Source organism: Frankia sp. RB5 (assembly GCF_059816245.1).
Genome location: NZ_JCBATA010000058.1, coordinates 1 through 50,822, shown reverse-complemented (window position 1 = coordinate 50,822; position 50,822 = coordinate 1). Strand labels below are relative to the sequence as shown.

40 protein-coding genes and 1 pseudogene are annotated in these 50,822 nt (G+C 74.0%); 19 read left to right on the top strand and 22 right to left on the bottom strand.

The features are described 5' to 3' along the window. Positions 1 to 161: 161 nt before the first annotated feature. From AC6EXY_RS25335 to AC6EXY_RS25320, 4 genes are all read left to right on the top strand, one after another. The gene (locus tag AC6EXY_RS25335; protein ID WP_101833939.1) at positions 162 to 377 is read left to right on the top strand and encodes a hypothetical protein; all 216 of its coding nucleotides are present in this window, start codon (positions 162 to 164) and stop codon (positions 375 to 377) included. A 57-nt stretch (positions 378 to 434) separates the two neighbouring features. Beyond that, positions 435 to 1,268: an SDR family NAD(P)-dependent oxidoreductase gene (locus AC6EXY_RS25330; protein WP_101833937.1), complete on the top strand. Its 834-nt coding sequence runs from the start codon at positions 435 to 437 to the stop codon at positions 1,266 to 1,268. Positions 1,269 to 1,462: 194 nt separating this feature from the next. Further along, a complete protein-coding gene (locus AC6EXY_RS25325) occupies positions 1,463 to 3,007 on the top strand; it encodes an LmeA family phospholipid-binding protein (protein ID WP_499842418.1) in 1,545 nt (514 codons plus the stop codon). A 941-nt stretch (positions 3,008 to 3,948) separates the two neighbouring features. Further along, the gene (locus AC6EXY_RS25320; protein ID WP_499816529.1) at positions 3,949 to 6,510 is read left to right on the top strand and encodes an FHA domain-containing protein; all 2,562 of its coding nucleotides are present in this window, start codon (positions 3,949 to 3,951) and stop codon (positions 6,508 to 6,510) included. A 300-nt stretch (positions 6,511 to 6,810) separates the two neighbouring features. Here the strand turns inward: AC6EXY_RS25320 and AC6EXY_RS25315 are convergent, their stop codons facing one another. The 3 genes from AC6EXY_RS25315 to AC6EXY_RS25305 all read right to left on the bottom strand — a co-directional run bounded on the left by AC6EXY_RS25315 (position 6,811) and on the right by AC6EXY_RS25305 (position 10,241). Then, positions 6,811 to 7,404, bottom strand: a complete 594-nt coding sequence (locus AC6EXY_RS25315; protein WP_499816530.1) for an endonuclease domain-containing protein — start codon at positions 7,402 to 7,404, stop codon at positions 6,811 to 6,813. Beyond that, positions 7,376 to 7,759: a type IV toxin-antitoxin system AbiEi family antitoxin domain-containing protein gene (locus tag AC6EXY_RS25310; RefSeq protein WP_101832873.1), complete on the bottom strand. Its 384-nt coding sequence runs from the start codon at positions 7,757 to 7,759 to the stop codon at positions 7,376 to 7,378. The genes AC6EXY_RS25315 and AC6EXY_RS25310 overlap by 29 nt, the downstream gene beginning before the upstream one ends. A 160-nt stretch (positions 7,760 to 7,919) precedes the next feature. After that, the gene (locus tag AC6EXY_RS25305; RefSeq protein WP_101832872.1) at positions 7,920 to 10,241 is read right to left on the bottom strand and encodes a protein kinase domain-containing protein; all 2,322 of its coding nucleotides are present in this window, start codon (positions 10,239 to 10,241) and stop codon (positions 7,920 to 7,922) included. A 311-nt stretch (positions 10,242 to 10,552) separates the two neighbouring features. On the opposite strand from AC6EXY_RS25305, the gene AC6EXY_RS25300 reads away from it, so the two are divergent. Beyond that, on the top strand, positions 10,553 to 11,887 hold the full coding sequence (locus AC6EXY_RS25300) for a hypothetical protein (protein WP_101832875.1): 1,335 nt from the start codon (positions 10,553 to 10,555) through the stop codon (positions 11,885 to 11,887). 244 nt (positions 11,888 to 12,131) lie between these two features. Here the strand turns inward: AC6EXY_RS25300 and AC6EXY_RS25295 are convergent, their stop codons facing one another. Then, positions 12,132 to 13,181, bottom strand: a complete 1,050-nt coding sequence (locus AC6EXY_RS25295; RefSeq protein ID WP_101832096.1) for an Acg family FMN-binding oxidoreductase — start codon at positions 13,179 to 13,181, stop codon at positions 12,132 to 12,134. Positions 13,182 to 13,401: 220 nt separating this feature from the next. Between AC6EXY_RS25295 and AC6EXY_RS25290 the strand changes: the two genes are divergently transcribed. Further along, positions 13,402 to 14,061, top strand: a complete 660-nt coding sequence (locus AC6EXY_RS25290; protein WP_101832097.1) for a hypothetical protein — start codon at positions 13,402 to 13,404, stop codon at positions 14,059 to 14,061. 429 nt (positions 14,062 to 14,490) lie between these two features. Next, complete coding sequence (locus tag AC6EXY_RS25285; protein ID WP_101832098.1) at positions 14,491 to 17,097, top strand: helicase domain-containing protein; 2,607 nt, start codon at positions 14,491 to 14,493, stop codon at positions 17,095 to 17,097. Positions 17,098 to 17,104: 7 nt separating this feature from the next. Here the strand turns inward: AC6EXY_RS25285 and AC6EXY_RS25280 are convergent, their stop codons facing one another. Continuing rightward, positions 17,105 to 17,572: a VOC family protein gene (locus tag AC6EXY_RS25280; protein WP_499816531.1), complete on the bottom strand. Its 468-nt coding sequence runs from the start codon at positions 17,570 to 17,572 to the stop codon at positions 17,105 to 17,107. 44 nt (positions 17,573 to 17,616) lie between these two features. Between AC6EXY_RS25280 and AC6EXY_RS25275 the strand changes: the two genes are divergently transcribed. From AC6EXY_RS25275 to AC6EXY_RS25250, 6 genes are all read left to right on the top strand, one after another. Continuing rightward, a complete protein-coding gene (locus AC6EXY_RS25275; RefSeq protein WP_499816532.1) occupies positions 17,617 to 20,619 on the top strand; it encodes an FAD-binding and (Fe-S)-binding domain-containing protein in 3,003 nt (1,000 codons plus the stop codon). A gap of 393 nt (positions 20,620 to 21,012) precedes the next feature. Beyond that, positions 21,013 to 22,299 carry a glycosyltransferase gene (locus AC6EXY_RS25270; RefSeq protein WP_101832066.1) on the top strand — a complete coding sequence of 429 codons (1,287 nt, stop codon included), beginning with the start codon at positions 21,013 to 21,015 and terminating at the stop codon, positions 22,297 to 22,299. Continuing rightward, the gene (locus AC6EXY_RS25265; RefSeq protein WP_499816533.1) at positions 22,286 to 25,060 is read left to right on the top strand and encodes a PA14 domain-containing protein; all 2,775 of its coding nucleotides are present in this window, start codon (positions 22,286 to 22,288) and stop codon (positions 25,058 to 25,060) included. Before AC6EXY_RS25270 ends, AC6EXY_RS25265 begins: the two co-directional genes overlap by 14 nt. Next, a complete protein-coding gene (locus AC6EXY_RS25260) occupies positions 25,057 to 25,464 on the top strand; it encodes a hypothetical protein (RefSeq protein ID WP_499816534.1) in 408 nt (135 codons plus the stop codon). The genes AC6EXY_RS25265 and AC6EXY_RS25260 overlap by 4 nt, the downstream gene beginning before the upstream one ends. Further along, positions 25,454 to 26,227 (top strand): SCO family protein, encoded by a 774-nt coding sequence (locus AC6EXY_RS25255; protein WP_499816535.1) that lies wholly within the window; start codon positions 25,454 to 25,456, stop codon positions 26,225 to 26,227. Before AC6EXY_RS25260 ends, AC6EXY_RS25255 begins: the two co-directional genes overlap by 11 nt. 42 nt (positions 26,228 to 26,269) lie before the next feature. Beyond that, a complete protein-coding gene (locus tag AC6EXY_RS25250; RefSeq protein ID WP_101832069.1) occupies positions 26,270 to 28,153 on the top strand; it encodes a glycosyltransferase family 2 protein in 1,884 nt (627 codons plus the stop codon). Between the two features lie 36 nt (positions 28,154 to 28,189). Here the strand turns inward: AC6EXY_RS25250 and AC6EXY_RS25245 are convergent. Then, a pseudogene (locus tag AC6EXY_RS25245) lies at positions 28,190 to 29,258 on the bottom strand (RNA-guided endonuclease InsQ/TnpB family protein). 94 nt (positions 29,259 to 29,352) lie between these two features. Here AC6EXY_RS25245 and AC6EXY_RS25240 point away from each other — a divergent pair. After that, the gene (locus AC6EXY_RS25240; protein WP_499816536.1) at positions 29,353 to 31,005 is read left to right on the top strand and encodes a glycosyltransferase family protein; all 1,653 of its coding nucleotides are present in this window, start codon (positions 29,353 to 29,355) and stop codon (positions 31,003 to 31,005) included. A 20-nt stretch (positions 31,006 to 31,025) separates the two neighbouring features. Here AC6EXY_RS25240 and AC6EXY_RS25235 read toward each other — a convergent pair whose 3' ends face one another. The 7 genes from AC6EXY_RS25235 to AC6EXY_RS25205 form a co-directional block, all read right to left on the bottom strand. Further along, the gene (locus AC6EXY_RS25235) at positions 31,026 to 32,501 is read right to left on the bottom strand and encodes an HNH endonuclease (protein ID WP_499816537.1); all 1,476 of its coding nucleotides are present in this window, start codon (positions 32,499 to 32,501) and stop codon (positions 31,026 to 31,028) included. A gap of 531 nt (positions 32,502 to 33,032) precedes the next feature. Next, entirely contained in the window at positions 33,033 to 33,659 is a 627-nt protein-coding gene (locus AC6EXY_RS25230; protein ID WP_499816538.1) for an FHA domain-containing protein, read from the bottom strand. Further along, positions 33,652 to 34,122 carry a Rieske (2Fe-2S) protein gene (locus tag AC6EXY_RS25225; protein ID WP_101832404.1) on the bottom strand — a complete coding sequence of 157 codons (471 nt, stop codon included), beginning with the start codon at positions 34,120 to 34,122 and terminating at the stop codon, positions 33,652 to 33,654. Before AC6EXY_RS25225 ends, AC6EXY_RS25230 begins: the two co-directional genes overlap by 8 nt. Before the next feature lie 19 nt (positions 34,123 to 34,141). Continuing rightward, entirely contained in the window at positions 34,142 to 34,717 is a 576-nt protein-coding gene (locus AC6EXY_RS25220; protein ID WP_101832405.1) for a DUF6529 family protein, read from the bottom strand. 280 nt (positions 34,718 to 34,997) lie between these two features. Next, positions 34,998 to 37,532, bottom strand: a complete 2,535-nt coding sequence (gene pepN, locus AC6EXY_RS25215) for an aminopeptidase N (RefSeq protein ID WP_101832406.1) — start codon at positions 37,530 to 37,532, stop codon at positions 34,998 to 35,000. A 9-nt stretch (positions 37,533 to 37,541) separates the two neighbouring features. Further along, on the bottom strand, positions 37,542 to 37,988 hold the full coding sequence (locus AC6EXY_RS25210) for a hypothetical protein (RefSeq protein ID WP_499816539.1): 447 nt from the start codon (positions 37,986 to 37,988) through the stop codon (positions 37,542 to 37,544). 4 nt (positions 37,989 to 37,992) lie between these two features. Further along, positions 37,993 to 38,346, bottom strand: coding sequence for a hypothetical protein (locus AC6EXY_RS25205; protein WP_101832408.1), 354 nt, complete (start codon positions 38,344 to 38,346; stop codon positions 37,993 to 37,995). A gap of 188 nt (positions 38,347 to 38,534) precedes the next feature. On the opposite strand from AC6EXY_RS25205, the gene AC6EXY_RS25200 reads away from it, so the two are divergent. Continuing rightward, positions 38,535 to 39,239 carry an ABC transporter permease gene (locus AC6EXY_RS25200; protein WP_243407631.1) on the top strand — a complete coding sequence of 235 codons (705 nt, stop codon included), beginning with the start codon at positions 38,535 to 38,537 and terminating at the stop codon, positions 39,237 to 39,239. 4 nt (positions 39,240 to 39,243) lie between these two features. Here AC6EXY_RS25200 and AC6EXY_RS25195 read toward each other — a convergent pair whose 3' ends face one another. Further along, on the bottom strand, positions 39,244 to 39,684 hold the full coding sequence (locus tag AC6EXY_RS25195) for a nitroreductase family deazaflavin-dependent oxidoreductase (protein WP_101832410.1): 441 nt from the start codon (positions 39,682 to 39,684) through the stop codon (positions 39,244 to 39,246). 59 nt (positions 39,685 to 39,743) lie between these two features. On the opposite strand from AC6EXY_RS25195, the gene AC6EXY_RS25190 reads away from it, so the two are divergent. Next, positions 39,744 to 40,823: a winged helix DNA-binding domain-containing protein gene (locus AC6EXY_RS25190; RefSeq protein WP_101832411.1), complete on the top strand. Its 1,080-nt coding sequence runs from the start codon at positions 39,744 to 39,746 to the stop codon at positions 40,821 to 40,823. Positions 40,824 to 40,828: 5 nt separating this feature from the next. On the opposite strand, the gene AC6EXY_RS25185 is transcribed toward AC6EXY_RS25190, so the two are convergent. The 3 genes from AC6EXY_RS25185 to AC6EXY_RS25175 form a co-directional block, all read right to left on the bottom strand. Then, the gene (locus tag AC6EXY_RS25185; protein ID WP_101832429.1) at positions 40,829 to 41,131 is read right to left on the bottom strand and encodes a TFIIB-type zinc ribbon-containing protein; all 303 of its coding nucleotides are present in this window, start codon (positions 41,129 to 41,131) and stop codon (positions 40,829 to 40,831) included. A gap of 81 nt (positions 41,132 to 41,212) precedes the next feature. After that, entirely contained in the window at positions 41,213 to 42,265 is a 1,053-nt protein-coding gene (locus tag AC6EXY_RS25180) for a phosphotransferase family protein (RefSeq protein WP_499816540.1), read from the bottom strand. Between the two features lie 5 nt (positions 42,266 to 42,270). Further along, positions 42,271 to 43,119 carry a class I SAM-dependent methyltransferase gene (locus AC6EXY_RS25175; RefSeq protein WP_499816541.1) on the bottom strand — a complete coding sequence of 283 codons (849 nt, stop codon included), beginning with the start codon at positions 43,117 to 43,119 and terminating at the stop codon, positions 42,271 to 42,273. Positions 43,120 to 43,768: 649 nt separating this feature from the next. Between AC6EXY_RS25175 and AC6EXY_RS25170 the strand changes: the two genes are divergently transcribed. After that, entirely contained in the window at positions 43,769 to 43,975 is a 207-nt protein-coding gene (locus AC6EXY_RS25170; protein ID WP_101832413.1) for a hypothetical protein, read from the top strand. A gap of 63 nt (positions 43,976 to 44,038) precedes the next feature. On the opposite strand, the gene AC6EXY_RS25165 is transcribed toward AC6EXY_RS25170, so the two are convergent. The 3 genes from AC6EXY_RS25165 to AC6EXY_RS25155 all read right to left on the bottom strand — a co-directional run bounded on the left by AC6EXY_RS25165 (position 44,039) and on the right by AC6EXY_RS25155 (position 46,891). Beyond that, positions 44,039 to 44,533, bottom strand: coding sequence for a DUF5666 domain-containing protein (locus tag AC6EXY_RS25165; RefSeq protein WP_499842417.1), 495 nt, complete (start codon positions 44,531 to 44,533; stop codon positions 44,039 to 44,041). Between the two features lie 201 nt (positions 44,534 to 44,734). Beyond that, positions 44,735 to 45,232, bottom strand: coding sequence for a protein-tyrosine phosphatase family protein (locus tag AC6EXY_RS25160; protein WP_243407632.1), 498 nt, complete (start codon positions 45,230 to 45,232; stop codon positions 44,735 to 44,737). Between the two features lie 168 nt (positions 45,233 to 45,400). Then, complete coding sequence (locus AC6EXY_RS25155; protein WP_101832415.1) at positions 45,401 to 46,891, bottom strand: NAD(P)/FAD-dependent oxidoreductase; 1,491 nt, start codon at positions 46,889 to 46,891, stop codon at positions 45,401 to 45,403. 887 nt (positions 46,892 to 47,778) lie between these two features. On the opposite strand from AC6EXY_RS25155, the gene AC6EXY_RS25150 reads away from it, so the two are divergent. Continuing rightward, complete coding sequence (locus AC6EXY_RS25150; protein ID WP_499816542.1) at positions 47,779 to 48,036, top strand: EAL domain-containing protein; 258 nt, start codon at positions 47,779 to 47,781, stop codon at positions 48,034 to 48,036. Positions 48,037 to 48,058: 22 nt separating this feature from the next. On the opposite strand, the gene AC6EXY_RS25145 is transcribed toward AC6EXY_RS25150, so the two are convergent. Then, on the bottom strand, positions 48,059 to 48,898 hold the full coding sequence (locus AC6EXY_RS25145; RefSeq protein WP_101832417.1) for an enoyl-CoA hydratase: 840 nt from the start codon (positions 48,896 to 48,898) through the stop codon (positions 48,059 to 48,061). Positions 48,899 to 49,085: 187 nt separating this feature from the next. Between AC6EXY_RS25145 and AC6EXY_RS25140 the strand changes: the two genes are divergently transcribed. Further along, positions 49,086 to 49,523, top strand: coding sequence for a hypothetical protein (locus AC6EXY_RS25140; RefSeq protein ID WP_101832418.1), 438 nt, complete (start codon positions 49,086 to 49,088; stop codon positions 49,521 to 49,523). Between the two features lie 103 nt (positions 49,524 to 49,626). Here AC6EXY_RS25140 and AC6EXY_RS25135 read toward each other — a convergent pair whose 3' ends face one another. Continuing rightward, a complete protein-coding gene (locus AC6EXY_RS25135; protein WP_341477233.1) occupies positions 49,627 to 50,334 on the bottom strand; it encodes an arsenate reductase/protein-tyrosine-phosphatase family protein in 708 nt (235 codons plus the stop codon). Positions 50,335 to 50,822 lie beyond the last annotated feature (488 nt).

Here is a 50,822-nt window from a genome sequence, read left to right as displayed (position 1 = left end):
GCACCAGACGACATGGAAGCCGAGATCATAGACCCCACCCGCCCCTCCGGTCACCTGCCGCACCACACCGGCGACTATACCAGCGCGGTCCATCTAACCATCGCGGTCCATACCGGATTCCCCTGCCACCCAAAGGCAGCAGTCCCCTCCGGAGGTATTTGATGGAGACGTTCGGTGCCATACTCGTCGTTCTGGTCCTGCTGCTCATTCCGGTGATCATCGTCGGTGGGGCTCTGACCTGGTCCTATCTGCGCTGTGCGCCGCTGCGGGCGGCCGCTGCGGTCGAGGCGGCCCGGGAGCTGCGCCACCGTCCCGACCAGCCGGCCGCCGGTGGCGCCCCGTTCTCGCCGGGCCACGGCGCACGACGCGCCGCCTGACGGCCGATCCGGCCATCCCCGACATGTCCGGCCGGTCCCTCGGCAAGGATGTGGGGCATGAGCAGCACCGGACCGCGCGACCGGGCCGAGGGGCAGCGCGCCGACCAGACCGAGGTACGCGGTGCTGAGCGCGCCGGCCGGGCCGACAGCGCTGGCGCAGTGGTCGGCCAGGGCGACGAGCCGCCGGAGGGCGAGCCGTTGACCCGGGGGTTCGTCCTGGTGGGGCCGGGGGCGAGCTTCGGGGTCGAGCTGCTGCGCCGGTTCGGCCGGGAGGGGTTCGTGCTCGGCGTCGTGTCCCGGTCGACCGACACGCTCGCCCGCGTCCGCGACGCGCTCGCGCCGGACGGCCTCGCCGTCGCCGGTGCCGTCGCCGACGTGACGGACGCGCCGGCGCTCGCCGCGGCCCTCGGGCGGGTCGCCACCGAGATCGGCGGGCTCACCACCCTCGTCTACAACGCCAAGCTCAGCATCCGCGGCGCCGCCCTCACGGTGCCGCCCGCCACGGTGAACCAGACCCTGGCGGTGAACGTCACCGGCGCGCTGGCCGCCATCCAGGCGGCGGCCGTCCTGCTCGCGGAGCGCCCGGCCGCGACGATCCTCGTCACCTCGGCCGGCGCGCGCACCGAGCCGGTGGCCGGGCGGTTCGCCCTCGCCGTCGGGAAGGCGGGCCTGACCGCCCTCGCCGAGGCGCTGCGCCCCACGCTCACCACCCGCGGCATCCGGCTGCGGACCGTCGTCCTGGACGGCCGGGTGGCGCCGGGCGGGCCGCTGCGCCCGGACGCCGTCGCCGAGCACTTCTGGCAGGCGTTCGCGTCCCCGCGTGGGGACGTGTTCCGGCTCGCTCCGACCAGGCGGGACATCCCGGTGGCGCAACTGCCGCTGGAGGTGTGAGCTGGTGCCGTCCTGCCCCGCGCGGTGCCGGCGTCGGCAATCCGACATGTCCGTCCCAGGGTTGATCGGACCTGAGAGCCGGTGGAATGGAATGAACATGCGACGATCCGGCAGGGCCTGATGCGGCACGACCGTCAGGTGCGACGACCACAGCGCGACGGCGGGCTCCGGCGCGGCAGGGCAGGAGATCTCCGGTGAACGACGGACGCGACCGCGACAGGCAGCATGCGGACGGTACCCCCAGCGACAAGGACGCGACCCGGCTCGGCGCCGCCGGCTCGGGATCGCCGGGCGCCTCGGGCGGGTCGGGATCTCCGGGCGCGGGGCGCCCCCCGCGGGCGGGCGCGCCGGTGGGACCACCGCCGCCGGCCGACTCGTTCCGCCCGGCCGGCCCACCCCCACCCCCGGACTCGTTCCGCCCTGGCCGCCCGCTCGACGCCCCCGCGGGCCCCGGCGGCGCGGGCCGGCCCGGCGCGGCGCCGACGGAGCGGACGGCCGCGGTCCCCCGTGGCGGCGCCGGTGCGGACCGGCCCGTCCCTCGGGAGACCGACGAGGGCACGACGGCGATCGATCGCGGCCGGGGCGCGGGCGGCGGCTCCGCGGTGCGCCTGGGCAAGGCGGGTGGCGGACGGGCCCCCGCCGACCCGGCCGCCCCGTGGCCGGGGACCGTCCGGCCCGAGCCCGGGGCCGACACCGACGCCGAGTCCGCCACGTTCCGCCCCGACGACCGCTGGCCCGGGCATGGCCAGACGGCGGCCTACGACCAGCAGTCCGCCTATGACCAGCCAGCCGCCTATGACCAGCAGGCCGCCTACGACCAGCCAGCCGCCCCCTATGGCCAGCCGTCCGCGTACGGGCAGCAGGCGCCCTACGGCGGGCAGCAGCAGGCCGCGTACGGCCAGCCACCCGCCGCCGGCCCGTCCGGTGAGCAGCCGCCGCCCGGCGCCGCCCAGGGCGGACGGCCCGGCGCCGCGGCGCCCGGCCGTCCGCCGCGCCGCCGCCGGCGCCGCGTGCTGGCGATCGTCCTCGTCGTCCTCGTCGTCCTGTTCGTCGTCGGGGACCGCATCGGCGTGGCCGTCGCCAAGGACCAGATGCGCAAGCAGGTGGTGGCGTCCATCGGTGAGAACCTCAAGCCGGGCGACCCGGTGCCGACGGTGACCGACGTCAGCATCGGCGGCTTCCCGTTCCTCACCCAGGTGCTGTTCGGCAAGTACAAGGACATCGGCGTCGGGATCGAGGGCATCGCCACCCCCGGCCCGAAGATCTCCTCGGTCAAGGCCCACCTCAAGGGCCTGCATGTGCCGTTCGGTGACGCCATCAGCGACAACGTGGGCGAGGTACCTGTCGACTCGGTGAAGGCCACCGTCGGCATCACCTACGCCGACCTCAACGCCTACCTCGCCAGGCAGCCGGGCAAGATGACGGTCACCCCGGTCGACGGCGGCAAGCGGGTCGAGGTCAGCGGCATCGCGGACATCCCCGGCTTCGGGGCCCAGCAGGTGGGCGGCGTCATCACCTTCGGGGTCACGAACAACATGCTGACGCTGGCGCCGTCCTCGATCAGGCTGAAGGGGGCGCTCAACTTCACCATCCCCCTTCCCGGCGGATCACTGCTGCCGTCGCTGCCGATCCCGGTGTCCGGCCTGCCGTTCAGCCTGCGCGTCGTGCAGGCGTCCACGAACGCGAACGGGCTGTCCCTCACCGCGACCGCCAAGGACGTCGTCCTCCCGCCGGCGTGACGTGCTCGCGGGCGATCGCGTCCCGGCTGGGCGGACGCGCCCGCGGCCCGTACGGCTCAGTGACGGGTGATCGCGGCCCGCTGCCGGGCGATCTCCCCGGGCGGGCATGATTCGTACCACATATCGCGCCGGGGTCCGGCCGTTCCCGGGCGGCGGCGGGCCGTGCCGTCGTGGCCGGCGGGGGCGTCGCCGCGGGCCGCCGGCTCCGTCCGGGAGCGTCGGGTCGGGCGTCGACGTCCACCGTTCGCGACCGCGCCGGGGCGATGCCCAGGGCGCGTGTGCAGGCATTTCCCGGGTGGGAGGCAGGTGCTTCGGGGTTCCGTGGGCTGCTGGTGTGGATCGGTTGGGTGCGGACGGCTCCCTGACGCGCCGTGCCCCGTCACCCCTGCGGTCGGATCGGCGACAGATGCCACTGCCGGGGATCGTCGGCCGGCATTCTCATAGGGTGCCGCTCGGGAGGCGCGCGTCAGCATCGTCGCCGCCTCCGTGGCGCGGTCGCCGCACCGGGGGGGACGACCCGGCTCCAGCGGGCGGGCCCGTGCGGAGCAACCGGAACATCCAGATCACGAGGCGGCGGGAACTCGAAAGATGTCCACAGGTCGAACGCGGTGCAGGCGCGGGCGCAGATCGACTCGACGCCAACCATCCCCCGGGGTGGATCAAGGTCATCCCGCGACGCTACGATCGGACATCCGGCATGATCGGTCAACCCGCGTGACCGTTCGACGTCGCACCGCCGCCTGGCCCTGTGGCAGCGCACGACCTGGCGGTGGCGCACGATCCGGCGCCAACGCATCATCCGGTGACAAGGCTCGACCCAACGGCATCGCCAGACCTAACGGCATCGCTCGACCTGATGGCAACGGCAACGCTCGACTTGGTGACAAGGTGGAGTTCGGCGGGACATCCCGGCCAGCGTCCCGTCGCGAAGGGGGAAACACGTGCAGACGACCTTCCTGAGAGTCGTCACCGAGGCCGGTGCGGCCACCGTGCCGGCCGAGGCCCAGTTCATCATCGGCCGCGCCCGGACCGCCGACTACGTCATCGCCGACTCCCGGGTCTCCCGCCGTCACCTCCTCCTCGAGCAGACCGGCAGCGGCTGGGTCGTGCGTGACATCAGCTCCAACGGCACCTGGCTCGACGGGCAGCGGATGCCCGAGGCCGTCGCCGTCGACGGTGAGCTGCGCTTCCACCTCGGCACGCCGACGGGTCCCGAGGTCGTCGTCCACCCCGAGTTCCCGCAGGGCCGGGGCCCGGTTGACGAGCCGGCCTACGACCCCGGCTACGACATGCAGACGATGCTGCCCAACGCCGCCGGCTACACCCCGCCCCGCCCGACCGGCGGCCGCGGCGGTCGCCCCGCGCACCAGGGCCCGACGAGCCCGGCGCAGCGCGGCCGCGACTACGGCGACGACCGCGACCGGGGCCACGACGAGCGCTCCTCCGGCCTGACCAGCCTCGAACAGGAGCACGAGCGGCGCACCACCTACCGCCTGCGCCAGGGCACGATGTCGATCGGCCGCGCCCGCGACAACGACGTCGTCATCACCGACCTGCTCGCCTCCCGCCGGCACGCCGAGCTCTACATCGGCCGCTCCGGCGTCCAGATCGCCGACCTCGACTCCGCCAACGGCGTCTTCGTCAACGGTCGCCGGATCAACCGGACGAACCTGAACCAGGGCGACGTCATCGCGGTCGGTCACCACATCTTCCAGCTCGAGGGCGATCAGCTCGTCGAGTACATCGACTCCGGTGACGTCAGCTTCGAGGCCGACAACCTCAACGTCTTCGCCGGCCAGAAGCAGCTCATGCACGACATGACGTTCAAGCTGCCCGGCCGCGCGCTGCTCGGTGTCGTCGGCCCGTCCGGTGCCGGCAAGTCGACCCTGCTCAACGCGCTGACCGGCTTCCGCCCCGCGGACAAGGGCAACGTCCGCTACGCGGGCCGGGACCTCTACTCCGAGTACGACGAACTGCGCCGCCGCATCGGCTACGTGCCGCAGGAGGATCTGCTGCACACCTCGCTCACGGTGCGCAAGGCCCTCGAGTACGGAGCCCAGCTCCGCTTCCCGCCGGACGTCACCAAGGTCGAGCGCCGTAACCGGGTCGACGAGGTCCTCGCCGAGCTCGGCCTCACCCAGCACGCGAACACCCAGGTCTCGAGGCTCTCCGGTGGCCAGCGCAAGCGGACCTCGGTGGCCCTGGAGCTGCTGACCCGGCCGACCCTGCTGTACTTGGACGAGCCGACCTCCGGCCTCGACCCGGGCATGGACAAGAACGTCATGGAGTCGCTTCGCAAGCTCGCGAACGACGGCCGGACGGTCATCGTGGTCACCCACAGTGTCGCCCAGCTCGACCTGTGTGACTACATCCTCGTCCTCGCGCCCGGCGGCTACGTCGCCTACTTCGGCCCGCCGCAGGACGCGCTGTCCTTCTTCGGCAAGCGCGACTACCCCGACGTCTTCCTCAACCTCGAGGCGACGCCCGGCGCCGAGTCGGCCGCCCGCTTCCGCAACTCCCGCTACTTCGTCCCCGCGTCGATCACCGCGCCGTCGGCCCGCCCGGCGCCGGAGGAGCTGCCGTCGCTGCGGCAGCAGTCCGTCGCCTCGCAGCTCGTCACACTGAGTCGACGAACCATGGCCGTGGTCGCGTCGGACAAGTCCTACCTACGGCTCATCATCGCCTTCCCGTTCCTGCTCGGGCTGATCCCCAGAGCCATCGGCGGAAACTTCGAACTCACAGCCGACCAGGCCAAACAGTTCTCACCAAACTCCGACGGCCCCACGATCTTGTTGATCATGGTGCTCTGTGCCTGTTTCATGGGCATGGCGAACTCCGTCCGAGAGATCGTCAAGGAACGGGCGATCTATCGCCGAGAGAGAGCCATCGGCCTGTCCCGCACGGCGTACATCGGGTCGAAGGTGCTCGTTCTGACCTTCATCACCGTCGCGCAGGCGATCCCCTTCACCCTGATCGGCCTCGCCGGGCGAACGCCGAAGGACGCCCTCATCGGCCCGAACTCGCTGCTTCCGATGCTGCTCGCCGTCATCGTCGTCTCGCTGTCCTCCGCCATGCTCGGCCTGCTGATCTCGGCCATGGTCGACAACGCGGACAAGACGATGCCGCTGCTGGTCCTGCTCACCATGGGCCAGCTGATCTTCAGTGGCGGCATCGTGCCGGTCCACGGCACTGTCGGCCTCGAGCAGGTCGCCTACGTCGCGCCGGCCCGCTGGGGCTTCGCCTCCATGTCCTCGGTCGCCGACCTGAACCGCATCACGCTCGCCGGTGTCGTCCGCCCCGACGACCCGACGAAGAAGGTGAACCCGAAGGTCGTCGTCGACCCGACGTGGCAGCACACGGTCTCGACCTACGTCACCGACATCGCCGCCGGCGTCTTCGTCGGCCTCGTCTGCATCATCATCGCCTCCGTCCTCATCCGCCGCATGGACCCGAAGACCGTCAAGCGCGCCCCCGCCACCCCCGCCGGCGCCCCTCCCCGCTGACCCGCCCCGCCGGCGCACCCTCTCCTCGCCGACCCGCCGAGACCACCCGCGGGCCTCGGCCCGCCGTCGACGGCCGGCTCCCCTACCCGGGGAGCCGGCCGTCGACGCGTCCGCCCCGGGCGTTGCGTGGGAACGGGAGTTTCTGCCAGTTTCAACGGGACGAATCGGGCAGGGAGCCATGCGAAAGTGGCACGTCGAGGCCTTCCCCTGCGGCGCCGGGGCGCCACCCGACGGGTGTGCGCGGACAGGTAGCTCCTACCGCTGCGCGAGCCTTCGAGCTCAGGGCGCGAGTCCTCCAGCTCAGGCGCTCGGTGCGGTCCCGCCCGCGCGTGCCGCTGCCGAGCGAAGCGCGTCCGCCACGACCCGCACGAGCTTCGCCGGCGCGGAAAGCGCGTCCCACCAGGTGAAACGGAGGACGTCCCAGCCGAGGCGGACCAGGTCGTTCTGACGGGCGCGATCGCGATGCAGGGCCGCCGGCAGGCCATGGGGGCCGACCCCGTCCGCCTCGACAGCAAGGCGTACGCCCGGCCAGGCGAAGTCGACGCGGGCCACCAGCCGGCCGCTGTGCGGATCACGCACCGGCCACTGCGACTGCTCGGGCAGCAGGCCAGCGTCACCGAGAAGCAGGCGCAGCCGTGTCTCCAGCGGTGACTCGGCCGCGCCGTCGACCAGCGCCCACCACGTCCGGGTACGGCTCCCGCCCCGGCGGGAGAGCACGCGCTCGCCTACGACCGCGAGATCGCGCGCGGACAGTCGCCGCTCGTGCAGCATCGCGTCGAGGACACTGACGACGAGCTCGCGATCGCGCAGCAGTGCGAGATCCTCCAGCGTTCTCCGCGCCGAGGTGGTGCGCAGGCCGCCGAGGTCAACGACGTCTCCGTCCCGCAGCGTCATTCCGTAGCGCTGAAAGCCCTGCCGTCCGCGGGGCCGCTCGCCAGCCGGGCACGGCGAGTTCGACCAGCTCCGGTGGCCGCAACAGCGGCAGCGCCGGCAGGCCGTGCAGCCGAGCCGCGGTGAGCCCACAGATCACCCCGCCGGCCACGGCGAGGACGGCTCTGGCGCTGGCTCGGATCACGTCGCGGACCGGCGGCACGAACAGCGCACCACGAACGGGGGAAGTCCAGCCGTCACGGCGTCGCCGCAGGACAAGCGCGTTCTCCGACAGGCCGAGCTGGTGGGCCTGGCGGCGGGTGACGACGTCGTCCTGACGGCGCGCCAGCGCGACGACTCTGTCGTGGGGCGTGGACATCGCCCCAGTCTCGGCCGTGCCGGCCGCCGGTGGCCGATGGATCCGCGCGCTGTGGAAAACCCGCCCGCCGACCCGGCAGATCCGGCGCGACCCCCGTCCTCAGCGGACAGCGGGCCTTCGCCGGACTGGCCGGGCTACGGCGGATCTGGATGACGTCAGGTCAGCCGGAGTTCCAGCGGGGGTGGGCGGAGAGGAAGCGGTCCTCGGTGAGGGGATGGTCGGAGGCGGTGGGGTTGTTCGGGTCGAGGATGCGCAGCTGCTTGCGGTCGTCGCCGCGGTTCGAGCTGAAGATGATCCGGGGGTCGTCCTTCGGGCCGAAGGTCGGGTCCATGTCGTCGCCCCGGGCGCGGGTGAGCTGCGTGATGTTCTTGCCGTCGGAGTCCATCTCGAAGATCTCGAGGTCGCCGTTCTGTTTCCGGGTGAAGGCGATCTTGCTGCCGTCGGGGGACCAGGCCGGGTCGGTGTCGTCGTTGCCCTGGTTCAGGGTCAGCTTGTCAGGCTGGGCGCCTTCCGTCACCGGGATCGTCACGATGAAGCCTCGCTGGCCGCCACCCAGGATTGACCAGTACGCGATGCGGTCGCCGCTGGGCGACCAGGCGGGGTCGGTGGCCTGTTCGGCCGCGTTCTTGATCCGGGTGACGCCCTGCGTCTTCAGGTTGACGATGTAGAGCCCGGACGCGGCGGTGCCCTTGTCGTCGGTCAAGGAGCGCGTGACCATCGAGCCGCCGTCGGGGGAGAGGGAAGCGCGCGAGTCGCCGGGAATCGTCAGGTTCTTGGCGGCGCCTGAGGCGAGCAGTGGCACGGCCTTGCCCGATCCGTCGGCCGCGATCGCCATGTACTGGGTGCGGTTCGCGCTCTCCACGGAGTAGACGACCGTCTGGCGGTCGATGGAGATCACGGGAAGGATCTCTTTCGCGGGGGTGCTGGTGATCTGCTTCTGCCCGGTGAGCAGACCGGCCGGGCCGACGGTGGCGCTGAACAGGTCGTAGCTGCCGTTCTTCTGCGCCGTGTAGACCATCGTCGCGTCGCTGAGCGCCGTGGCCGACTTCGGCAGGGGGAACGCAGCGCTGCCTGCCGGCGCGGTCGCGCTCGCTCCGGGCGTCGAGCCGGCTCCGGCGGTGGCGGTGTTGTCGTCCTTGCCTCCACCGCCGAGGGCCAGGATCGTCGCGATGATCGCGCCGACCACGACGACGCCGCCGCCTACGAGCAGCGGGGCGCGGCTGCGCCCGCGGCTGCGGCGCTTCTCGTCGGGTGCCGGCCTGGTGTCCCCGGGTCCGCCGGAGCCACCGGCGCCGAACGTCCCGCCCGCGCCGGGCGCGCCCTGCGGGTAGCCAGGGTCCTGGGGTCCCCCGGGGCCGCCGAAGCCGCGCGCACCGCCGGTCGCGTACCCGCCGCCGGCGCCGGTGCCGGTGCCGGTGGGCAGCCGGGTGGGTGCGTCCTGGTCGGCGGTGTAGCCGGCGGTGGACGGGCCGCCGGTGCCGGACGGCAGGCGGGTGGGGTCGTCGGGGCCGAGGGTGTAGCCGCCGCCGGGGCCGGTGGCGTTCGGCTGGGTGCCGGCGGCGGGGGAGGGGAGCTGCCAGCCCTGCAGGACGTTGGTGACGTCCTCGGGGTTGACGGCGGCCGCGGCATCGGGGTTGGAGCTGGCGGGGTCGCCGAGCAGGCGGAGCATGAGCTGCTGGGCGCTCGGGCGGCCGGCCGGGTCCTTGCGCATGGCCAGCCAGACGATCGGGCGCAGGGCCGGGTCGACGTCGTCGAGGCGGGGCTCCTCGTGCAGGGCGCGGTAGAGCAGCACCTGCGCGGAGGCCTCGCCGAACGGGTAGTGGCCGGTGGCGGCGAAGGCGACCAGGCCGCCCCAGGCCCAGATGTCCACCGCCGAGCTGATCGGCCGGCTCTCGATCTGCTCCGGGGACATGAACGCGGGCGTGCCGAGCTGCTGGAGGTCGCCGGTCAGGCCGCTGCCGGCGTCGACGGTGCGGGCGATGCCGAAGTCGATCACCCGGGGGCCGAAGGGCGAGAGGATGACGTTGGCGGGCTTGAGGTCGCGGTGGACGATGCCGGCGCTGTGGATGGCGGTGAGCGCGGCGGCGACGCCGACGGCGAGCTGCTCGAGGTTCGCGTCGGCCAGTGGGCCGTTGCGCTGCACGTAGCGGGCGAGCGTCTCGCCCTCGATGAACTCGGTGACCAGGTAGGGCCACTCGGCGTCGGGGTCGGCGTCGAGCACCTCGGCGGTGCAGACCCGGGCGACGCGCCGGGCCGTCTCGGCCTCCAGCCGGAACCGGGCGCGGAACTCGGGATTCCCGACGGCCTCAGTGCGGATCACTTTGATCGCGACCAGGCGGCCCTTCTCGGAGCGGCCCAGGTAGACCGTGCCCATGCCACCCTGGCCTAGCTTGCCGAGCAGGGTGTACGCGCCGAGCCTGGGAGGGTCGTCCGGACCGAGAGGAATGGCGCGCGCCGCCACACCTGCATCCGATGACGCCATGGACCTGTACCCCTGCCTGCCGCGCGCCGACCGCGCCTCCGCCGGACGGTGCGCCCTGAGCGCCCGTCCGCCGGCCTCACGCACCGACCCTTGATCGACCATGGTGATCTGCTCCGCCGGTAGGCGGATCAGTTGGGAAAATCTTAGGCGAGTGTCGCCCTGAACAGGACTGTCGGGGCAGCGACTGTGGACAAGGTGTCGTTGTCAAGGGAATGACATCAATCCGGAGCGTTCGTCCCGCCCCGTTCGCCGATCCGTGTGCCATCGTCGGGGGCACCGAGATCGTCGCAGTCGCGGACGGAGAGTCACGCATGGTGAGGACGTTCACCCGTATCGCCCGGATGGCCGGGGCGCTGAGCTGCGCAGCCGCGCTGCTCGGGCTCGCTGCCTGTTCCGGCGGCAGTGACGACGGTGGCGCAGCGAAACCAACCACGGCAGCGGGCGCCGCGTCGGGTGCGCCGGTCGCCGCGTCCGCGTCGCCGGGTTCGGCCGGCTCGGGCGGCGCCCAGGCGGCTGCTCCGACCACGCCGGTCTGGGGATTCACCCGCTTCACCTCGCCGGCCACGCCGGTGGGCACGCAGACCGTGCTGCCGGCGTCGGAGAGCTCCGGCAGCTGGCGCACCGGCGGTGGCTCCGCCGCGTCCGCCCACGTCATGGTCACGCACCTGGCGCGCGGCAGCTATCAGGTGACCTTCCCGGGCGTCGCGGTCCCGAGCGGGCGGGGTGTCGCCTTCGCGACCGCCCTCGACGCCCCCGGAGCCGCCGCGTCCGCCCCGGTGGTGTCCTGCCGCACCGTGCGCTGGGACGCGGCCGCCCGCGACGAGCAGGTCGAGGTGGCCTGCCGCGACGCGGCGGGAACGCCCGCCGATACCGGCTTCACGGCGCTGTTCGACCACGTTCCGGACGCCGCCGCGCCCTCACCGGGCGGGGCCTTCGCCTACCTGCGGGTCGACGCCGCCGGGGCGGCGGCCGCGACGTCGAAGCCGGTCGACTCCTACAGCGTCGCGGGCCCGGGCACGATCGAGGTCCACCGGGTCGGCGCCGGGCACTACACGATCGACCTCATCGGCCCGGCGTTCGCCAAGAACGGGAACAACCTGCAGGTCAACGCGACCGGCGAGGGCGAGATCGGCTGCAACGCCCTCGGCCGCGTGGTCGGGAAGGACCGCCAGTCGGTGTTCGTCGGCTGCGCCCGCGGCGCGACCTGGACGGACAGCCCCTTCGCCCTGCTCTACACCAGCGGCCACGCGCTGATCCCGACGGACGCCACGAGCTTCGGCCACGCCTTCACCGGCATCACCGTGCAGGGCGGCCCGACCCAGCAGGCGCCGATCGGCCCGGCGGTGAACGCCTGGGGCTGGTACTCGGCGAACAGCACGGGAGCGACCAACCAGGTCCGCCGCCTCGCCGTCGGCCGCTACGAGGTCACCTTCCCCAGCGTCGCCCGGAACGCGGACTCGCTGCAGGTCACGCCCTACGGCGAGCCGACGGCCCGCTGCTCCGCCGCGGGTGCCGGCGCCACCGCGGCGGCGAGCACCGGGGGCGCGGCCACCATCACGGTCCGCTGTGTGGACGCGGCTGGACGCCCGGCTGACAGCTACGCCAGTGTCGCCTACGTCAGCGCCCCCGGCTCCACCACGCCCTGACCCGAGCCCCCGGCCCGCGACCCCGCGACCCCGCGACCCCGTAGACCTGGGCGCGTCCCGGGGACACCGCCCCCCGCCGGTGCCCCCGGACCCCCAGGCCCCCCGCTGGCGACCGGCCGGACGCGAGGGCCGCGACGCCCCCGAACGGCGCGTGCCCACCGCGGCGGGCCGGTCTGAACGCATCAAACCGTCGTGGGCCCGCCGACACCTCGTATCTCGGCGGTTTCCCGAAGCTTTCGGCAGATCATCCGTCTGTTTCGGGGGCAGCGTCGGTGTCGACGGTCCGCAGGATGTCGTTCACCTCGCGGCGGGGGGTGGGCTCGGCCGGCGCCGTGGTCGGCTCCGGGTAGCCGACTCGCAGGATCATCTGGACGTGCCCGAGCCCGCCGGTCGCGCCGCGGAACTGCTCGCGCATCCCCTCCACGTCGATCGCCTGCGACATCGGCGAGCTGGCCAGCCCGAGCGCCGTCGCGGCGAGCAGCACCCGCTGCATCGCCTCGCCGGCGCGCAGCCGGTCGGCGGTGGTGTCCGCGTCGGTGCCGATCAGCAGGATCCCGGGCCGCTCGACGGCGTGCTCGGCCAGGTGGGTGGTGCCGGTCTCGCCGGCGACGTCGAGGTCCCGCAGGGGGAACTCGGAGCGCCGCGGCGCGTCCAGGTGCACCACGGCACCGCGCGGGATGCCGTCCGCGGCCGGTTCCGTCCGGCTCCAGGAGGAGAGCTCGGCGCGGTAGGCGGCGTTGTGCTCCTCGATCCAGTCGGCCCGCGAGAGCAGGACGCTGACCTGGACGCGCAGGTCGGGATCGGTGGGGGCGGTCAGCCAGGCGCCCTCGGCCTCGGCGGCGGCGCGCAGCCGGCTGATGGCGTCCGCGGGCAGGGGGCGCTCCTCGAAGGGGCGCCGGTCGGTGTGACGGCGGGGGATCGCCGCGGCGAGGGCACGCTCGGTGTCGTCGGCGGGCAGGCTGCCGGCGAGGGTGACCCGCGCCAACGGCGCCGAGCCGATGTTGTCGCCGTCCGGCAGGAGCGTGACCTGGGGTGACAGGCCGCGGATCCGCAGCGCCAGCCGGGCGTTGCACAGCGCCGCCCCACAGCTGAGCAGCAGCTGACGGCCCTGCGGGTCGGCGACGTCGAGCTGGCGGGAGCGGTCGGCGAACAGGGTGAGCCCGCCCGCGTCGAGCTGCCACAGCCAGGGCTGGGTGTTGTGGATGGACGGCGCCGCGGCAGACGCGGCGACCACCTCCCGAGCCAGCTCCGCGGTCAGTGGGGGTGTTACGGACCGCGCCGTGTCGGTGGACATGTCGGCCTCCCTTCGTCCGGTACCACCCAAGCCTGCCGGGGCGGCGATGTCTCCGACATGCCCCGACCGGAACCCGTCACGCGGGACCGACGGAGGTTCGGCGGGAGCCGGACGGCCCTGCCCTGCGCCGCCCCGCCCAGCCCCGCCCAGCACGGCCGCGGCCGCCACGTCCGGCCTCGGTGCCCGGAGTGGCGGCGATGCCTGCGGGTAGCCCCAAGGCATGGCTGGAACTGACACCGAGGCGGTGGTCGCCGAACTGCTCGCCCGGCACGGGCGCACCTTCGCCGAGGAGATCGGCGCCGACGTGCCCGCCGACACGGCCGAGGCGATGTTCAGGCTGACCGTCTTCGCGCTGCTCGCCGGCGCGCGGATCCGCACGGCCGCCGCGGTCCAGGCCTGCCGCGCGCTGATGGACGCCGGCTGGACCGACGCCGCCGCCATGGCCGACGCGACCTGGGCGCAGCGCACCCGGGTGCTCAACCACAACGGGTACGCCCGCTACGACGAGAGCACGTCCCGCCAGCTCGCCGACGCCTGCGACTACCTGTCCGAGACCTACGACGGGGACGTGCGGCGCCTGCGGGAGGCCGCCGGCCAGTCACCGGAGCGCGAGCGGGCGCTGCTTCAGAAGATCAAGGGGATCGGCCCGGTCGGCGCCGACATCTTCCTGCGCGAGGCCCAGGCCGGCTGGGACGAACTCGTCCCCTACCTGGACGAACGGGTCCGTCACACGGCCGGCGAGCTGGGCCTGCCGACCAGCGTGACGCGGCTCGTCGACCTCGTCGACCGCGCCGACCTGCCGCGTCTGGTCGCCGCGCTGGTGCGGGTGCGCCAGGAGCACGACGTCGCCGACCTGCGCGAGGCCACCTCCGGCGGCTGACGGGCGGAGCGCCTTCCAACGGTCGCGGAGCCGCCGTCCGACGGCCGGTGACACCCTCGGACGGCCGGTGACGCAGTGCCCGCCGCCGCGCAGTGCCCGCCGCCGACGGGTGACCCGCCGGCGCGGGTACCCGTTCGGTGCAACCCGACGGGACGAACGGCTCCCGCCGGGCGACGCGGCGTCCGTACCCTGGACGGTGCGCCGATCCTCCCGGGCCCGGTCAGGTGCCCGGCCGGGGTGGACACGGGGCACCGGCGGCAGGCTGGGACGGTTCGCGCCGCAAGGGCTGTAACCTTCCAGGCTCAACGCCGCGCGTTCAGGGGCGGGCCGGGCGCGCCGGGCGGGGGCTGCCGTCCGGCCGACGATCCGCCCGCCGTCCGGCGGCCGAGCCGTCCACCAGGATTCCGAGGCAGACCCGGAGGAGCGTCCGTGCCGAGCACGCAGGATGTCGAGCGCGCCCGCGAGCAGGCGTACCTGGACACGCTGTACACCCGGCTGGACGAGGTACGGGAGATCACCCGCGAGCAGCTGCGCGGCGTGCTGCTCGCCGTGGGCACGGGCACCCCGCAGTCAATCGTCGAGCGGGACGTCTTCGCCGCGGCGCACGCCGACCGGCTCGCCCGCCTCGACGCCGCCGAGGGTCGGCTCTGCTTCGGCGCGATGGACCACGCCGACGGCCGGCGCACCTACATCGGCCGCATCGGGCTGTCCGACAGCGAGCAGGAACCGATCCTCGTCGACTGGCGCGCGCCCGTCGCGACCGCGTTCTACCGGGCGACGCTGGCCGATCCGCACGGCCTGGTCCGCCGCCGCCACCTGCGCACCCGCGGCCGTGAGGTCACCGGCATCGCCGACGATCCACTCGGCCTGCCCGACCCGGCCAGCGCCGGCGCGAGCGCGGCGGACGGCGCCGAGGGCGCAGGCGCCAACGCCAACGCCGGTGCGACAGCCGTCCAGTCGGGCGACGCGATGCTGCTCGAGGCGCTCGCCGCGCCGCGCACCGGCCGCATGCACGACATCATCGCCACCCTGCAGGCCGAGCAGGACCGGATCATCCGGGCGCGGGCGAACGGCATCCTCGTCGTCGACGGCGGACCGGGCACCGGCAAGACCGCCGTCGCCCTGCACCGCGCCGCCTACCTGCTCTACAACGACCGGGCCCGGCTGGACCAGTCCGGCGTGCTGATCGTCGGGCCGAGCCCGGTGTTCCTGCGCTACATCGACCAGGTGCTGCCCTCGCTCGGCGAGACGGGCGTGGTCTTCGCCACGCCGGCACGCCTGTTCCCCGGCGTGGACGCCACCGGGACGGAACCGGTCGAGGCCGCCGCGCTCAAGGGCGACCCGCGGATGGCCGACATCGTCGCCACCGCGGTCCGCGACCACCAGCGGCTGCCGCGGCGCGAGCTGACCATCCCGTACGACGATCATGTCCTGCGGCTGAGCCGGGACGCGGTCGCCCGGGCGCGCACCCGCGCGCGGCGCAGCCGCCGCCCGCACAACTCGGCCCGTCGCGTCTTCCTGCGCGAGCTGCTGGGCGACCTGACCACGCAGGTGGTCCGGCAGATCCCGGGCGGTCTGCTGGACGCCGACGAGCGCCGCCAGATCACCCGCGACCTGTGGCTCGACGAGGGTGTCCACGCGGCCCTGGACAGGCTGTGGCCGCTGCTGACCCCCCAGCAGCTCGTCGGCGCGCTGTTCACCGACCCGGCGGTGCTGGCACGGGCGGCCGGCGGTCGGCTCACCCCGGCCGAACGCGACCTGCTGGCAGACCTACCGCCGGCGAACCCGCGCATCCCCACCCCGCGTCCCGCCGAGGCCGCGCCGCGCCGCGGCCGCCGCCGGACGTCCCCTTCCAGGGGCGACGCGCTGCAACTGCCCTTCGACACCGACCCGGCACCCGACACCGACCCGGCACCTGGCATCCACCCGGCACCCGACATCCACCCGATCACCGTCGCCGGCGCCCGGCGGCCGGCCGGGGAGCGGCGCTGGACGCCGGCCGACGTCCCCCTGCTCGACGAGGCGGCGGAACTGCTGGGTGATCCCGACGAGGAGGCCGGCCTGGAGGCCGCCCGCCGGGCCGAGCGGGAGCGGGCCGAGGAGCGCGAGTACGCCCGCGGCGTGGTCGACATGCTGGGCCTGCACGGCCAGGTCGACGCGGATGCCCTGGCCGAGCGGTGGTCCGGCCCACGGGTGCGCCGCAGCGCCGCCGAGCACGCCCGCGAGGACCGGTCCTGGGCGTTCGGCCACCTGATCGTCGACGAGGCGCAGGAGATCTCGCCGATGCTGTGGCGGCTGCTGTGGCGCCGCTGCCCGGGGCGCACGGCGACGCTGGTCGGCGACCTCGCCCAGACGGCGCGCCCGGGTGCGCCGACGAGCTGGGAGCAGCTGCTGGGACCCGTGGTCGACGACCGGTTCACCGTCGAGCGCCTCACCGTCAACTACCGCACCCCGCAGGAGATCATGGACGTGGCGGCGGAGGTCCTGCGGGCGCAGGACCCGGCGCTGGTGGTGCCGGTGTCGGTCCGCTCGGCGGGTCGGCGGCCCGCCGCGCTGCGGGTCGGCGACGTGGCCGTCGAGGCGGTGCCCGGGCTCGCGCGGCTGCTGGCCGGCGACCCGCCCGCCGCGGACGGGCCGAGCGCCGAGCTGCTCGCGGCGGTCGCCCACGCTGCCACGGCGGAGGCGGCCGCGGCGGCCGGCGGCCGGGTCGCCGTGATCGCCCGACCGCGCGATGTCCAGCCGTTGCGGGCCGCGCTCATGGCCCTGCTGCCCGACCTCGCCGTCGCCCCCGACTCGATCGACCCGGCGAGCGCCGCCGGCAACGCCCTGGACGCCCCGGTCGCCGTCCTCGGCGTCGCCGAGACGAAGGGCCTCGAGTTCGACGCGGTGGTGCTCGTCGAACCGGCCGACCTGCTCGTCGAGCCGACCCGCGGCCTGGCGGACCTGTACGTCGCGCTGACCCGGGCGACCCGGTCGCTGCGCGTCGTCCACTCCGGCGAGCTGCCGCCGTTCCTGCGCTCCCTCGATGGCGACTGATCCTGTCTCAGCCGCCGTCGCCTATGGCCGCGAGCCTGTTCGCCATCTCCTCCGGCGGCACGTTCTCGACGCGCGTCGCGAGGTTCCACCGATGGCCGAACGGGTCGACGAGCTGACCGGACCGATCCCCGTAGAACTGGTCGGCCGGCGGCCGGCGGCTGGTGGCACCGGCGGCCAGCGCGCGCTCGAAGGTCGCGTCCACGTCCTCGACGTACAGCGACAGCGTCACCGGGGTGCCGCCCACCGACGCCGGGCCGAGGACGCCGATCTGCGGCGCCTCGTCGGCGATCATGACCACGGACTCGCCGAAGAGCAGCTCCGCGTGGCCGATCCTGCCGTCGGGACCGGCGAGCCGCATCCGCTCGGTCGCACCCAGAACGGTCACGTAGAAGTCGATCGCGGCGGCGGCGGCGTCCACGCAGAGATACGGGCAGACCCTCGGGTAGTCGGACGGGATCGGAGCGACATCGCTCATCGTGACCTCCTGGCAAGTCGCTGGCATCGGTGAAGGATGGAGGGGTGAAGCGGGACGGCGGACCAGTACGGGACGGGCGGCCGGTGCGGGACGGGGGACCGGTGCGGGACGGCGGACATCGTCGCGCCGGGGTCCGACAGTTTCGGGACGGTCGCCCGGGCGGGCGCGTCGAGCTCGTCGGCCGGCTGCGGGCCGCGCTCGGCGTGCCGCCCGGCGACCCGTCCGGGCTGGTGGATCCCTCGCCGCGCCGCCGGGCGGAGTACGCGTCGGACGCGTCCAACTACCGTGTGCCTCCCGTGGTGGTGGTCTTCCCCCGGGATGTCGACGACATTCCGGCCGTGCTCGATGTCTGCCGGGCCACCGGCACCCCGCTGACCACCCGTGGCGCGGGCACGTCCATCGCCGGCAACGCGGTCGGCCCCGGCGTGGTGATGGATCTGAGCCGTCATCTCGACCGTGTGGTCGCGCTGGACCCGGACGCCCGCACCGCCACCGTGCAGCCCGGCGTCGTGCTGGACGTGCTGCAGGCCGCGGCGGGCCGCCACGGCCTGCGCTTCGGCCCCGATCCGTCCACCCACGCCCGGTGCACCCTCGGCGGCATGATCGGCAACAACGCCTGCGGCACGCGGGCGATCGCCTACGGCCGTACCAGCGACAACGTCCTCGCCCTCGACGTCCTCGACGGCACCGGCCGCCGCCTGCGGGCCGCCGCCGGCGAAGAACCCCCACCGGGCCTGGCCGCGTTCACCCGCGCACACCTCGCGACGCTGCGCACGGAGCTCGGCCGCTTCCCGCGCCAGGTGTCCGGTTACGGGCTGGAGCACCTGCTGCCGGAGCGCGGCGGCGACCTGGCGAAGGCCCTGGTCGGCAGCGAGGGCACCTGCGCGGTCGTGCTCGGCGCGACGGTGCGTCTGGTCGCGCCGCCCATGGCCACGGCGATGGTCGTCCTCGGCTACCCGGACATGGCCACCGCCGCGGACGCGGTCCCGGCGCTGCGCCCGCACGGGCCCCTCGCCCTGGAGGGGATGGACGCCCGGCTCGTCGACATCGTGCGCCGCCATCGTGGCCCGGGTGCCGTGCCGGCGCTGCCGGCGGGCGCGGGCTGGCTGTTCGTCGAGGCCGGCGGCGACACGCCGGCCCATGCGCTGGCCGCCGCGCGCCGTCTCGCCGCCGACGCGGGCACGGCGGCGACCAGGGTGGTCGAGAGCGGTCCCGAGGCGCGGGCGCTGTGGCGGATCCGCGAGGACGGCGCCGGGCTCGCCGGGCGCACCGCGGACGGCGAGCCGGCCTGGCCGGGCTGGGAGGACGCCGCCGTCCCGCCCGAGCGGCTCGGCGCCTACCTGCGTGACTTCGAGGAGCTGCTGCGCGCCCACCGGCTGGCCGGCGTGCCGTACGGGCACTTCGGCGACGGCTGCGTGCACATCCGTCTCGATCTGCCGCTCGCGCGGGCCCCGCGGCTGCTGCGCCCGTTCCTGCTGGAGGCGGCGGACCTGGTCGCGGCGCACGGCGGGTCGCTGTCCGGCGAGCACGGCGACGGCCGGGCCCGCGGCGAGCTGCTGGACCGGATGTACTCGCCGGCGGCGCTCGACGCCTTCGCCGGCTTCAAGCGGCTGTTCGACCCGGATGACCTGCTCAACCCGGGTGTGCTGGTGCGGCCGCGGCCGGTCGACGCCGACCTGCGCCTGCCCGCCGCCCACGCGCTGCCCGCCCCCGCGCCGGGTACCGGCTTCGCCCTGGCCCACGACGGCGGCGATCTCGCCCGGGCCGCGCACCGCTGCGTCGGGCTCGGCACCTGCCGCGCCGACACGTCGGTGACCGGCGGGTTCATGTGTCCGTCGTTCCAGGTCACCCGGGACGAGAAGGACAGCACCCGGGGCCGGGCCCGGGTGCTGCAGGAGCTGGCGAACGGGACGCTGGTGCGCGGCGGCGCCGGCGCGGCGGAGGTCGGCGAGGCGCTGGACCTGTGCCTGTCGTGCAAGGCGTGCGCCCGGGACTGCGCCGCCGGCGTGGACATGGCGACCTACAAGTCCGAGGTGCTGCACCGGGCCTACCGCCGCCGCCCGCGCCCCGTCAGCCACTACGCGCTGGGCTGGCTGCCGCGCTGGAGCCGGCTGGCCGCGCGGGCACCCACCCTGGTCAACGCGGTGCTCGCCCGCCGCGGGGCGCGCCGGGCGCTGCTGCGCCTCGGCGGCATGGATCCCCGCCGCGACGTGCCCGCCTTCGCCGCCAGGCCGTTCAGCCGCTGGTGGCGCGAGCGTCGGGCCCCCAGCACGTCGGGCGTCCCCCCGCGGGGGGACGTGGTGCTGTGGGTCGACTCGTTCACCGAGGCGTTCTCTCCCGGGGTGGGACGGGCGGCGGTCGAGGTGCTGACGGCGGCGGGGTACCGGGTCGTCGTCCCGGCGGGCCCGGGGCCGGTGTGCTGCGGGCTGACCTGGATCACCACCGGCCAGCTGGACGGGGCCAGGCGGCGGCTGCGGACCCTGGTGAGGCGTCTCGCGCCCTACGCCCGCGCGGGCACGCCGATCGTCGGACTGGAGCCGTCGTGTACCGCGGTGCTGCGCGGTGACCTCGTCGAGCTGCTGCCCGGCGACGCGGACGCGGCGGCGGTGGCGGCCGGGGTGCGCACCCTCGCCGAGCTGCTGACCTCCATCCCCGGCTGGGCCCCGCCACGACTCGACGGGACCCGGATCGTCGCCCAGCCGCACTGCCACCAGCACGCCGTGCTCGGCTTCACCGCCGACCGCGACCTGCTCGCCGCCGCCGGTGCCGACGTGCGAGTGCTCGCCGGCTGCTGCGGCCTGGCCGGCAACTTCGGCATGGAGGCCGGCCACTACGACGTCTCGGTCGCGATCGCCGAGCGGGGGATCGCGGCGGCGGTCCGGGCGGCTCCGGCGGGCGCGGCGCTGCTCGCGGACGGCTTCTCCTGCCGGACGCAGGCAGCCCACGTCGTGGGCGTGTCGGGCCGGCACCTCGCCGAGCTGCTGGCGGCGCCGCCGACGCCCCCGCCGATGCCCCCGCCCCCGCCGACGCCCCCGACTTCCGCATGAGCAGTCGTCCGGAGTGGGCCAGTTGGCTGGGGTAGTGGTCGTCGGGGTGCGGCGCGTCTCATTCGAATAAATGTGCGCAGGATTTCCGGGCGGAATGTCCGAGGATTTCCCGGCCGGTCGCGGCGGTTGCGGATGCCGTAGCGACGGTGAATGTGTCTCGGAGTGTGCCTGGTGGGAACTCTGGCCCGCCTGCCGGATTCCTGCGGTAATTTTTCGCTCGGCCTCGGGGGTAAATGAGGCCGACGTCCGGGCCGGGGGCGTTCCGTAAATGGCCCGGACGGCTGTTTCCTATGCAGGTTCCAGCTGGGGGAAATTCGCCATGCCCATGGCCAGAAGAATGCTCTGTGCAGCCCGCGCCGCCCGGTCTCGCGCGCCGGAATCCGGTCGGGACCAATGACATCGATCCCCGTCGGCAACCCGCCCGACGACCTGGACGGCACCCCGACCGACGACCTGCGCCGGACCCGGCCCGACGACGCGACCGGGCTGCTGCGTCTCCCGCTCCTGCCGCACCCGCGCACCCCGCCGGAGGAGTACCGGGGTCACCTCGCGCCTGAGGTGTCCGTGGTGGTGCCGACGCGCAACGAGCAGCACAACGTCGAACCACTGCTGCGCCGGCTCGAGCGGGCGCTGCGTGGCCAGACCGGCGAGGTCATCTTCGTCGACGACTCCGACGACGGGACACCCGATGCGATCGCCCGCGCGGGGAGCGCCCTGGCCCTGCCGGTGCGCGTCCACCACCGGCCGGCGGGCGCGCGGCACGGCGGGCTCGGTGGCGCCGTCAGCGAGGGCATCGCCCTGTGCGCCGCCCCCTACGCCGTCGTCATCGACGGGGACCTCCAGCATCCGCCGGAGACGATCCCCACCCTGCTCGCCACGGCCGTGCGCGACGACGCCGACCTGGTCATCGCCAGTCGGTACGTGACGGGCGGCAGCGCCTCCGGCCTGTCGGGCACCACCCGCCAGCTGGTCTCGTCGAGCTCGAACCTGCTGTGCCGGCTGGCCTTCCCGCGCCGGCTGCGCGGCGTCTCCGACGTGATGAGCGGCTTCTTCCTCGTCCGGGTGGCCGCCGTGGACCGGCGCGGCCTGCGCCCCGACGGGTACAAGATCCTGCTGGAGCTGCTGGCGACGGCGGCCGGGCCGCTGCGCGTGCGCGAGGTGGGCTACGTCTTCGCCGCGCGCCACGCCGGCGACTCGAACGTGTCGGTGGGGGAGGGGGTCCGGTTCGCCCGGCGGCTGTTCGCGCTGCGGGTGCCGCGGGCCGCCCGGTTCGCGCTGGTCGGCGCGTCCGGGACGGTGCCGAACCTGCTGGGCACGGCCGCCCTGCACCGGCTCGGGCTGCACTACCTCGCCGCGGCGATCATCGCCACCCAGATCGCGATCGCCTGGAACTTCGCCGGCTGCGAGCTGCTCGTCTGGGACCGCCAGAACGGTTCGCGGCTGCGCCGCTACCCGCCGTTCGCCATGGTCAACAATCTCGACCTCGTCATCCGGCTACCGCTGCTGGCACTGCTCGTCGGCCGGTGGGGACTGGGCGTGGGGGTCGCGACGCTGCTCTCGCTCGCCGTCGCCGTCCTCGTCCGCTACCTGGTCGTCGACCGGCTGATCTACCGGCACCATCCGCCCGCGACGGTCCCGGAGCCGGCGCTCGCCCTGGAGGCGCCGGATGCGGCCGGGTGACCGCCGCCGCGGCGGCCATGGGCGGCGGGTGCTCGTCGCCGTCGTGCTCGCCTCGGCGGTCGGGCAACTCGCCGTCCTGGTCGCCACGGGCACCCCCGCGGCGCGGGCGGACACGTGCCCGGACGGCCAGTGGAGCGCCGAGTTCCACACCGGCACGGCCCTCGGCGGCGATCCGGTCGGGCAGCGCTGCGACAGTGGGATCGACTTCGACTGGTCGCAGAACGGACCTGGGGTCACCGGAATCGTCACCACCAACTACTCGGTGCGCTGGACCCGTCAGGCGACCCTCGCCGCCGGGACGTACACCGCGACCGTCACCGGCGACGACGGCGTGCGGGTGCTCATCGACGGGCAGACCGTCGCCGACGGCTGGGGCGACCACGGCCCCCAGACGTTCAGCGGCACCCGCACCCTGACCGCGGGCGCCCACACCATCGTCGTCGAGTACTACCAGGGCGCCGGTGGCGCGATGGTCACGTTCGACCTGGCCGGTGGCCCGGGCGAGGCGGGCGGTCCCGGTCCCGACTGCCCCGCCGGGCAGTGGTCCGGCCTGTACTTCCCCAACCGCACCCTGTCCGGCACCGGCGTGCCGCGCTGCTCGGCCGCCCTCGACGACGCCTGGGGCGACGGCGATCCCGGCCTCGTCGGCATCGGCGCCGACAACTTCTCCGCCCGCTGGACGCGCACCGACACCCTGCCCGCCGGCACCCTCACCCTCACCGCCACCGCCGACGACGGCATCCGCGTCCTGGTCGACGGCCAGCCGGTCATCAACCAGTGGCACGACCAGGGGCCCACGACGTACACGGCGACCGTCGCCGTCGCCGCCGGCAGCCACGACCTCACGGTCGAGTACTACGAGCACTCCGGCGGCGCCACCGCCCGGGTCACCGTCACCACGACCGCCGCGCCCACCTGCAACACCCTCCAGTGGTCGGCGCAGTACTTCCCCAACCCGACGCTGTCCGGCACCCCGTCGCCGGCCCGCTGCGAGACCGACCTGCGCCACGACTACGGCACCGGCGGCCCGGACGTGACCGGTATCGGCACGGACGGCTTCTCCGCCCGCTGGACGCGGGTCGACAGCTTCGCCGCCGGCCCGATCCGCATCACCGCGACCGCCGACGACGGGGCGCGCGTCTACGTCGACGGCACCCGCGTGATCGATGGCTGGAACGACCAGGGCCCGACCACCCTCACCGCGACGCCGACGCTCACCGCCGGCCCGCACACGATCGTCACCGAGTACTACGAACGGGCCGGCGGGGCGCAGATCCGGGTGTCCTACACCGGCGGCGGCGATCCCGGGCCGGTCCCACCGGCGCCACCCGGGGGATGCACGTCCGACTGCGACGGCTCCTGGCGGACGCTGGACAGCCCGATGCCCGTGCGATCCGTGCACGCCAGCGTTCTGCGCACCGGCAACGTGCTGCTCGTCGCCGGTTCCGGAAACGACCAGGTCGCCTTCGACACGCATGCCTTCAGATCCGCCGTCTGGAATCCGGGAACGGGGGAATTTCAGGAAACTCCGATGGCGGAGGATCTGTTCTGCTCGGGACATGTTCAGCTGCCGGACGGCCGTATCCTGCTCGCCGGTGGAACAGCCGCCTACTCCACCGCGACGTCCAACTACAAAGGCCTCGCGAAAAGCTTCGTCTTCGATCCCGTGGCCGGCACGTACACGGCGACGAACGACCTGCCGGGCGGCGGCCACTGGTACCCCAGCCTGACCGAGCTCGGCACCGGCGACGTCGTCGCCGTCGGCGGCCTCGACGAGAACGCGGCGGGCAACGTCGCCACCGAGCTGTTCGACAGCAACCGGGGGCGCTGGCTGCCGACCGCCGACGTCGCGCAGAGCTACTTCTTCTGGGGCCTGTACCCGGAGCTCAAGCTCATGACCGACGGCCGGCTGTTCTACGGCGGCGTCCACACCTTCGGCAACGCCCCCACCGCCGCCGGTTCGAACATCTACGATCCGGCGACCGCCACCGTCAACGACGTGGCTGGCCTGCGCGACGTCAACCTGCGCGACCAGGGCGCCTCGGTGCTGCTGCCACCGGCGCAGGCCCAGCGGGTGCTCACCCTCGGCGGCGGCAACGGCGACGCCGGCGCGGACGCCGTCGCCAGCACCGATCTCATCGACCTGCGCCAGGCCGACCCGCACTGGCAGCCCGGTCCCGACCTGCCGGCGGCGAAGATGTACGTCTCCGCGGTGATCCTGCCCGACGGCACGGTCCTGGAGACCGGCGGCGGCCGCCACCTGCGCTCCGACCCGGTCCACGAGGCGTCGATCCTCAACCCGGCGACGAACCGGTTCACGTCCGTCCCGCCCGACCCGCAGGACCGCACCTACCATTCCCAGGCGTTCCTGCTTCCGGACGGCAGCGTCGCAGCGCTCGGCAACAACCCGGTGGACGGCTCGTTCAGCACGACGATCTCCGTCTACCGGCCGTGGTACATGTCCCGGGCCCGCCCCTCGATCACCGCCGCCGCCGAAACCTTCGGCTATGGCTCGCACCAGGCGCTGACGGTCGACGGCGACATCGGCCGGGTCACCCTGCTGCGCCCCGCTTCCGTGACCCACCAGGCCGACCCGAACCAGCGCAGCGTCGACCTGCCGATCTCGGCCGGCGGCCAGGCCGGCCACCTCACCGTCGACGTTCCCTCGAACCCGAACCTGCTCCCGCCCGGGTACTACATGATGTTCGCCCAGAACACCGCCGGGGTTCCCTCGGTCGCCCGTTGGGTCCGCGTCCAGTGACCGCCCGCCGGGGTCGGCTCGCGGCGATCGCACTCACCGTGGCCCTCGTCAATGTCGCTGCCGCGGTCCTCGTCCGCGGCGGCGGATCCCCGCCCGCCACCGGCCGACCGGTGGCCGCCGCCGTGGCTCCGCCCGGTCTGCTGGCCGGCCGGCTGGTGCCCCGGGGCGACGGGAGGCCGTCGCCGGTCCCCGTCGGCCTCGACGGCTGCGACTACAACTACGCCGACGGCGACACCGGACGGCGGATCTGCGTCCCTCGCACCGCTCCCCCCGGCCAGCGGATCGACTGCGCCTACCTGCGGGCCCACGGCATCCGCTCGGTCCGCGTGATCGGCGACGACTCCCGCCGGCTCGCCGGCGGCCCGGCCGGAGCCCCTCGTGGCACGGTGCTCTGTGCGCTGTGACCCGGGCGGTGGCGACCCGCTCTGCCGAGGGCCGTCGACGACGCGGACCGCCGCGGCGACGTTCGCGGCAGTCGTCGCGGCCATCACCGCCCTCGCGGCCATCACCGCCCTCGCGGCCATCACCGCCCTCGCGGGCTGCGCCGGCCCCGGCGCCGGCGGCGATGCCACCGCGGCCGTCGTCCGGGACGCACCCCGCGGTCCGTCCGCGACGGCGACCGCCGCCGGCGACTGGCACGGCAGCGTCCCTCGGATCGAGGTGCCCCGGCCGTCGTTCGAGCTGACCGACACCGCCGGGCGCCGGTTCGACTTCGCCCGTGACACGGCTCGGCGGGCCACGCTGCTGTTCTTCGGCTACACGCACTGCCCTGATGTCTGCCCGACGACGATGGCGGATCTCGCCGCCGCCCGGCGGGTCGTCGGCCGCCGGATCGCCGACCGGGTGACGGTCGTGTTCGTCACGACCGACCCGGCGCGCGACACCCCGGCGGTGCTGCGCCACTGGCTCGACCAGTTCGACGCCTCCTTCGTGGGGCTGACGGGCACCCCGGCGCAGCTCGCCGCCGCCCAGCAGGCGGTCGGCGTGCCGGTGGCCCTCACCGACCAGGCCGCCTCGCCGGACGCGACACCCGGCGACTACCTGGTCAGCCACGCGTCGCAGGTCCTGGGCGTCGGCTCCGACGACCGCGTCCACGTGCGCTACTTCGCCGACACGACCGTGGCCGAGTACGTCGCGGACCTCCCCCGCCTGGCCGCCGCCCTCTGACCGCGCGGCCACCGCCCGCTTCTCCGCCTGAAGGCAGGTGACATGGTGCATTCAGCGTCCGACCATCCGCGCACCCGCGAGCTTCCCCCTGGCCGCCGCGGCGTAGCCGGGCCCCCGGCACCGGCCCGGCTCGCCACCGCCGGCCTGGGCATCGCCCTGCACGCCGCGCTCACCACGCTCGGCGCCGGCCCGCTCGGCATCGACCCCCCGCTGGCCTACCTGGTGCCACTCGCGCTGGCCGTGCTCGCCCCGCGCACCCTCGGTCGCGCCGGTCCCCGCACGGCCACGGATCGGCGCGACCATCGCGGCAGCCGGCTTCCCCGGGCCGTTCAGCTCGGCTGCGAGACGGCCGGTTGGTACCTGTTCGTGCTCGCCGACGCTGGCCGGGGTCTGCCCATCTGGCTCGCCGCGGCACTCGCCGCGACCGCGGCGACCGCCGCCACCGCGGTCCTGCTGTGCTGGACGCCGGGGGCTGGCGCGGCGCCGCGGTGGTGGCGCGGGTTGTCGGTCGCGGTGACGGTGCCGCTCGGTGTTCTGCTCGCCGTGCGGGCGGCACAGCATCATCACGCCGTGCTGCTCGCGGCGTGGACGGCGGTGTCGCTGCTCATGCTGCTCGTCGCCGTGCTCACCCTGGTGCGCGGCCAGTACAGCTGGCAGCTGCCCGAGCGCGTCCACCACGTCGACCTGGCCGACTCCGCGCCGCCGCGGCACCGCTTCTCGCTGATCGTGCCCGCCCGCGACGAGCCGGTCCTGGGCCGGACCCTGGCCCAGATCCTCGCCGGGGACTACCCGCAGGAGCTCGTCGACGTGGTCGTGATGGTCTCCCACGACGAGGTCGACGAACTGACCCGGCGCATCGCGGAGCAGGTCGCCGCCCGCCATCCCAACGTCCGGGTCCTCGCCCCGGAGGGCAGCCTGCGCAGCAAGCCGCTGTCCCTGGAGGACGCGCGCCGGCACTGCACCGGCGACCTGATCGGCGTGGTCGACGCCGAGTCGCTGATCGCCACGGGCCTGCTGTCGTACGTGAACACCCTGGCGTTGCGCCAGGCCGACGTCGGCATCTTCCAGGGCGGGGTCCAGCTGATGAACGTGCGCGCCCCCGCGCGGAGACCAGGGGACACCGCCGGTGCCGGCCCCCGCGCCATCCTGCGCCGGCTGGGCACCGAGACGTCCTGGTGGCGGGCCCGCAACTGCCTGGAGTACTACATCTGGTTCATGTCCCGGTTGCGCTTTCAGGCGCGGGCCCGGTTCATCCCGCTGGGCGGGAACACGGTGTTCATCCGTCGCGAGGTGCTCGACCAGCTCGACGGCTGGGACGTCAGCTGCCTCACCGAGGACTGCGACCTGGGGGTACGCGCCTCCGTCGCCGGCGTGCGCACGACGGTCTTCTACCACCCCGACCTGACCACCCAGGAGGAGACGCCGGAGAGCCTGACCAAGCTGGTCGTCCAGCGCACCCGCTGGATGATGGGCTTCATGCAGGTCCTGTTCAAGGGGGACTGGCGCCTGCTGCCTGGCGCCCGCCAGCGGCTGATGGCGGCCGAGATGCTGACGATGCCGTTCTTCCAGGCGATGGCCGGTGTGCTGCTGCCGGTGTCGCTCCTGCTGACCTGGTTTCTCGCCGCGCCGACCGGCCTGGTCATCGTCTTCTGCCTGCCGATGGCCGCCACCGTCATGTCGGTCTGGTCCGAGCAGGCCGCCTTCCGGGAGTTCGCCGACGCCTATGACCTGAACGTCGGCCGCTGGGACAGTGTCCGGCTGGTACTCAGCGCGCCCTTCTACCAGCTGATGCTGTCGATCGCGGCGGTGCGGGCCACGGCACGGCTGCTCCGCGGCCGGCTGGAATGGGAGAAGACATCGCACTCCGGCACCCATCACGGCACCACCACCGGCTCCGGACGGTTCGGCCTGGAAGCGGCCTCTTGACGTCCTCCCCCGCGTGAGCGCGGGGGATTCCAACTCCTACACATCCACCAGGGGAGGTGCGCGGTGTTGAGGTTCGCGGTTCACGGGCACGGCCAGCGCCGTGCCTCCCCGCGCGGTCACGGCCCGTCCGGCCGCGATGTTGCGTGCTGCGTTGACGTCGGCGTTGCCCTGGGACGCGCAGGCGACGCACCGGAACCGCGCTTGGCTCTCGCGGGATTCGGCGGCCGCATGTCCGCGGACCGAGCAACGCTGACTCGTGTAGGCGGCCCGAACCTTCTCCACCCGACCGGGAGCTTTCTGTGCGAGGCGCTGGACGAGCAGTCCCCAGCCGCCCGCGAGGATCGCCCGGTTCAACCCGGATTTCTGCCGCACCTTCCGACCGGGCTCGATGATCGTGCCCCGTGCCGACCGGGTCATGCCCCGGATGTTCAGGTCTTCGACGCGGATCAGGTCGAACCGTCGAGCGAGATCGGTGGAGGTTTTCTCCGCCCAGTCCTTTCGCCGGTCAGCCTCCCGGGCCTTCACCCGCGCGATCTGACTTCGCAGCCGGGCGCGCCGGTTCGATCCGCGCCTGGCGCGAGCGAGGCGGCGTTGCAGCCGGACCAGCCGGGCGGCCTCGGAGGCCCGCAGCCCGGGGCAGGACAGCAGCTCCCCGGTCGACAGCGCCGCCGACACGGCAACACCCCGGTCCACCCCGACGACCTCACCGGTCCCGGCTGCCTCGATCGGCTCGGGGGCGACCGCGAACGCCACATGCCAGCGGCCCGCACGATCCCGAGCCACCCGGTAGGACCTGAAACCGGGCACGGGCCGCGATACCCGGAACCTCACCCATCCGACCACCGAAGAAGTTTCGCAACGCCTGGTCGAAATCCCGCAGGGCCTGCTGCTGAACCGTCTGCGACCCGGCCCGCAGCCAGTCGAACGTCGCCCGCGCTTCGGTCAACTGCCGGCAACGCTCCAGATGATTCGGAGCTTTACCCCGATACGGCGTCCACCACGACTGCTGCTCGACCGCAAGATTCCACACAAAACGCGCATGCCCGCAGTTTTCTTCGAGTCCGGCGACCTGTTCGGGCACCGGATAGAGCCGGTAACGGGACACACCATCATTCTACCGAAAGGACCGCAATGCGTGCCCGCGTGGGACGCCGTTTCCTCCCTGCCCTGAAGACCAGGGTATCCACGGCGAGATCCCGATGACCTTCTCCGACATCGACACCGTCCCCCTGGGGGTCGCCCGCCCCGCAGGCACCGCGCCCCCCGCCCCCGGCGCTCCTGCCGCGCCCAGCGGCCCGCCCGCGGCGCTCGCCGGGCGGCTGCGGTCGCTGGGCGGGCGGGCGGCGGCCGCAGCCCACGCGCGCCGGCACAGCCTGGTGCTGCTCGCCGTGCTGCTGCCCGCCGTGGCGGTGATCCACGGGGTGAACTTCGACGGCTGGCCGGGCCGGGTGACCGACGACGAGGGCACCTACGCTGCCCAGGCCTATTCGATGCAGTACTGGAACCGCATCGCTCATTACACCTACTGGTACGACCACCCGTTCGGCGGCTGGCTGCTCATCGCCATCTACACGAAGCTGACCGACGGCTTCCACCGGGCGGCGACGGCCGTCACCGCCGCCCGTGAGCTGATGTTCCTGCTGCATCTGGTCAGCTGCGTGCTGCTGTACCGGCTGGGCCGCCTGCTGGGCCTGCGCCGGTTCTTCGCCGGCGTCGCGCTGCTCGCCTTCTCGCTCAGCCCACTGGGATTGTGGTATCAGCGGATGGCGTTCCTCGACAACATCGCGGTGATGTGGCTGCTCGCCGCGTTCGTCGCCGCGGCCTCGCCGCGGCGCAGCGTCGCCGCGGCCGCGCTCGCCGGCACGTTCATGGCGTTCTCGTTCTGGTCGAAGGAAACGACCCTGCTGTTCCTGCCCGGCCTGTACGTTCTGCTGCGCCAGCACCGCGACGGGCGCAACTGGCGGTTCGTCCGGCGGAATTTTCTTGGCTGCCTGATCGGCATCTGCGGTATCTACATTCTGTACGCGGCGGCGAAGAACGAGTTGTTCGAGGGCCCCGGCCACGTGTCCCTGGAGTGGGCGGTCCGATGGCAGCTGTTCGACCGCGCGCCCAGCGGCAGCGTGCTGGACACGAACAGCGACACCTACCACGTGGTGCGCTCCTGGCTGGATCTCGATCCGTACGTGGCGCTGGCGGGTATCGCCGCGGCGGTGCCGCTGCTGGCGCTGCGCCGGCTGCGCGTCGTCGCGGCGCTGCTGCTGGTCCAGTTCGCGTTCATCTTCCGCAACGGCTACCTGCCCAACCCGTACGTGACGGCGATGCTGCCGTTCGCGGCGCTCTGCGCGGCCGGCCTGCTCGACGTCGCTCTGCCCCGCGCTGGCGCCCACACCGTGTCCAACTGGCCACTGGCGGTGTGGACGTGGACTCGCCGCGCGGTCGTCGCACTCGCGCTGTCCGCCGCCGTGACGGCCCTGGCCTGGGAGTGGACGCCGACGATCCACACCGCGCTGACCTCCGACGCCAGCGCCCCGAGCCGCGACGCGACGCGCTGGTTCCTCGCCCACATCCATGACCACGGCATCGTCGTCACCGACGACATCGCCTGGACCGACCTGGTGATCGCCGGACGACGCCCCCTGCCGGTGTGGTTCTACAAGGTCGATCTCGACCCGGCGGTGCGCGCCCAGTTCCCCCGCGGCTGGCGCGACATCAACTACCTGATGATGGGCAAGCCGCCCGACTCGGTGCTCACCGAGGTCCCGCTCGTCGCCGAGGCGCTGCGCCACTCCGTGGTGCTGAAGTCGTTCGGCAACGGCGAGATCGAGATCCGACGCGTCCTGCCGCCCCGGTGACGCCACCCGCGATCCCACGGTCACCACCCCGCGGCGCCGGCGCCGGCGGTGGCCGGGGCCTGGCGCGGCGGGGTGTTGAGGAGCACGTAGAGGGAGTCGTCGAGGCTGAGCGGCCCGGTGTCGGTGGGAAGGACGCTGCGATCGGTGACATGCCTGGTCGTGTGGGCGAGAGCGGGAAGGGGATCGGCGCCGGGATGGGTGGACTGCGCGCCGGTGAGGGTGCGTCCGTCGGGGAGATCGAGGCGCAGGGTGCCGTCCCGGCCGCGGTGCACGGTGATGGCGTGGTCGTGGACGGCGCGATGGTGCCGCCCGCAGAGGAGGGTGAGCGCCTCGATGTCCGTCGCGCCGCCCTCCCGCCACGGGCGGCAGTGGTGGATGTGGAGCCACCGACTGTGGGTGCAGCCGGGGAACTGACAGCGGCCGTCGTCGCGGAGGTGGACGGCGGCGCGCAGGTGCTGGGTGGGGAAGCGGCGGCGGCGTCCGAGGTGGAGAGGGTCGCCATGGTCGTCGGTGTGCAGGGCTCGAAGATGCCCGTCGCAGGCGAGCCGCTCGAGGACGGCGGGAGGCAGGCCGACGCCAGCGCCGAGCGGGCTGCTCATAGTGATCGGGATGGTCGCGGAGGGCCTGACGTGGACGGTGATGGTGTGGGCGGGGTTGAGGAGCCGGGGTGGGTCGTGGTGGAGGGCGGCCTCGGCAAGGGCGACGAGGGCGTCAGCGTCGCGCTCCCGATGCCGCGGGACGGCGATGGTGCCGCCCGCGCGGTGCACGTCGTCGCGGGATACGTCGTCACGGGATACGTCGTCGACCGTTGGCTTGGGGCCGCGGTCCGTCTCGGCGGCCTGGTCGCCCGTCCCGCGGGCAGAGCTGTCGAGGTGGGTGCGGGTGGTGTCCAGCGCGGTGAGAACCACAGCGGCGTCCTCGGCGGGGAGCACCACGGTGATGTGGGTCATGCCGTCGTCGTCGGTCCGAACCGTGAGCCGGCGGCCTTCGCCGCGCGGGGCGGGGTCGGCGCTGTGCTGGCGGTAGGCGGCGGTCAGGCGCTCGAGCTCGCTGCCGGTGCAGGCGCGGGCGCGGCGCAGCCACAGGTCGTCCGTCTCCGGGGTGGCGACGCGGGCGACGGCACGGACCTTGCTGTAGGAGAGCTGCCCGGCGGCGAAGGCGCGGTGGATTTCGGGCAGCCGCTCCAGGGCGTGCGCGGTGCGCAGATGCTCTTGGGCGGTGCGCAGACCGAGGCCACAGCGCAGCGACAACCAGTGGGCGCAGGTCTTGATGCCGATGCCGAACCAGGCCTTGCGCCGGTCGAAGGCGGCGACGAGGCGCAGCCAGTGGCAGGTGGCCGCCGAGATCCGTCCGGCCCAGCGGCACAGCTCCGCCTCGACCTCGGCGATCGGCGCGGTGTCCGGGTCGATCACCAGCTCGGCGTCCCGGGGGTCGAACGGGCGGGGGCTGTCCGCCAGACTGGGGCTGGCGGACGGGACCGCGATGTAGGGGGGCATCGGCATCACCAGGGGGCAGGGGTTGATGACTGGACGGGACGATGTTCGCGCCCGCCACCGACAATTCTTACCCATCGCTTGCCGGCCTGCGTCACGTTGTTTGCCGTGCCTCGCGTATCGGACGCTGCCGACTAAGTGGTAACCGCATTTCTTATGGCTTGTGGCGGCAACCAGTCGGCTGCCGGAGCCATATGATCCGGAAAAGAGCGGCCGGGGACGACTGAAATTCGCATTCCGCGAAATTCGAGCGTGTCGCCGACTGTGGGCACGTCGGCGAACACCGACGCACTCCTCGGGGGCGTCCGCCCCCGTGACGCGCCTGCCGCCGCCACGGACTCCGGTCAGGGATCGCGTTCCGCGGAACGTTTCGCCGCGGGGTGAGTTGCCGCCCGCGGGTGCTCCGGCGATTTCCTGACAAGCGATTGCGTTCCGCGGAACGCGGCCGGGCTGACCTGGCCGGCCGGCCACGAGGTGTGTACCTCGTCGCGCGGCTGGCCGAGGCCAGGCGGAGTGCGGCGAAGGTGGTGACGGTCAGGACAGGGCGAGCAGCGCGCCGAGGAAGAAGCCGATCGCCGCAAGCCACACGAAGGTCGGCAGCGCCCGCAGGAAGGCCGCCTGCGCCGTCGGCTGCCCCGAGCCCGCGGCCGGCGCCCCCTGCCCGGCCGGCGCGGCCTGACCTGCCGGGACGGCTTGCCCGGCCGGGATGCGCTGGCCGACCGGGACGCCCTGGCCGGGTGGGCCGGGTGGGACGGGACGGGCGGTTGGGGTGGGTCGGCTGGGTGCGGTTCTGGGCAGGCCGCCCTGGCCGGCCAGGACGGTCTCCTCTGTGGAGACGTCGGGCGGCGGGGGAGGGGGCGGGATCAGCACCAGCTGTGGGCCGTCCGCCGCGCCGAGGCGTACGCGGACCTCGCCGCCGGCGAGCGGGACGACGCTGGCACGGTCGCCGTTCACCCAGATGCCGCCCGAGCTGATGTCGCGGGCCAGCCAGCCGTCGACGGTGGGTTCGAGGCGAAGGTGGTGCCGGGACACCCGGCCGTCGGAGATGACCACGTCGCAGTCGCGGCCGCGGCCGACGACGTGGTCGCGTTCGGGGCTCAGCTCGGACTCGCCGCTGGCCGGGGTGATGATCCGGATCGGGGAGATGCGGGGCTCAGGCACGGAACACCTCACCATCGCGCACGGTCACCGCGACGGGCGGCAGCGGGGTCTTCGCGGGTCCGGCGACGGGCGCGCCGGTGCGGGTGTCGAAGGCACTGCCGTGGCAGGGGCAGCGGATCCTGCCGTCCGAGACGGCGTTCACCGTGCAGCCCTGATGCGTGCAGACGGCGGAGAAGCCCTGCACGGCGCCGGCCGCGTTCCGGGTCAGAACGAGGTCGCCCAGGATGACCCCGCTGTCGGCGGCCACATCGGCCTCCCTGGCCAGCGCCGCCGCGCCGCCACCGCCGCCGGTGCCACCGCCGGTTCCGCCGCCACCGGATCCGGCTGGCGCGGACGTGCTGGCCGGCTTGGCCGCGTCGCTCTGGTCGGCCACGATGTACCCGGCAACGCCCGCGACGACGGTGACGACGACGCCGGGGACGACGATCCGCCTGCTGGGCGAGGCGTTCGCTGTCTCAGTCATGGTTGGTGTTCCTGTCGGCTCAGACATGGGGAATGCCGGACTGGGTGAAGAACCACAGCGACGCCGTCAGCCACAGGCCGACGAGCGAGACGAGGACCATCGAGCCGAACACCGGCAGGGCCCAGCCGGGCAGCCCCCGCAGGCGCAGGCCCAGCATCTTGGTCGCGTAGGCGCCGTAGAAGGCGCAACCCAGCAGGCTGTGGATGAGGACCCGGCTGTCGTCGTGTGCGAAGCCGAGGGACCAGATGCAGTGAAAGGCGACCGGCAGGGTCAGCACGAACGCGGTCGTGCCGCTCCAGCGGTGCAGCGGCGCCACGAAACCGGGCGCCGAGCCCGCCCCGGGCAGCCGACCCCACATCCACAACGCCGTGACCAGCTGCACGACGACGAACAGCAGCGCGATCGTCGTCAGCCACGCCTTCATCGGCAGTGTGCCGGAAAAGCCGAGAGTGAATAGGGAGCGCCGGGCGGGCTCGTGTGCTCCGGCATACACCCCCAGCGACACGGCGACCACCACGCCCAGCAGCAGTGCCGCGCCCGCCGCGGCCGTCCCCGAGACCGGTGATCGTCCGGCCCGTACCCCGTTGACTGTCATCCCGTTCCCCTCAGCTGCAAGCCCGGATCCGCAGCGTCGCGCCGGGGAGTCCCGTTCCCCGACCGTCCTGGCTCCGAAGTCGTTGACATGGGAACCTGCCCGACCCGGATCGGCCGTGGTGGCGATCGTCTTCGGGTTGACAGACATCACAGGCCCCGGCGTGGTGATCGGAACGGGGAGTGCCGTGGCGATCGCCACGGGTGGGGTTCCCAGGTCGGGACGGGCTGCTGTACGGGGCTGTACGGGCTGGTGGGGCTGGTGGGACGGGCCGAGCGGGAGGTCAGCCGCGGGCGCGGACGGCGCGGCGCAGCTCGTCGGTGGCGTCGACGATGACGCGGCGCAGCAGGGGGTCGACGTCGTCGCGGTCGAGCAGGGCCCGTGCGGCGGCGAGGGTCGCCGAGGAGACGGCGTACTGGGGATAGGCGGCGGTGGCGATCTGCCGGGCGGCGTGCGGGCTGCGCCGGGACGTCATCGCCGGCATCTGCTCGAAGTAACGGTCGACGTAATCGGCGGTCAGCTCGTCCTGCTCGGGCTGCCAGAAGCCCTCGGCGCTGGCCGCGACGAGCCGGGCCGACGCCACGTCGTCGGCGACGATCATCTCCCAGGCGCGGGCCTTCGCCGCCGGGTCGGCGAGGGCGGCGCGGGCGCGGGCGGCATGCTCGGCGGCGCGGGCGCTGCGGTCGCGTTGCCCCTCCGCGGTGATCTCCGCCTCGCCGGCCCGGCCGAGCACGACCAGCCGGTGCAGCAGCGTCCAGCGCAGCTCCGGGTCGACGACGAGGCCCGCCGGCACGTCGTCGCCGGCCAGCCACGCGGCAAGGATGGGCGCCTCGGCGGGACCCGCGCAGCCGATGGCGCCACGCGCCGCGGACAGCTGACGGCCGCTGCCCGGGTCGGCCTGCGTCAGCACCGCGCGGCACATCGCGTGCAGGCGGGCCGCGGCGCCGCGGCGTCCCTCGGGGGCCAGGTAACGGGTGAGCGCGGTGGTGCGGGCGAAGCGCAGCGCGTCCTCGAGGATGGCGAGCTGGGATTCGTGCGGCAGCGCCGTGGTGGCGAGCGTGAGGTAGTCGGCGGCGGGCCAGTCGGCGTCGCGGGTGGCGTCGGCGGCGGCCGCCCAGATCACCGCGCGGGCCAGCGGGTCGGCGATGCGGGGGAGCACGTCCGGCAGCGCGGCCAGGTCGTTCGGGGTGAAGCGGACCTTCGCGTAGGTCAGGTCGCCGTCGTTGACGAGCAGCAGCCGGCCGGCCGGCGTGCCGACCAGCGCGGGCAGGTCGGTGCGGCCGTCGGGGGCGGCCGGGTCGACGTCCACCTCGACGCGGCGCAGCTGGACGATCGGGCCGGCACCGTCGGGGCCGTAGACGCCGACGGCGACGCGGTGCGGGCGCAGCGTCGGATGGTCGGCGGGGGCCGTCTGCTCCAGCGTGACCTGCGCGAAGCGGCCGTCCGCGCCGAGGGTGACGTGCGGGCGCAGCGTGTTGACCTGCTCGCGGCGCAGCCACAGCTCGGCCCAGCCGGCGAGGTCGCGCCCGCTGGCCTCGGACAGCGCGGCCAGCAGGTCGGCGAGGGAGGCGTTGGCGTAGGCGTGGGCGGCGAAGTAGGCGCGCAGGCCGGTGCGGAACGCGTCCTCGCCGACCCAGGCGACGAGCTGGCGCAGCACCGAGGCACCCTTGGCGTAGGAGATGCCGTCGAAGTTCAGCAGCGCGAGCGCGGTGTCCGCGACCTCGGCCGGGGCCACCGGATGGGTCGAGGGGCGCTGGTCGGCGGCGTAGCCCCAGCTCTTGCGGCCGACGGCGAAGCTGGTCCACGCGCTGGTGAAACGGGTCGCCTCGGCGGTGATCCGGTAGCCCATGTACTCGGCGAACGACTCGTTGAGCCACAGGTCGTCCCACCAGCGCATGGTGACGAGGTCGCCGAACCACATGTGCGCCATCTCGTGCGCGATGACGACGGCGCGCAGCTCGCGCTCGGTGTCGGTGACCGCCGAGCGGTAGACGAACTCGTCGCGGAAGGTCACGCAGCCGGGGTTCTCCATCGCGCCGGCGTTGAACTCGGGCACGAAGGCCTGGTCGTAGGTGCCGAACGGGTACCGGTCGGCGAACAGCTCGTGGTAGCGGTCCAGACAGGCCTTCGTGACCTCGAAGATCTCCGCCGCGTCGGCTGTCAGGTGCGGCGCGAGCGAGCGGCGGCACAGCAGGCCGAGCGGAATCCCGTCGTGGCTGTCCTCGATCACGTGGTACGGCCCGGCGACCACGGTGACGAAGTACGTCGCCAGCGGCGGCGTCTCGGCGAACGCGAAGCGGCCCGGCGCCGTCCGCCGTCCGGCCCCGTTGGCCCGCACCACCCAGCCGGCGGGCGCCTGCACCGTCAGCCGGACCGGCGCCTTGAGGTCGGGCTGGTCGAAGCAGGCGAAGATCCGCTGCGCGTCGTCGAGGAACGTCTGGGCGTACAGGTACACCTCGCCGTCCTCGGGGTCGGTGAACCGGTGCAGGCCCTCGCCGGTGTTCGAGTAGCGCATCGTCGTCGTCGCGACGAGCTCGTTCGACGCCTCGAGGTCCGTCAGTGGCAGCCGGTTGCCGTCGAGCGAGGCCGGGTCGAGTGGCCGCCCGTTGAGCCGCAGGTCGCTCACCGCCGCCGGCTTGAGCTCGGCGAACGTCGACGCGCCGGGCGCCGCGGGCTCCCGCAGGCTGAAGCGCACCCTGGTCGTCGAGGTGAACTCGGTCGACGTGCGGGCCGCCGTCAGGTCCAGCTCGATGTCGTAGCCGTCGACACGCAGCAGCGACGCGCGGGTGACGGCCTCGTCCCGGGTGAGCGTGTGCATGTCGTGAACCTACGAGATGCCAGCCCCGCTCGTGTCGCCGTTCAGGTCGCCGCTCGGGTCCGGGCGGGCAGCGGTGCGGCGCAGCCAGGCGAGCCCGAGGACGGGCAGGACGACGGGGATGAACAGGTAGCCGCTGCCGTAGGAGGACCACACCGCCTGATCGGGAAACGCCGAGCTGTCGACGAGACTCGCCGTGCCCACGGCCAGCACGCCCGCGAGCTCGGTGGCGCACGCGGCCACGGCGACGCGGTGCCAGCGGGCACCCGGCCGGGTCAGCGCCACCGTGGCCACCACGTAGACGACGGCGGCGAACGCCGACAGCAGGTAGGCCAGCCGCGCATGGTCGAACTCGGTGGCGATCTGGACGGCCGACCGGGAGCAGGCCGCCACCGCGAAGATCGCGTACACGGTGACGAGGATCCGCCCCGGCCCGCTCGATGTCCGCGTCCCGCTCATTCGCCTACCCCCAGACCTGGCCGAGCCGGACGACGATGATGGCGACGGCGAAGCACGCGACGGCGAGCACCCCGCTGCCCCAGCGGGACCGGTCGCCCAGCGACCACCACGCCCCCAGCGGCAGCGCCACGACCGAGCCGATCAGATAGAGGACGAACACGGCCGGCTGTTCGGCGCGCTGGCCGCCGGCGAGTTCCGCCACCGCGCCCACCACCTGGGCGAGCAGCACGAGCTCCGCGACCCCGGCCGCGGCCAGCAGCCCCACGCCCACCGCCCGGTCGCGCAGCGCCTGCACCACGCAGGCCGCCCCCGCCACGAGCGCGCAGGCGATCGACGCGGCCGCCAGACCCTCGATCATCCGCGCCGCCCCCGCCCGCCATCTGTCAGCATCCGCCCCGACCGCCTCTCTACTACGAATGGTAGTAGGAGTCGGGCGGGGGAGACTATGGTGGCGGTCATGACGCACGGAGCCTGACGCCGGTACGGAGAGGGGCTGCGCTGGAGGCCGATCTGCGGCTCGCCGCCGGGCTCGGGCTGCTGCTGGCCGTGGCGGTCGGTGCCCTGACCTGGGCGCGGGTGCCGCGGCGGCGCGATGTGGTGACCGCCTCCGCGCGGGCGGTGATCCAGCTCGCCGTCATCGGGCTCGCGTTGCGCGGGGTGTTCGCGGCGCCGGCCGCGACCGTCGCGGTGCTCGCGGTCATGGTGACGGCTGCGGTGGGGACCGCGTCGCGGCGGCTGGCCGGCTTCCCGGCCGCTGTCCGCCGCGTCGGGATCTCCTGCCTGCTGGGAGCGTCGGTCACGATCGGGATGGTCTTCGCCGTGGAGGCGCTGGTGCCGACCACGCGCAACCTGGTCGCGTTCGCCGGCAGCGTCATCGGCGGCACGATGACCGCCTGCACGCTGACCGGCCGCCGCCTCGCGGCCGGCCTGCGCGACCGCCGCGACGAGGTGGAGGGGTGGCTCGCCCTCGGTGCCACCCCGCGCCGCGCGGTCGTGGACGTGGCCCGTGACAGCGTCGCCGAGGCCCTCGTCCCGGCCCTCGACCAGACCCGCACGGTCGGGCTGGTCACGCTGCCCGGGACGTTCGTCGGCGCGCTGCTCGGCGGCGCGTCGCCGGCCGGGGCCGCCCGGTTCCAGGCCGTCGTGCTCATCGGCCAGCTCAGCGCGCAGAGCGTCGCGGCCGTCGCCCTCGCCTACCTCCTCGGCGCGCCGGCCCGCCTGCCGTCGCCGGACACGCCGAGGAGCGGCTGAGCCGTCAGGCCCCGGCGGGTTCGAGGACGAAGACGGGGATCTGGCGGTCGGTCTTGCGCTGGTAGTCGTCGTAGTCCGGGTAGGCGGTGACGGCGCGGCTCCACCACAGGGCCTTCTCCTCGCCGGTGACCTCACGGGCGAGGTAGTCCTTGCGGACCGGGCCGTCCTGGAGCTCGACGCGCGGGTCGGCGACCACGTTGTGGTACCAGACGGGGTGCTTCGGCGCCCCGCCGAGGGACGCGACAATGGCGTAGGCGCCCTCGTGCTCGACGCGCATCAGCGGCGACTTGCGGATCTTCCCGGACTTCGCGCCGCGTGTGGTCAGGATGATGACGGGCCTCCCGTGCAAGGTGGTGCCCTGCGTACCGCCGGAGCTCTCGAACTCCTCGACCTGCTTGCGGGCCCACTCGGCGGGGCTCGGCTCGTACTCACCTGTCAGTGGCATGCCACCAGTCAACACCAGTGCGGGGCCGGTCACCCCGCGGTGGCGTTCGCGGTGATGGGATGTCCACTGTGGAGACGTCGGACATCGCCGCGAGGCTGACCGCGCAGGGGCTGAGCGGGCCGCCGTCACCGGGTGCCGTCGACGCCGTCGGCAGGCTGCTCGCCGTGCAGGCGCAGGATCCGCGCGGCATGCGGCTGGCGGTGCGGCCGCGGACCCGCGCGACGACGGCCGCCGACGTCGACCGTGCCCTGACGGTGGAACGCACACTCGTCGTGAGCTGGCTCAACCGGGGCACGCTGCACCTCGTTCGCAGCGAGGACCACTGGTGGCTGCGGGAGCTGACCGCGCCGCGGATGGCCGCGCAGATCCGCCGCCGGCTCGCCGAGGAGGGCGTCACGCCCGACGACGCCGAGCGGGGCGTGGCGATCGTCGAGCGGGCGCTCGCCGCGGACGGGCCGCGCACGCGCGACGAGCTGCGCGGCCGGGTCGCGCGGGCCGGGATCCCCACGGCCGGCCAGGCGATGGTCTACCTGCTCATCGTCGCGTCGACCCGGGGACTCGTCGTGCGTGGCCCGGTCGTCGCCGGGGAACAGGCATACGCGCTGGTCCGCGACTGGCTCGGCCCGCCGCCGCGCCCGTTCGACCGGGACGCGGCGCTCGCGGAGCTGGCGCGGCGCTACCTCGCCGGCCACGGCCCGGCGGACGACCGCGACCTCGCCCGATGGGCGGGCCTGCCCCTGCGCGACGCCCGCCGCGGCCTCACGGCCATCGCCGCCGACCTGGTCACCCGCGACGATGGGCGCGCCGTGCTGGCGACCTCCGCACCGCCGTGCCCGCGGCTGCCGTCGCCGCGCCTGCTCGGGCCGTTCGATCCCGTCCTGCACGGCTGGGCGGACCGCGGCTGGCTGGGCGCCGCCAGTCGGGCCGTCACCAGCAACGGCATCTTCCGGCCGGTGATCCTCGTCGACGGCCGGGCCGTCGGGACCTGGACGATGCCCGCCGGGCGGGTCGTCCTCGCGCCGTTCAAGGGTGATGCGCCGCCCGAGGGTTGCGGGCCCTGGCCGCCGCCGGTCGCCGCGGCGCTCGCCGAGGAGGCCGCCGACGTGCGACGCTTCCTCGACGGCAGCGCCGTGAGCTGAGCGGATCAGGAACTGAACAGCATCCGGGCGAAGCCGCCATGCCGGGAGCGGCCGTGGCCGTGGCCCCAGGCGGGCTGCGCGTAGTGACCTGACTGGACGTGCGGACCTGGCTGGGCGTAGGGCGCGGGCTGGCCGTACGGCGCGGGCGGAGGGGGCGGCGCGGGCTGCGACCACTGCGCCTCCAGGCGCGTGAGTGCCTCCAGCTCCCCGTAGTCGAGGAAGATGCCCCGGCAGCCGTCGCACTGCTCGATCTGGATGCCGTTGCGGTTGTAGGTCCGCATCATCGCGTGGCACTTCGGGCACTGCATCGTGTAGCTCACGAGCGAGACCTGCCGATCATGGCGCGGGGACAGCCGACGTCCTCTGGAGCCTACCGGTCGCGATGGCGGTCAGTGGCCGACACGTCGGGAGGACGACGCCGGGCCCGCGGTCGCCACGATCCGCCCGCAGGCCTCGACAAGCGCCGCCGAGGCCTGGTCCAGGCCGCCGGGGGAGTCGGCTTCGAGGCGCGCGGCTTCGAGGCGCGTGGCTTCGAGGCGCGTGGGTTCGAGGTGAGCGGGGTCGAGGTCAGCGGGATCGAGGTGCGCGGCGACCGCGGTCGCGGCGTACTCGACGGTGAGGGCCCGCGCCGGCAGGTCGAGCGCCCGCCACGGGTCGCCGCCCGGCAGCGCCGGCCCGCCGTGCGCCGTGTAGGCGTCGAGGAAGCGCGCCCAGCGGTCCACCGGGAGCAGGCCCGCGGCGAACCAGGCGGCCGGGCGGGCCAGGTCCCAGGCCGGGTCGCCGAGGCCGAGGTCGTCCACGTCGATGATCCGCCAGTGCTCCGCCGGTGGTGCGGGTGGCTGTCCGAGGTGGACGAGCTGGCCGAAATGGAAGTCGCCGTGGACGAGCGAGGTGGGCCGGCCGGGACCCGCCGCCGCCGACGGATCGCCGAGGGTGGCGGTCGCGGCGAGGATCGGGTCGACGAGCGGATGCCCGGCGTGCGGGCGCAGTCGGGCGACGCGGTCGGCGAGCCGGCGCAGGACGGTGGCGGGCGGCAGCGCGGCGAGGTCGCCGAGGCCGACCGGAGCGCGGTGCAGGCGGGCGAGCAGGGCGCCGGCCCGCTCCCACGGAGCCGCGTCGGCGTCGCGCGGGCCGAGCGCGCGGCCCGCCGGCCAGGCGCTGACCAGACGGGCGCCGACCCGCATCGGGGTGCTGGTCAGCGGGGGGAGCAGGACGCCGGCGAGGTCCGACCGGGCGGCGATGCCCAGCCGGGCGGCGAGGTGCCGGGGATCCGTGCCGTCCGGATGCGCCTTGAGCACGACGTCGCCGCGGCGCACGACAAGCCGGTCGGCGCGCCGCGACAGGATGGACGGGGGCTCGCCGGTCCCGGCGACCCGGCCGGTCGAGGGCAGGCGCGCGGCCAGCCGAGCCATCCCGGCCACCAGCCCGGCCTCGCCGTCCACGGGTGTCAGCGGGTGGGCTTGCGCAGGCGCCAGATGCACTCGGACGGCCAACGGTGGGCCCAGGCCTCGTCGCCGCGTTCGGGCGCGGAGGCCTCGGCCCGCTCCCGCGTCGAGCCGCCCGCGTCGGACACCTCCGCGTCGGACACCTCCGCGGCGGGCATGTCACCGGTGGATGCCGGCGGGCGGGGCTCCAGCAGGTCCTCGACGATCAGACCGCTGTCGCGGAACAGCCGGATCCAGCTGCCGTACGGCAGGTTCATGCTGACCAGGCCGTCCGCCTCGGCGACCAGGCGCAGGCCGAAGTAGTCGCGGGTCAGCCGGGTGCCGGGGGCGTTGCGGCCGGGCCGCACGGTGATCTCGTAGATCGGGCTGACGTGGCTGAAGGCGAGCAGGCCGCCGGGTCGCAGCACCCGGGCCGCCTCCGGCACCGCCCGCAACGGGTCGGCGAAGCTGAACGCCCCGTGGTCGGCGAAGACGATGTCGAAGGACGCGTCCGCGAACGGCACGGCCTCGGCGCTGGCCTGCACCAACGGGAAGGTCAGCCCGGTGTCGGCGGCGAGCCGGCGGCTGTGCAGGAGCTGGCGCTCGGACAGGTCCAGCCCGACGGCCCGTGCGCCGCGGCGCACCAGCGCGGTGGACCACTGCCCGCCGCCGCAGCCCATCTCCAGCACGTCCCGCCCGGCGACCTCGCCGAGCACCCCGAGCCGCGACTCCGGGATCTCCCACAGTCCCCAGGAGATGTCGCCGGTGAACGCCTGCTGGCGGATCTGCGGGCCGTTGAGCCGCTGGTAGTCGTCGGAGATCTCGTTCCAGCGCGCCCTGTTCGTCCGCACGTGCGTAGCGCCGTCCGTCATCGGTGCCCTTGTCCTCTTCCCGGTGGACGTGTCGTCGCGCCAGGCGGCGGCTGCCCTGATAGTGCGGATGGTCCGCTGGAATCGTATGAGACCGGAGCAGGACGGTCCTCGCTGGTCCGTCGTCTGGCGGACGCTGGTGGACCATCGGCGCGGTGACGGTGCTCGCCGTGCCCGGGCGCACCGCCGTGTCCGGGGCGCACCGCCGTGTCTCTGGCGTACTGCCGTGCCCGGGCGCACCGTCGGGGCCGCGGCATGCCACGGGCGGGAGGCGCCGCGCGCCCGACCGTCGAGGCCCCGGGCCGTGAGAATGGCTCCGGTGTCCGGAAGGACGCGAAAAATGGCTGATGAAAGACTTGTGAGGTGTTCGTATGACGCTTTGTACCGGTCATTTGTCTCAGGCCGGAGGGCCCTGGACGGAGGTTGCCGCGCCGGGCATTCTCGTTCCCGTGTCCAGAGCACGAAAAAGATCGAGCAGGTTCTTTCGGCCGCCCGATGAGCGCGTCAGCCTGGGCCTCATGACCTGCCCGTCCTGCAACGGCACCCGTTACCAGACCCGTCCGCAGGCCGAGCGGGACGCCGACGGACTGTTCGACGGTGATGCCAACATAAAGTGTCGGGAGTGCGGCGGGACCGGAAAGATCCCGCCGCGATGACCAAGCCGCTCCCGGTGCAGGCGGACTTTCTCTACCTGCGTTGTCCGGAGCATCGGGGCCGACATCCCCGCAAGGCGCTGAAGACCATGCCCCGGCCCGGCGGCGAGTGCCCGCACTGCCGGCTGGTCCGGGCCGCGGATCCCGACGCGGCCGGCCACCGGTCCGGGGACGACGGCGGCGACGGTCAGGCCCCCTCCGCCTGACCCTCGCCCGCGCCACCCTCGCCCCGCGCCAACCTGGCCCCGCGCCTGGCGTGTCTGTCGGGCCTACCGCTTCGGTTCGCGAACGAACACCGCGGTGCGGGTGCCGTTCGTCGTCCGGGCGCGGACGACCACCGAGTCGCCCTGGTGGAGGTCGGTGATCGTCGCGTCCGCGCGATCCGCGCGGATCTTCGTGTTGCCGTTGATCACGTAGGTGGCGGCGAAGCCGTCCTCGCTGGTCACGCTGATCGACGTCGCACTGATCGCGGACACCGTCCCGCGCTGGCCATCGACCACCTCCAGGCCCTTGTCGGTCCTGATCGTCGCCTCGCCGTGCAGGCCCCGACCGGAGCCGTCACCGCCGAACAGCCGCCGGGCCTCGGCGAGGCGGGGGTGATCGCCGGCCGCGCGGGGCGCCGTGGCCCTCGGGCCGTGCTCCGGCGCGGGGGCCGCCGAGGCGGCGGTACCGCTGAGTCCGACCCCGATCCCGAGGCCCAACCCGAGCATGCCGGCCGCGGCCGCGACCGCGCCTCGCCGTCCGGTCCGGAAGCTGCGCATCATCGCCGTCCTTCCCTGTCGTCATCACGCCGGCACCCGAGCAGGGCCGACCGCCCGGAGACGGACGGCCGGGAGGCCCGGCGGCACGCGCCGCCGCGGCGCGCTGCGGCACCATCGTGCGAGCCGTGCGTGTGAACGGGATCTGAGCCGACCGGGGCGCACCGGCGGGGGCGCGGGGGGCGCCACCGCGCCGCGACCCGTCGCTCAGAGCCGGGGGAACCGGGCGACCCAACGACGTTGCCACGGCGTTTCGACGGCGCGTGGATGGTGCGCCGACCGCGCCCAGGCCACCGCGTCCGCGGGGGCGTGGCCGTCGAGGACCGCGAGGCAGGCGAGGACCGTGCCGGTGCGGCCCACCCCGCCGCCGCAGGCGAGCTCCACCCGCTCGCCGGCGCCGGCGCGTGCGTGCAGGTCGCGGATGGCCGAGGCGGCCGCCGCGGGATCGCGGGGCAGCAGGAAGTCCGGCCAGTCGATCCAGACGTGCGGCCAGGTCAGCAGGGCGTCGTGCCGCTTGCGCAGGCGGGTCCCGCCGAGATAGAGACCGAGGTCGGGGGTGTCGCCGGGTGGGGCCGGATGGCGTAGCCCGCGGGCCCGGATCCAGCCGCCGCCGGGCAACATGATCGCTGCGGGCAGCGCGCGGTCGGGACGCCGTGATGACGATCTGGCCGATGCGGGACGGTCGGGGGAGTGGTCGGCGCCCATGGGCGAGGATCCCATTCCCCGGGCGTGGGCCACGAGGGGGCGGGCCGGTGGGCCGGGTGCGAGGCCGCGGCGGCCGGTCGGCCGGATGCCCGGGACGCCGAACAGCCCGGCTCCGGGAGGACGTGCTCTCCCGAAGCCGGGCTGCCGTTGGTCGCCTGGCGGGTGGCGTCAGACGCGCGACGGTTTGCGGGCGCCGTCACCCGTGCCGTTCGACTGGGCGGGGACCTGCGAGCGCGCCGCGCCGTTCCAGGACGGCGCCTGGTCGGCTTCGGGCGGCAGCGACGGGGCGAAGTTCTCCCCGAGGCGTTGCAGTGCCGCCCGGGCGAAGATCTGCTGCTCGGTGACGGTGCGCTCCGACCGGCCGCGGCCGATGAAGCTGACCGTCCAGTGCAGCAGCGTCGTCAGGCGGTGCTTGAAACCGATGATGTAGACGAGGTGCACGGCCAGCCAGAGCAGCCAGGCGATGAAGCCGGTGATCTGGACGCTACCGATCTTGGCCACCGCGCTGAACCGCGAGATGGTGGCCATGCTGCCCTTGTCGTGGTACTTGAACGGGTTCCCGGTCCGCTTGCCTGCGACCCAGCCCTTGATCTCCTTGGCGGCGTGACGGCCGCCCTGGATCGCGACCTGGGCCACGCCCGGCAGCCGGTCGAGGCTCATCATGTCGCCGATGACGAAGACCTCCGGGTGGCCCGGCAGGGTCAGGTCGGGCAGCACCTCGACGCGGCCGGCCCGGTCGATCTTCGCGCCGGTCTGCTCGGCGAGCTGCTTGCCGAGCGGGCTCGCGGCGACACCCGCGGCCCAGACCTTGCAGACCGAGTCGATCCGGCGGCGGGTGCCGTCCGAGTCCTCGACCTCGATGCCGGTGGCATTGACGTTCACGACCTTGGCGCCGAGCTGCACCTCGACGCCGATCTTCTCCAGCTTCTCGGCGGCCTTCTCGCCGAGCCGCTCGCCGAACGGCGGCAGCACGGCGGGCGCGGCGTCGAGCAGGATGACCCGGGCCTTGGTCGGGTCGATGCTGCGGAAGTCGCGGCGCAGCGTGCGGCGTGACAGCTCGGCGATCTGGCCGGCCATCTCCACGCCGGTGGGGCCCGCGCCGACCACGACGAAGGTCAGCAGCCGCTCGACGTCGGCCGGGTCGGTCGAGCCCTCGGCGAGCTCGAACATCCCGAAGATCCGGCCGCGCAGCTCCAGCGCGTCGTCGATGCTCTTCATGCCGGGGGCGTGCGTGGCGAACTGGTCGTTGCCGAAGTACGACTGACCGGCGCCGGCGGCGACGACGAGGCTGTCGTACGGGTGCACGGTGGTGCGCCCGAGCAGCTGCGACGTGACGGTGCGCGCCTTCACGTCGATGGTCGTCACCTCACCCAGGACGACCTGGGCGTTGTCCTGGCGGCTGAGCACCTCGCGGGTGGTCGGGGCGATCTCGCCCTCCGACAGGATGCCCGTCGCCACCTGGTAGAGCAGCGGCTGGAACAGGTGATGGGTGGTCTTGGCGACCAGAGTGATCTCGACGGGCGCCTTGCGAAGAGCCTGCGCGGTGAACAATCCGCCGAAGCCGGAGCCGATGATCACCACGCGGTGCGGGGAGCTGCGCCGCCCCTCGAGCCGTTCCGGTTCGTCGGCATGCCCTGTGCGGGCGCTGTCCGTGGTCACGATCCTTCTCCGCTCAACCTCTTGACTCCCAGCGGTGCCCGTTGGCGCCGCGGAGACCGTATCCCCGAGAGCACGTTGGTCTCCACCGACTATTTTCCGCCGATTAGCGGCCGAGGGATCGTGTTCATCGTCACCTCGCCCAGGAGCATCGGCTATGGATATGTGGCACGGAACACACTTCCGGCGGATGGCGGTGCGCATAGTCCGGACGTCGATCGACGCACGGGCGAACCGTCGGTGGCGTGGAGGTGTGTGGCGCCGGCTCGGAAATAGGGCCCGGTAGCGCTCCCTGTTCACCATACAGTCCCCGCTCAGGCCGAGGTCGGCGGGGCCGCGCCGGACAGGACCACGATCATGGCGGGTTCTTGGGCCCCGATTTGACGGTGCCCCGGCGGGCGGGCCGGGCCGGTCTCGGGTATGTTCCGCCGAGTCCGGTACAACGAATCCGGGTATTCCGGCGCCGCATTCATCAACGGTGCCTTGATGGCCACGCCTTCGGGCGGTGCTCGTTCTTCGGCACCGTCGGCGACGCGTGCGGCTTCATCGGCGGCCGCCGCGGGGCGGATGCGCGTGACCGGGCGCGTGCCGCCGTCGGTGGGAACTGGTCCTTTGCCCGTCCTGGCGCCCATCATCCTGGTTTGGTCAGAACTTTCCGGAACGCCGATTCCCCGGCCGTGGAGTGCGGTGCCGGCGTCGCCTGGGTGGGGGCCGTCACCGCACTCCGCCGGCGCTCGCGGTGGGTCGGCGTCTGACCGCGCTCATCGGTGGCGAAGGGTGGCGGAGGTGATCACCCGTAGTGGGTGGGGGGCTGTTGGTGACGAACGTGGCGATGGTGGACAATCCTCTCACCGTGCGTATCCGGCTGCCGTCCAGCGGGGAGGATGATCATGGATGAGGTGCCCGGATGGGCCACTGGCGTCGACACCGACCGACCCAGCGCCGCGCGGATGTACGACTACCACTCCCTCGGGCTGACCGTCACCGCCGAGGGCGTCGAGACCGAGGCGCGGCTCGAACGGCTCCGGCGGGTGCGCTGCGACAGCGCCCAGGGCTACCTGTTCTGCGCGCCGCTGCCCGCCGACGCGCTCGCCCGCTGGCTCGACACCCCGCACCGAGCCGATCCCGCGGGTGTGTTCGGGCCGTGACGCGCTCGGCCGCGGGGTGTGCTCAGCCCGCGGTCCGACCGTCCGGCGAGGTCGTGGACCGCGGAGAATCCGACCGGCCGGATGCCGCCGGCGAGGCAGCCAGCCGGGCCCGGTTGCCGGCGAAGACGGTGGCCCGCCGCTCGTCCATGCCGTCGAACGCCGGGGGGCGAGCCAGGGCCGCGCGTGCCTCCGCCGCGCGGGCCGGCTCCGTGTAGGTCGCGGCCCCCTGGGCGTAGATCTGCCTGAGCTCGCGCATCGTGGCGGGGTCCGCCTCGCCGATCGCCGCGCCGAGCTCCAGCGCCCGCACGCGCAGCAGCTCGTGCGGCATCACCTCGGCGACCAGTCCCATGCGCAGCGCCTGCTCGGCGCCGACGACGGCACCCGTCATCGACATCCACCGGGCGTTGCCGATGCCGATCAGCGGCGGCAGGTGCGCGGTCAGCCCGCCGCCGGGCAGGATCCCGACCCGCACGTGACTGTCGGCGAAGATGGCGCGCTCGGAGGCGATGAGGAAGTCGCAGCTCACGGCGATCTCCAGACCGCCGGTGAAGGCGGCCCCGTTGACGGCGGCGATGATCGGGGTCCGCATCCGGCCGACCTGAGCGAAGCAGTCGTGGTCGCGGTAGGCAGCGGCGTAGGCCTCGCTGTCGCGGGCGGCCTCCTTCAGGTCGACGCCGGCGCAGAACGCCGGGTCCGCCCCGGTCAGGACGACCGCCCGCACCGCCGGATCCGCGTCGGCGTCGATCAGCGCGTCGTACAGGGCGATGACAAGCGCACCGCTCAGCGCGTTGCGGGCGTGCGGCCGGTTGAGGGTGATCAACCGCGTGGTGCCGGACGTCTCGACGGTCAGGATCTCGCTCACCGGCGGAGTATGTCCCACTATCGCGCCCGGCGGCGAGCTGTTGCGCCGCTGGGCGGAGCGGGCACGCCGGGGCGGTGGCGGCGGTGGTCGCCGGGAGGGTGCGTGGCGAGCGAACGGGTCGGGGAGGCGACAGATGGGAAGCGGGGAGCGGCCGGCCGGTGTGGCGAGGGACTCATAGTCTGAGCAGATGTGGCATACGCGTGATCGCGGCACCGTGGCGGCCGCCCGCTCGGCCCATCCGATCCATCCGACCGTCCGTTCGCTCGCGGGCGGGCTTGCCCTCGGGCTCACCGCCGGCTGCGGAGCGCTGCTCGCCGGTTGTTCCTCGTCCGGCTCCGACGCGGCGGCCGACGTGCGGGTCACCAGCTGCGTGCGCGACGCCGACAACCACCGCGCCGTCGTCCGCGGGGAGGTGCACAACGGCTCGTCGAAACGGTCGAACTACGTGATCCAGATCGACGTGAAGGCGAACGACAGCAAGATCGAGAGTGGGCTGGCCTCGGTCTTCCGGGTGCGTTCGGGTGCCACGGATTCGTTCACGGTTCGTCCTGTCGGGGTGGACGTGCCCAGCGGCACGACGCTGACGTGCACGGTCGCCCACGTGGGGCGGATAGCCGCCGAGTAGCGGCGGCGCGTGTCGCCGGCCGGGCGCGCCCGGGTCAGGCGCGCGTCGGCGGCGGCGTGCGGGTGCCGCCGCCGCCGGCGGGCGGGGGCGTCGCCCGCACCGGTCAGATCGCCGAGCGGGCGGGCCGCACGGGGGACACCCGGGCGCGTGGCGGCGGGGTGAGCAGCCGTCGCGGCCCGGACGGCGCGTGGCCGGCCTGCATGTGGCCGGTCTGCGGATACCCGGACTGGCCGGGGCCGGTGCCGCGGTCCGGCTGGTCGCGCAGCAGACCGACCCGGGCCGCGACGCCGAGGCTGTAGAGCAGGGCGCGTACCCGCGCGTCGATCTCGTCGCGGATCGGCCGGACCTCCTCCACCCGCATCTCGGCCGGGTCCTCCAGCTCCCAGTGCAGGTAGCGGGTGTGCGGGTAGATCGGGAGTGCCTCGCCGCAGCCCATGCTGATGACGACGGAGGCGGTGCGCACCGCCTCGTCGGTGAGCCGGGTGGGGCTGGCCTCGGACAGGTCGATGCCGATCTCGGCCATCGCCTCGACGACCGGCGCGGCGACGGTCGCCGCGGGCGCGGGCCCGGCCGACCTCGCCTGGACCCGACCGTGGCTGTGCTGATCGAGCAGGGCGGCACCCATCTGGGAACGCCCGGCGTTGCGCTCGCAGACGAACAGGACCGCGGGCGGGCGGGGCACGCCGGCCTCCGGCCGGGCGGGGCGCGCGGCGACCGCCGAGGCGCCGGGGCGGCAGCCGGGCGGCGCGGGCGCTGGTGGCCGTGTGGCCATCGCGTCGGGGATCTGCGGGGGAGTCACCTGGAGCGTCACCGGCCATCCGTCGAGGAGCCGCCCGGCTGACGCAATGGTGACATCACTGTCACCGTCGCTTGCCTGGACGGGCACATCACCCGCTGATAGGAGACTTTGCTGGACGAAATTTCGAGAGAGCTGTCGCCGAATGGCGTTAGGGAGTGAATTACGAGCATTGAACCCATCCTACAGGTCGGCGCGCGAAGCCCAGGCCTGAATTTTCGTATCAGTCCCGGTTCGCTGCCATCGGGCGGGATCCGTCACGGGGCCCGCTGGCTGGTCAACTACCTGGTCCGTCGCGTACCCGGCGGCGGTGGACGGGCGGCGGCGCGGGCGCGGGTCACCCTCGCCGCGCGCTGCGCGTCCGACGCGTGCCGGAATGTCATGGACCGCGACGGGGATCCCCGGTCGACGGGGTGGGCAGCGCGGCGCGGGCGGGCCGCCGGGGCGCCAGGCCTGGCCGGGAGGGTGGCCGTGCCGGGGCCGCCGGCTGCCGGGGACGTGGG

Coding starts and splice junctions, on each gene's coding strand:
- AC6EXY_RS25300 (WP_101832875.1), top strand. CDS start 10,553: ATGGTGAGGACGTTCACCCGTATCGCCCGGATGGCCGGGGCGCTGAGC.
- AC6EXY_RS25190 (WP_101832411.1), top strand. CDS start 39,744: ATGTCCACTGTGGAGACGTCGGACATCGCCGCGAGGCTGACCGCGCAG.
- AC6EXY_RS25225 (WP_101832404.1), bottom strand. CDS start 34,122: ATGACTGAGACAGCGAACGCCTCGCCCAGCAGGCGGATCGTCGTCCCC.
- AC6EXY_RS25195 (WP_101832410.1), bottom strand. CDS start 39,684: ATGCCACTGACAGGTGAGTACGAGCCGAGCCCCGCCGAGTGGGCCCGC.
- AC6EXY_RS25305 (WP_101832872.1), bottom strand. CDS start 10,241: ATGGCGTCATCGGATGCAGGTGTGGCGGCGCGCGCCATTCCTCTCGGT.
- AC6EXY_RS25335 (WP_101833939.1), top strand. CDS start 162: ATGGAGACGTTCGGTGCCATACTCGTCGTTCTGGTCCTGCTGCTCATT.
- AC6EXY_RS25280 (WP_499816531.1), bottom strand. CDS start 17,572: ATGAGCGATGTCGCTCCGATCCCGTCCGACTACCCGAGGGTCTGCCCG.
- AC6EXY_RS25265 (WP_499816533.1), top strand. CDS start 22,286: ATGCGGCCGGGTGACCGCCGCCGCGGCGGCCATGGGCGGCGGGTGCTC.
- AC6EXY_RS25165 (WP_499842417.1), bottom strand. CDS start 44,533: ATGATGCGCAGCTTCCGGACCGGACGGCGAGGCGCGGTCGCGGCCGCG.
- AC6EXY_RS25210 (WP_499816539.1), bottom strand. CDS start 37,988: ATGAGCGGGACGCGGACATCGAGCGGGCCGGGGCGGATCCTCGTCACC.
- AC6EXY_RS25205 (WP_101832408.1), bottom strand. CDS start 38,346: ATGATCGAGGGTCTGGCGGCCGCGTCGATCGCCTGCGCGCTCGTGGCG.
- AC6EXY_RS25315 (WP_499816530.1), bottom strand. CDS start 7,404: ATGACGCTGCGGGACGGAGACGTCGTTGACCTCGGCGGCCTGCGCACC.
- AC6EXY_RS25330 (WP_101833937.1), top strand. CDS start 435: ATGAGCAGCACCGGACCGCGCGACCGGGCCGAGGGGCAGCGCGCCGAC.
- AC6EXY_RS25185 (WP_101832429.1), bottom strand. CDS start 41,131: ATGCAGTGCCCGAAGTGCCACGCGATGATGCGGACCTACAACCGCAAC.
- AC6EXY_RS25290 (WP_101832097.1), top strand. CDS start 13,402: ATGGCTGGAACTGACACCGAGGCGGTGGTCGCCGAACTGCTCGCCCGG.
- AC6EXY_RS25235 (WP_499816537.1), bottom strand. CDS start 32,501: ATGCCCCCCTACATCGCGGTCCCGTCCGCCAGCCCCAGTCTGGCGGAC.
- AC6EXY_RS25250 (WP_101832069.1), top strand. CDS start 26,270: ATGGTGCATTCAGCGTCCGACCATCCGCGCACCCGCGAGCTTCCCCCT.
- AC6EXY_RS25150 (WP_499816542.1), top strand. CDS start 47,779: ATGGATGAGGTGCCCGGATGGGCCACTGGCGTCGACACCGACCGACCC.
- AC6EXY_RS25240 (WP_499816536.1), top strand. CDS start 29,353: ATGACCTTCTCCGACATCGACACCGTCCCCCTGGGGGTCGCCCGCCCC.
- AC6EXY_RS25175 (WP_499816541.1), bottom strand. CDS start 43,119: ATGACGGACGGCGCTACGCACGTGCGGACGAACAGGGCGCGCTGGAAC.
- AC6EXY_RS25140 (WP_101832418.1), top strand. CDS start 49,086: ATGTGGCATACGCGTGATCGCGGCACCGTGGCGGCCGCCCGCTCGGCC.
- AC6EXY_RS25310 (WP_101832873.1), bottom strand. CDS start 7,759: ATGTCCACGCCCCACGACAGAGTCGTCGCGCTGGCGCGCCGTCAGGAC.
- AC6EXY_RS25170 (WP_101832413.1), top strand. CDS start 43,769: ATGACCAAGCCGCTCCCGGTGCAGGCGGACTTTCTCTACCTGCGTTGT.
- pepN (WP_101832406.1), bottom strand. CDS start 37,532: ATGCACACGCTCACCCGGGACGAGGCCGTCACCCGCGCGTCGCTGCTG.
- AC6EXY_RS25270 (WP_101832066.1), top strand. CDS start 21,013: ATGACATCGATCCCCGTCGGCAACCCGCCCGACGACCTGGACGGCACC.
- AC6EXY_RS25160 (WP_243407632.1), bottom strand. CDS start 45,232: ATGGGCGCCGACCACTCCCCCGACCGTCCCGCATCGGCCAGATCGTCA.
- AC6EXY_RS25220 (WP_101832405.1), bottom strand. CDS start 34,717: ATGACAGTCAACGGGGTACGGGCCGGACGATCACCGGTCTCGGGGACG.
- AC6EXY_RS25295 (WP_101832096.1), bottom strand. CDS start 13,181: ATGTCCACCGACACGGCGCGGTCCGTAACACCCCCACTGACCGCGGAG.